The sequence below is a fragment of the Lysinibacillus sp. Y5S-8 genome (assembly GCF_036894365.1).
GTDB classification, from domain to species: Bacteria; Bacillota; Bacilli; order Bacillales_A; family Planococcaceae; genus Lysinibacillus; species Lysinibacillus fusiformis_D.
Genome location: NZ_CP145889.1, coordinates 1,100,413 through 1,158,083, shown reverse-complemented (window position 1 = coordinate 1,158,083; position 57,671 = coordinate 1,100,413). Strand labels below are relative to the sequence as shown.

Here is a 57,671-nt window from a genome sequence, read left to right as displayed (position 1 = left end):
CTCTGTGTAAAATAAACTAAGTACAAGCTGTTCTTTTTCATTGAGCTTTTGAATATTCTCAGCCAAGTCACCTAATAACTCGGATTTAATAACAGTTTGCTCAGGTGTTTTTGTCGTATCATCTCGGATGACAAATGACTTACCGTCCGCTTCCTCTTGATCCTGTTGCTCATTAATGGAAAGAACATTTGAAAAAAAATGCTCTTGCACTGTCTGATACACATCTTCAACAGATACTTCCATATGCTCCGCAAGTTCCTCAGGTGTTACATGACGCATATATTTTTGCTCTAATTGTTCAATTTGAGCATCTAATTTTTTGGCTTTTTCACGCGCTGAACGCGGTAACCAGTCTTCCTTACGTAAACCATCAATGATAGCGCCTCTTACTCTAAACGAAGCATATGTATCGAATTTTAAATCTCTGTTAATATCAAATTTATTTAATGCATCAAAAAGCCCTACCATGCCTAAACTCGTTAAATCGTCTCGTGATACGCTCTTTGGCAAACCCGCACCAATACGTTGGACATGGTAAGATACTAAAGAAATATATTTTTTTATAAGTAAATCACCAGCATCTGGATCACGCTCATGAATCCAGCGATTCCATAGTTTTTGCTCATCGTTCAGAATTGGTTGTGTCATGAAATCCACCTCTCTAAAAACGCTTTACGCGCCCGTTTGCCACTGACTATTTGCGCTCATAAAATTAATCATTCAACAGGATTTCTCGGTTAATTTTTGTAAAAAATCCACATTAAAGCTAATCTAGACGTGAGCCTCGAATAGTTAAAAACTCGATAAGCAGTTGCCATCTTTCCTATATTATAACAAGAATCGACTATAATTTCATTTGTTTCTCTTACTCTCTAATATATTCCTTAATTTTTTAATCTCATAGAAAAACTGTACCCTTGTTATGATGAACAGTTGGATACAGTTCTAAAATTTGTCTACAGAATTAAACTTATAATTTAGGACGCTATTTAATTCGATGCTAAGGTGCATCATAACTATGACATTGAACAAAAAGGCTATAATACCTACATTGACAGCCTTCATCCACAATGCACAAATCGTCGTTTCAAAAACGTGCTATAGGGCTAGAAATAATTTTCCCACTGAATATTGAGATCTACGAGCGATTGCTTCAGCCCATCACTAATACCATGTTCGCCCTCTCCCTCCTTTTGGCCATTCTTGCTTATCTGCTTCATTAAGCGGTGGTTTTCCTCCTGTAATAAAGTGCGCTAATAAGCTAGCCTGAACTTTTGAGTTTCTCGTATAATAAAGCCTTCAAATGCCCAATAAAAAAAGAGCCGCTATTCGCGACTCATTTTTACGCATTCACTTGTTGCTCTTCTTCTCGATTCATCATCGTTCGTACTACTTGAGCAATTTCCTCGGAATTTTCATCTTGAAATTCAACCGTTGAATTAACTGCTGGAGCCTCTTGCTTTGCGCCATCAGTAGCATCAAGTTCATCATCTGTTAGATCATCTTCATCCACTTCTTCATTAGCCTCTGGCGTAAACATGATGTAAGCAATTAAAAAACGTACTATATACATAGCGATAAAGACGATAATTGCTACAACAAAAGAGCTGATGATGATGCGAAGGGGGGTAGATGGTTTTTGAAATGTACTGAAAAAATAAATTGAAAAAGCAATTAATGCTCCCCATAGATTGTAAAAAATAGAACCAAACATTAGATTTCGCTCACTCCTTGGTTAACTGTTCGAATATGTAATATCGACGTTGCAGGATTAAATTCAATCGTTCTACCACTATTTCCACCAGTATCCTCGGCCACTAAAGGTACTCCATGTCTCTTTAACTCATGTTTAACTGCTTCTACATTGCGGGGACCGATACGCATCGTATCTTTGTCAGATGTAAATTGGAACATCTGCGCCCCCCCTGCAATTTTTGCCTTTAGTTTAAATTTTTGAACGCCTTCTAATTTTAATAAATCTATCATTGCTGCAATACCTGAATCTGCAAATTTTGCCACATTGATTGACTCAGCTCTACCTAAGCTTGAATCTGGTAACATCACATGGATTAAACCAGCAATTTTTTTTGACTCATCATATAAAATAACGCCCACACAAGAACCAAGACCAGAAGTTCGAATGGTGTTAGGTAACTTTACTACATCCATTTGTGCAATTCCCACTTTAATTACTTGTCCACTACTGCTGCTTAACATCATCATGAAACTCCTAATGCTTTAAAAATTGCATCGAATGAGTCGGGATCGGGAAGCAGGAAGAAATGACCTCTCACCGTTTCGTGGTCTTCTACACCTTCTTCAAAAATGGATGTATTTATCACAATAACATTATCACTTACATGTGATAATTCGATTAAACCAATACTGATAATAGCGCCAAACATATCTACACTTAGACCAGGTACTGTTGGGTAAATTTTCAAATTGGTAAAGTCCGATAAGGCAGATAAATAGGAGCCCGATAAAATATTGCCCATTTCTTGCATAGCTGATAAGCCTAGCTCTGAAACTGGTTGCTTTTTAAAGTCAAATGTATCATCAAAAATAAGACGACGGATAAAGCGATTTGCTTGCTCGATAGGTAAAATAAAGAACATACTTCCTTCAGCATCTCCTTCAATACGAAGGTAAATACCAACTACAACGTTTTCAGATCCGCCAGCCAATTCCATCATTTCGTTAAAGGACACCATTTCTACCTTTGGAACGCGCATATCAATTTTTTTCCCAAGTAAATTGGAAAGTGCTGTCGCGGCATGCGCAGCACCAATATTTCCAATTTCCTTTAATACATCTAAATGTAGCGATGTAATCTTTTGATTAAATGTCATTATCGATCCCTACTTTAGTGGATTTAATACTTTTTCTAAATGTAACAAGATTAATAATCGTTTCTCTACTTTGGCAACACCTGAAATAAATTCTTCTTCAAGTGAGCCAACGACCTCTGGTTGCGGTTCAATTGCACTTGCTGGAATATCAATAACATCGTTCGCTGAATCTACAACAAAACCTACTTCCATATCTTCTAATGAAATAATGATAATACGTGTTGTTTCTTCATGTTCAGAAACAGGTAGTTCAAAGCGTTCACGTAAATCTACTATTGGTGTAACAACACCTCGTAGATTGATTACACCTTTCACATATTTCACGGTTTTCGGTACACGCGTAATATGCATTAATTTTTCAATTCCTTGTACATGGGACACGGGAATTGCATATTCTTTATCTGCTAGCTGAAAAACAATTACTTTAATACTTTCTTGTTCCACTGCGTTTGTCATACTTTACACCTCTCTTATTCATTCACCTTATTTAATTAGTGCGTTGCAATCTACAATTAAGGCTACTTTACCATTACCTAAAATCGTTGCACCTGAAATGGCAAAGATATTTGTTAAGTAATTTCCTAATGACTTTAAGACAATCTCTTGTTGTCCAATGAAAGAATCCACTACTAGACCAGCAAGTTTTTCACCTTTGCGAACAATTACGACTGAATGGAATTCTTCATCTTGTGACTCTTTACGAGGAACCTCAAAGATTTCCTCTAAGAATACCAATGGAACAACCTTGCCACGGAAGTCGATTACTTTTTGATTATGCGCATTCATAATCTCTGATGAACGGATAATAGATGTTTCAATAATAGAAGATAGTGGAATTGCATAAATTTCTTTTTCAATCTCCACCAGCATGACTGAAATAATCGATAATGTCAGTGGTAATTGAATCGAGAAGATAGATCCAACATCCTGTGTAGATTCAATTGAAATATTGCCACCAAGTGATTCAATCGTTGTTTTCACAACATCTAAACCTACCCCACGACCAGAGACATCAGAAATGACATCGGCAGTTGAGAAGCCTGAAGCTAAAATAAGCTCATTAATCTGTTTATCAGACATTGAATATGATTGTTCTTGTGTCACAATGCCTTTTGAAATAGCTTTCGCTAGTACTTTTTCACGATTAATGCCCGCGCCGTCATCTTCAATTTCAATAAAGACATAGTTTCCACTATGATACGCACGTAGGACAACTGTTCCTTCTTCTGGCTTACCTTTTGCACGACGAGCCGTCGGATTCTCAATCCCATGATCCACAGAATTACGGATTAAGTGAACTAGTGGGTCCCCAATTTCATCTATAACCGTACGATCTAACTCGGTTTCTGCACCGATGATTTCTAGGTTGATCTTTTTATTTAAGTCACGCGATAGCTGACGAATCATTTTTGGGAATCGGTTGAATACTGTTTCCACTGGTACCATACGCATCGTTAAAATAATTGTTTGTAGATCACCCATTACACGACTCATGCGCTCTACTGTTTCATTTAACTCACCATGATTCACTTCTGTAGCAATCGATTGTAGTCGACCACGATCAATGACAAGCTCTTCAAACAAGTTCATTAAAATATCAAGACGTTCAATATTTACACGAATCGTTTTATTCCCTACAGGTGCATGAGCTTTATCAGCTTTAGCTGGTGCTGCTGCTTTGGCTGGTGCCGCAACAGGTTCAGCTTTCGCAGGCGTAGCTGCTGGTGTTGGTTCTACTTCTACCACTGCTGTTGCTGCTACTTCCTGATGGGCTTCATATTGTTTTTCACTAAATTTCCTCAGGTCAATTGTTGTCACAACGACTTCATCAACCTCTGAAACCTTCATTATTTTTTTCTGCATATCTTCGGCTGTTTCTTTTGTCACAAAAGCAACATAGAATTGTTGATCAAACTGTTCATCTTCAAGCTTTTCAACAGATGGACTGGACTTAATGACATCTCCATCTTTTTCTAAAATTTCAAACACCATAAATACACGTGCAGCCTTTAATAGGCAATCCTCACGTAATGTAACTGCAATTTCAAATGCATTGAAGCCTTGTTCAGATGATTGTGTAATAACTGTTTGTTCAAAGCTATCATATTCTAAAACACTTGCAACGACTGTTGGTGCCACTGTTGCTACCACTTCTGGTACTGCTTCCTCACCTAATTCAATGCGCTTCAGCTGTGCAACAGTTGATGAAACATCACGTTTACCATCTCCACCGTTCGCAATATCCATCACCATTTCTTCTAGATGATCAACAGATTCAAAGACAACATCTAGTATTTCAGGTGTGACATGGATTTTCTCATTACGAATAGCATCTAAAACATTCTCCATTTTATGTGTCAAATCCGCTAAATCTTCAAAGCCCATTGTGGCAGACATACCTTTTAACGTGTGGGCAGAGCGGAATATTTCCCCAACAATGGCCAAATCATCTGGATTCTTCTCTAATTCTAATAAATGTTCACTACATGCTTGTAAATGCTCTTTACTTTCTTCGATAAACATCTCTAAATATTGATTGACTTCCATAAGAGGACACCCCTTTTAAGGCAAATATTTCATTATTGTTTGTGCAATATCATCTACATCTGCAACTTCATCAACAAGTTGCGTTTCTACTGCTGCTTTTGGCATACCATATACAATGCAAGTTTCGGCTGATTCTGCAATAGCTATGACATTACCACTTTTTTTCAATGCTTTCAGTCCATTAGAACCATCATGGCCCATACCAGTCATAATGACTGCCACTTTATCAAAATCCTTATATTGACTAACATCTTCAAACATTACATCTACAGAAGGGCGATGGCCTGATCTCGGTGCTTCCTGATTATCAAGAACAATGCCAAAAGTCGTTCCTACTTTTCTCAGCTTTAAATGATAACCACCCGGTGCAATATAAGCTACTCCATTTTGCAATATATCGCCCTGTTCCGCTTCTTTTACAGCAATTTCACTTAGCTGATCCAGACGAGTAGCAAGTGATTTAGTAAATCCAGCTGGCATATGCTGAACAATTAATATAGGTGCTTGTATGGACTTAGGAATTTTAGTAATGACCTCCTGAAGTGCACGAGGTCCTCCGGTTGATGTACCAATTAACACCATTTTCTTTCCAACTTTACTCCATTCTACCAGTGGCTTTGATGTAGCTACATTGCTAGCAGCAACATTCATAAGAGTTGGTGTTCGTCCATGCTGTTGTGGCTCCTTTACTACGGTACTCGCTCTTGTCACTGGTTCTTGTTGTTTTTTACTACCAGAAGGTTTTTTCAATTTGGAAATCGGCACCATTGCCGCTTGCTCTACTTTGTGAACAAGCTCATTTTGGATTTTATGTAAATCAAGAGAAATGGTTCCGCTTGGCTTTGCGACAAAATCTACTGCACCACTCTCAATTGCTGCTATTGCATTTTCTGTCCCACGTTGAGTGGTACTCGAGAGCATTATTACAGGAACTGGACATTGAATCATAATTTCTTTTAAAGCATCGAGCCCATTCATTTCAGGCATCTCAATATCCATTGTCACAACTGTTGGCTTCAACGACTGTATTTTTTTGATCGCATCTTTTCCATTTCGTGCCGTTCCAACTACTTCCACCTTCGAGTTGCCAACAAAAAAGTCACTAATTAGCTTTCTCATAAAAGCAGAATCATCCACAACTAATAGCTTGCTTTTATGTAAAAAGTCCAATTAATCACGCCCTTTCGAGAAAATACTTCTGAGTTTCGATAAAAATTTTTTAGCTGTTTGTTCATGTGCGTGTATTTCCTCTGCACGATGTTCCATAAAACGAACGACTATGAGTTGTAATGTCTTTGATATTAGTGCGTCTGGATAAGCAAGCGAGAATGGTACTTGCTCACGCACAGCCTTACGCACAACTGGATCTTCAGGTAATGAACCTAGAATGGTTATTTCTTTGTCTAAAAAACGTTTCATCGTTATTTTTAAACGTTCATTCGTTTCAATTCCTTCTTCTTTGCTAAAAGCACGGTTACAAAGAATATAAAACTCCTTCTCTGGATCACGTACATGAATATATTTCATCATGGAGTACGCATCTGTTATAGAAGTAGGCTCCGCGGTTGAAATGACAATAATTTCATCAATGGATGTCAGTAAGTCTAATGACCAATTTGTCGCACCAGCCCCCATATCAAATAAAATATAATCATAGTTTTTTTGAAGCTGTTCAAAGGCATGAATCAATCGCTCAAACATACTTTGTGACCAATCTAGAACGCTCGTCATACCAGACCCACCTGAAATATACTTTAGATCATAAGGTCCTTCAAATATTACCTCATCTAGTAATTTATTTCCTTCTAAGTAGTCTTTCAAACTATAAGAAGTATTTTTCCCAATTAAAATATGAATATTCCCCATCCCAATATCCATATCTACAATGGCAACTCTTTTTCCCTTTTGGGCCAAGGTTATAGCAAAATTCATGGTGAAGTTACTTTTACCTACTCCACCTTTGCCACTGACAACTGCAATGGCTCTACCTAGTTCGCCCTGCTGCCTCATCATTTTCAAGCGTAATGTTTCAGCTTGGTCTCTCATTTTTCTTCACCTTGAAAAAACAAATTAAGTACTGCTTCTAAATCAGCTTCCTCAATATCTTCTGGTACTTCTTGACCATTCGTATAGTAAGCAAGTCCTTTATTATATTTAATCATTAAATTGATCATTGTGCCAATAGAATTTGTTTCATCAATTTTTGTGAAAATGAATTTTTCAATTGGTAATTGCTTAAATTGGTCTACAATGTTCTCCATATCCTTTTCTTTCGTTGTCATAGCAAGGACTAAGTAAGACTCTGCTTGATCATCGAACTTAATGAGACGTTGGAGATCATCCACATATTTGACCTCTTTATAATTGCGACCTGCTGTATCAATAAACACCAAATCTAAATGGGATAAACTTTGGATTGCTTGCTCGAAATCGGTCGCATTATAAGCAATTTCAACTGGAGCCTGTAAAAGACCTGCATATGTTTTTAGCTGTTCTATGGCAGCAATTCGATACGTATCGGTCGTAATAAAGCCGACTTTTTTCTTTTTTTCTAACACAGCTCGCGCTGCCATTTTAGCAATCGTTGTAGTCTTTCCAACTCCTGTTGGGCCTAAAACATTTATATACTTTCTTTCATAGGACAATCCTCCAACAGGAAGGGCCTCTAGCTGCTTACGTAGTAAATTTTTCGTTATTAATTTACATTGTGAAAAATTTATTTCTGACGCTTCTTTGAAATGCATAAAAAGCTCATCACCTATCGTTGTGATGAGCTCTTCACTTAGCTCTTGCTGTCTTAAGTATTCAATGAAGGGGAAGAGTTCATCGGGATATTGAGCTTGGGTGGTCTTTTTATGCATCGATTGCATTAAAGATTTTAAATCTGCAATTTCCTTCCTCAATTCTTCAGAGATGCTAGTATCCTCATGCACTGCTGCAACATGTGATGTTGGCTCTTGATGGACTTTTGCTTGAATAGCATTTGTAATCTCTTGTAACCTTGCATTTTCTTTTGTTTCTACAGGTAGTACAGCTGGTGCTGGAGCCACATAACTTGGCTCCATAACATCAACTCCCGCGACCACTTCAAAACTTTTCTTTTTAATCATACCGAAAAATTTCTTTGTGATGACTACTTTTGAATTTAAAATGACTGCGTCCTCACCTAATTCTGCCCGCACTTGCTTCATCGCTTCTGGTATGGATGATGCATAATATTTTTTCATTTTCATTGAACATTCACCACCCCAACACTTTGAATTTCAACTGAAGCATCCAGCTCATTATAAGAGAGAACTGGAATTTGAGGGAAATAACGCTCCGTCAATTGTCGTAAATACATACGAACTGCTGGAGAGCATAAAATGATAGCAGATTGCTCCATAAAGGAAACACGCTCTACTTCTGCTGCAATAGTCTCTAAAACAGTTTGAGAATCTTGAGGGTCCATTGCTAAATAATTTCCGTGATCCGTTTGTTGAATACTATCAGCAATCATTTTTTCTACTTTACCTGACACCGTAATCACCTTTAATGCTGAACTATCTCCAACATATTGTGCAGTAATTTGACGTGCTAATGCTTGACGGACATACTCCGTTAAAATATCTGTATCACTCGTTAATTTTGCATAGTCTGCTAATGTCTCAAAAATGATTGGTAAGTTACGTACAGACACATTTTCTCGAAGAAGCTTGCCAAGTACCTTTTGGATTTCTCCAGTAGACAAAGGCGTCGGTGTTAATTCTTCGACTAAAATAGGATGTGTTTCGCGTAAGTGATCGATTAACTGCTTCGTCTCTTGGCGTCCTAGTAACTCATGTGCATTTGCTCGAATGATTTCTGTTAAGTGTGTTGACACCACACTTGGTGGATCAACAACTGTGTAACCATACATTTCGGCATCTTCTTTCACTTGCTCCGTAATCCATTTCGCTGGTAGTCCAAATGATGGCTCCACAGTATCAATTCCTTCAATAGAGTCATCATCACCAGGGCTCATCGCTAAATAATGATCTAATAAGAGCTCGCCTCGTGCCATTTCATTCCCTTTTATTTTAATTCGATATTCATTTGGTTGCAGCTGAATATTATCTCGAATACGAACAACTGGGATGACGATACCTAATTCTAGTGCTAGCTGTCGTCGAATCATAATAACACGATCTAATAAATCCCCACCTTGTGTAGCATCTACTAAAGGTATTAATCCATAACCAAATTCAAATTCGATCGGGTCCACATTTAATAAATTCACAACATTTTCAGGGCTCTTCATGCCATCTGTTGCCACTTCTTCCTCAATTTCAAGTAATTCCTCTTCATCCTCTGGCTTCTTACGCCCCATCATATATGCTCCTGTAATGAGTGACGCACCAATTGGAATCGTTATCCAATCTGGAATTGGTGTAAATAATCCAAGTAAGATAATCGTTCCACCAGCTACATAAAGAAGCTTTGCCTGAGCGAATAATTGTCCTGTTATATCCTGACCAAGACTCCCTTTTGAAGAGGCACGGGTTACAACAATCCCTGTAGCTGTTGAAATAAGTAAAGCCGGGATTTGGGATACAATACCATCTCCAACTGTTAGTTTAGAAAAATGAGTTGCTGCTTCTGCAAATGGAAGACCCATTTGCACTACCCCGATAATGATCCCAAATAATAGGTTGATAATAACCATTACCATTGAGGCAATGGCATCCCCTTTTACGAATTTTGTGGCACCATCCATCGCTCCATAGAAGTCTGCTTCTCCCGATACCTTTTCACGTCGTTCACGTGCTTCTTTTTCGGAAATGACCCCTGCATTTAAGTCAGCATCAATACTCATTTGTTTACCAGGCATTGCATCGAGTGTGAAACGTGCTGCTACTTCAGCTACACGCTCCGCGCCCTTTGTAATTACAATAAACTGAATTAACACTAGAATTAAGAAGACAACTAAACCAACAAGAACATTCCCGCCAACTACGAAATCACCAAAGGTTTCAACGACTGACCCTGCATCGCCATTTGCTAAAATAGCACGGGTTGTGGAAACACTTAATCCTAATCGGAACAAGGTTAACAGTAAAATGACCGATGGGAAGATAGAAAAGTCCAATGCTTCCTTCATACTCATTGCTGTTAGCAGTACAATTAATCCTAATGTAATATTAATGACAATTAAGAAACTTAACATCCACGGAGGAAGAGGGATGATGAGCATCGCAACGATTAAAATAACCGCACCTAAAACCCCAATATCGCGAACTTTCATTTGTGTCCCTCCTACTTAAAAGCTTTAAATTTTTCGCTTAATACGGTAAACATAAGCGAGTATTTCTGCTACTGCCTTAAAAAATTCCTCTGGTACTTGATCACCAATCTCTACCTGATCATACATCGCACGTGCTAAAGGTCTATTTTCAACCATTATGACATCATGCTCTTTGGCGATCAGCTTAATTTTTTGGGCGACAAAGTCTGTCCCCTTCGCAACGATACGTGGGGCATCCATATTGTCCTCATCGTATTTGAGGGCAATCGCATAGTGAGTAGGGTTGGTGATAACAACATCTGCATTCGGCACCTCTGACATCATACGACGCATCGCCATTTCGCGTTGACGTTGTTTGATTTTCGATTTAATCAGCGGGTCACCCTCACTATTTTTATATTCATCTTTAATATCTTGCTTAGACATTTTAAGATTTTTTTCATACTCATGTTTTTGATACATCCAGTCCAGAACGGATACACAAAGTAAAACTAAAGATGCGGCTATACCCATTATGCCGACAAGCTTCCCTACTGTAATAAGCGTCATCCATGGACTTTTAAAAGATAAAGCCAAAACTTCTGGTAGGTTTGTCCAAATAATGATTGTTGTGACACTTCCTATAAAGCCAATCTTTAAGACTGACTTCAGCAGTTCAACAATGGCCTTAACAGAAAATATTTTTTTTAACCCTTTAATAGGATCCATCTTTTTTAAATCAAATTTCATTGGTTCTAATGTAAATAAAAAGCCAAACTGCAGGAAATTACCCGCAAGAGCTCCAACAAAAGCAATCGCCATGATGGGCACAATAATAAAAGCCATCTGTATCAATGTTTCTGTAAATAAGCGCATCACACTATCAATCGTTAATTTTTCGATGCGTATGTTATGAATAAATGTTTGTCTAAAAAAAGCTAATAATTCATCACGCAAGGAGCCAGCAAAGAAAAATAAAAAGATAAATACCATAAGCATGACAATGGCACTAGAAATATCTTGACTCTTTACAACTTGCCCCTTTTTTCGAGCATCCTGACGTTTTTTAGGGGTTGCCTTTTCTGTTTTTTCACCTGCAAAAAACTGAATATCTAAACTTAGTAGTAGCTTCATATCATCCACCACCTAAAATGGCCATTAAATCCCGTATACCGTAGATCATAATCGTAATGAGCTTTTGAATAACTTGAATCATCACAGCCATCATTGTAAACATTACTAAAAAACTAACTCCGATTTTAATCGGAAAACCGACCACAAAAATATTTAATTGCGGTACTGTTTTTGCTGTTATTCCTAAAGCTAAATCGACTAAAAATAAGGTCGCCACAACAGGAGCAGCCATCTGAAATGCTATCGCGAAAACGGCTGTGAAAGTCGTCATAATAAATTTCGGTAAGCTTTCACTAGCAAAGCTTGGAAATTGATCCATCGGTAAAAATTGATAGCTATAGTAAATTCCATTCAGAATCATATGATGGCCATCAATCGCTAATAAAAAAAGAAGTGCTAGCATATTAAAAAACTGACCAATTAATGGGCTTTGCGCACCTGTTTGTGGATCAATGATATTGGCAATGGCAAATCCCATTTGAAAATCAATAAAGCTTCCTGCAATTTGTATTGCAGACATGATGATGTAGCCCATAAGACCAAGCAATAGTCCAACAAGTGCTTCTTTCATCACTAATAATATGTATTCATCATTGAAGACCAATGGCTCAACATCAATTGTATAGTACATTATCCAAGCTAATACCAGTGCGAGAGTAATTTTGACTTGTGGCGGAATGGTCCTATATGAAAAAAAAGGGACCGTAACAAAAAATGCTGAAACACGCACAAGTACTAATAAGAAAACCGTTAAATGTGGAATTAATTCATTCATGGACTCACCCTATATAACGTGTTAAATTCTCGAATATGTCTCTCGCATAGCTAGTAACTTGAGATAACATCCATGGGCCAAAGAATACGATGGCCACTAGGACAGCGACAATTTTGGGTACAAATGCTAATGTTTGCTCTTGTATCGAAGTTGTTGCTTGAAAGATACTTACCGCTAAACCAGTGATTAAAGCAACTAATAATAGCGGACCGCTTGTTAGAAGGATAATCATAATGGCACGTTCTGCTATGGAAATAACCAATTCACCTGTCATACTGTATCATCCCCTAAAAACTTTGTAGTAACGATTTCATGACTAGATACCAGCCATCGACCAGAACAAATAATAAGATTTTAAATGGCAAGGAAATCATTACTGGTGGTAACATCATCATCCCCATCGACATTAAAGTACTCGCAACAATCATATCGATGACAAGGAATGGTATAAAAATCATAAAACCAATTTGAAATGCTGTTTTTATTTCACTTAAAGCAAATGCTGGGACGAGCATTGTTAGTGGGATTTCCTCCACTGATGCTGGTTTTTCTGCTTGATTATAAGATAAAAATAATTCAAGGTCTTTTTGTCTTGTATGCTTACTCATAAACTCTTTAAATGGTGCACTAGCACGATCATATGCTTCTTCTAAACCAATTTCCTCAGCAAATAACGGCTGTAATGCCTCTTTATTCACCTCTTGAAAAGTTGGTGCCATAATAAAGAACGTTAAAAATAGTGCTAGACCAACAATCACTTGATTTGGTGGCATTTGCTGTGTCGCTAATGCCGTCCGCACAAAGGATAAGACAATGACAATTCTAGCGAAAGATGTCATTAATATTAAGATACTCGGTGCAAGAGATAAAACCGTTAGTAACAGTAGGAGCTTAACAGATGTAGAGACGTTGGTTGGATCGCTATTGGAAAAAACATTGATTAAATCATTCATTTATCATCCTTCTCCTTTTGCTTCCATCTCTCTATCTCATCACTACGCTCCTGTTTGATTTCAGATATCTTTTTTTCAAATAGTTTGCCAAATGAATCTTGCTTTTGTTCATTGTGCATACTCACTTGCTCTTTTTTCTTAAACTTAGAAAGTACTTCTGCAATATACGGTGATGTTGTTGCAAGTTCTTGCCTTTCGTTATAGAGTGCTAGCAATGCTTCAACTTCTTCAGGATCAGTAATTTCACGTAACAGTTGAACATCTTCTCCAACCCCTACTAAATACAATGATTTACCTACTTGTAAAAGCTGAACTGACTTTTGAGCACCTAACGATAAACCGCCTAAATTTTGTACCATTTGATTACGTTGGAAGTTTAAATTTCGTTTATTTAAAAACTTCATCAATCCATAAAATAAAGCTACAACAAAAATAAGCGCCAAAACCATTTTTATGTATTCCCATGCAGATATATCTCCAGCTGCTGATACATTTAATTCTTGTTTAGCAGCTGGATCGGTAGTATCTCCATTACAAGCTTCTGGGTTTTCAATGCAATCAGTGACACTATTCGTATCAGCATCTGCATAAACAGAAGTTGGTGTCGGGTACAAAAACAGGAAGGATACAAGAAATGCGAAAATCATCGTGAAACGAAATGATTTTAACATTCTCATACAATCATCCCAGTGCTTTTTGAATCGCTTCAATTACACGATCTGCTTGGAAAGGCTTCACGATAAAGTCTTTCGCGCCAGCTTGAATTGCATCGATTACCATTGCTTGTTGTCCCATGGCTGAACACATAATTACAGTTGCACTTGGATCTGTTCCCTTAATCGCTTTAAGAGCCGCAATACCGTCCATCTCTGGCATTGTGATATCCATTGTTACTAAATCGGGTTTTAATTCATTGTACTTTTCAACAGCCTGTAAGCCATCTGCTGCCTCTCCAACAACTTCAAATCCATTTTTTGATAAAATATCCTTGATCATCATGCGCATAAATGCAGCGTCGTCTACAATTAAAATTCTTTTAGACATGGTTAACTCCTCCAATTGAAACTATCTTAAATTATTTAAACGCTCTGCTTGACTTAAAACATCTGTAATACGGACACCAAAGTTTTCATCAATAACAACGACTTCACCTTTAGCGATTAAACGACTATTGACTAAAATATCAACAGGCTCCCCCGCTAATTTGTCTAGCTCAATAATTGAACCACTCGATAGTTCTAAAATCTCTTTAACAGAACGTTTCGTACGTCCTAACTCTACAGTAACTTGCAATGGAATATCAAGTAGCATATTTAAATTTCTAGCTTCAGATTGAGAGATTACATTTGGATCAAAGCTAGCAAACTGTGCTTGTTGCACATTCACAGGTTGTGCAGGTCTTGCTGGTTGCGTAAACTGTGGTTGCTCTTGATAAATAGGTTGCTGCGTTGGTGCTGTCTGCTGTTGATATACTGGTTGTGCAGGTGGTGGTGTTACAGGTGCTTGTTGTTGAACTGGTGGCGCTGCAATTGATGGTGCCTCAGGGGCAATCGTTGCAGCTACTGGTTCTTCAATTGACTCTGTTTCACCTAAAAGAGATTTTACAATGTTTTGACTAAATTTAAGCGGTAATAATTGCATTAAATTTGAATCAATTAAATTACCAATGCGTAGTCTAAAGGATACTTTAACTAATAAATCGTCTTCTGGAATATTGTCACGGCCTTCATCTTGTGAAATATTCATTAAATCAATAGTCGGTGGAGAAATATCCACTTTTTTATTAAATACAGTCGACATCGATGTTGCCGCTGAACCCATCATTTGGTTCATAGCCTCTTGAACAGCACTTAGTTGAATTTCACCTAAGTCTGGCTTCGGATTTAAACCATCGCCACCTAACATTAAATCAGCAATAATGGCTGCATCCGATTGTTTAATAACAAGTAAATTCATACCTGTTAAACCAATCGTATATTCCACCTGTACAGCCACATAAGGATGAGGAAACTCCTCTTCTAATTTATTACGGTTTATCATGGAAATACTTGGAGTAGTAATATCTACTTTTTGACCTAATAACGCAGAAAGTGCTGTAGCAGAACTTCCGAAAGAAATGTTACCTACCTCACCTAATGCATCTTGTGCAAACGAATCAAGGTAATCCTCAACTCTTAAATCATTAGTTTCATCATTTGAAGAAGCTGCAGTGTCGCTGTTTTTATCTTCCAACGTCTCGCCCCTTAATAACGCTTCAATTTCTTCTTGGGAGAGCATTTCATCACTCATCTTCGTCTCCTCCTTTCAAAGGGTCGATAATCTGGATTGCTAATTTTTTGCCTTGCTTACCTGGTTGAACCGTGAATTTTGGCAATGTTCCAACTTTCAGTATTAATGGATCTTCGATTTTTTGATCTAATTGTATAACATCACCAATTTGCATTGTAAGGAAATCCTCAATGGTAATGTCCGACAGACCCAGTTCAACTGAAAGTGGTAATTGTGCTTGTTTCACACGTGTTTCCAGCATTTTTGTTTGCTCTGGAGACATCTCTTTTGTATTTGTCTGCATCCAGTAGCGAACAGATAGATTTGGAACAATTGGCTCCAACACAACATGTGGGATACAGATGTTAATCATACCGCTTGTCTCACCAATAATCGTATTTAACGAAATTACAACCACTGTTTCATTTGGTGAAATCATTTGTAAAAATTGTGGATTTACTTCAAGCTCCACTAATATTGGATCAATTTCTGCAACATTTTCCCATGCCTCACGTAAATTGTCGAATGAGCGTTCAAAAAGGTTTGTCATAATCTTTGTTTCAATTTCTGTTAAGTTATCTACATTACTATGACTTGCCCCACTACCGCCCATTAAACGATCTAACATGGAATAGGCAATGTTCGGATTTATTTCCATCAATATATTACCATCTAATGGTGGCACTTCAAACACATTAATGAGTGTCATATTCGGAATCGAACGAACAAACTCTTCAAATGGTATTTGGTCTACCGATGCAACCGTAATCTGTACATAGCTTCTAAGCTGTGCAGAAAAGAAGGTTGTCAATAGTCGTGCAAAGTTTTCGTGTATTCGGGTCAAACTTCGGATTTGATCTTTTGAGAATCGAAGTGCTCGTTTAAAGTCATATACTTTAACCTTGCGTCCCTCGTCCTCCTTTTTTATATCGTCAGCTGACATTTCCCCAGTTGATATAGCGGAAAGCAGCGCATCTATCTCGGATTGAGATAACACATCTCCTGCCATTTACCCACCTCCATTTCAAGCAGTTTCTGTTTTATTGAGTGATGAAGGAGGTAAAATATACTTCCTGAACTTCTCCCTCTTGCATCAATTCATTTAACCTTGTTTTTAATGATTTTTGGAAAATTTGTTTCCCTTGCTTACCCTCTAAATCCTTTTGCTCCATTTCAGAAAGCTCTTGAATGGCAATATTTTGCACTTGGAAAACACGCTTTGTTAATTCTGTAGCAGCATCTTTACTTGTCGTTTGAATTTTTAATGACAAGCGTACAACTCTGTTATCTGCAAGATTTGTCGTGATTTCAGGAACCTCCACAGAGGATTCTACAATCTCATCAATGGTTGGCTCAACAGCTCCTGTTGGCTTATTAAATTGTGTAAGCAATACAAACAAAATAACGCCAATCAGTATGACTGCTACTAGCAAAATAATAATCATTGTTAACATTTTATTATTCTTCATCTTTTTCACCTCGTAGATGCGGGTTGGATAAAATTTGTATATTATTATAAAAGGCAGTTACCTTTTGTCGCACCTCATCTTCACTCTCTAAAACAATTACTTTTGTTCCAGTTGTTAAAGTAATAGTCGTATCTGGAAACGATTCGACTGTTTCTATGTATAAAGCATTTAATGTAAATGCTTTGCCATTAAGACGTGTTAGTTCGATCATTGAAATAGGGCCGGGTCTAGCGTGAGAGCCGGCCCGACCCTCCCTCATATGAAAATATGTTTTATCAAACACCTGTTATGAATTAAAGAACTATATAATCATTATCGTTTTAAGTTTACTAGCTCTTGTAACACTTCATCTGATGTTGTAATAATACGAGTATTCGCTTGGAAACCTCGTTGAGCCACAATCATCTCTGTAAATTCTTCCGATAAGTCTACGTTGGACATTTCTACTGTGCCAGGTACTACTTTACCCATCCCTGCAACAGTGGCTACTTGTGCATAGGCAGCACCAGAGTTTGCTGTTTGTTGGTAATAGTTTCCTCCAACCTTAGAAAGACCACCCGCATTCGGGAATTTAGCCATAATTAGCTGTCCTGCCCATTTGCGATCACCGTTTAGGTCCACATATTCAATCGTACCATTAGCTCCGATGCTAATTTCTTTAGCAGTCGTAGGGATACGGATTGGTCCTACCTCACCATCGTCTGGGTCTAGTACGCCATCATCATCAAATAAGTTGGCACCTTCATCTCCAGAAGCAACTGGTGCATCATCTGGATTGATACCATCATCATCAGCTTCCATTACAATTTCATCTCCAGCAGATACACCTACTAGATATTTACCATCAGCATTTACTATATAGCCATTGCTATCCATATAGAAAACACCATTACGAGTAAATAGGGTATTATTGAAACCTTCTTCGCCAATAAAACCACTATCTGGGTCTGGAGCTCCATTTGCGTCAGCTACCATGAAGAAGCCATCTCCTTCAATCCCTAAGTCAAGTCCACGCCCAGTACCTTGTAATGAGCCGCCACCATGTATTGTATCAATAGCAGCTAATTGAGAACCCAAACCAACTTGTTGTGGGTTAACACCACCTCGTGTAGCTGTTGCTGCGGATGCACCAGCTTGTGTTTGAGACATTAAATCTTTAAAAAGAACACGCCCCTTTTTAAAGCCAACAGTATTAACATTTGCGATGTTATTACCAATAACATCTAGCTTCGTTTGGAAGTTTTTAAGACCTGAAATACCTGAATACATAGAACGTAACATAAGTTTTCGTTCTCCCTTCGTTTTTTATAGGTGTGCCTCTATCAATCAGCATCACCAAGGCTTCCTTACATAAGAAGGTCCAGCCTTTAAAGCACGATCGTGCCATCAATATTTGTAAATAACTGTTGCTTTGCCTCCGTGCGATCCATTGCTGTAATGACAGTAGCATTTTTAGCACTGACAATTAAAGCTGCTTGATCCATCAAGACTAATGGTTGTTTGACACCTTTTGAGTGTGCTTCAAATACCTTATCCGATACTACCTGCCATTCTTGTTCAGAGATGTCAATTTTACGTTCAATGATCCGCTCATGCGCATGTTTGCTCACCTTTAGTTCTTGCTTTGCAGCCTCCTGTAAATGGGCTTTAAAGGATTGCTGCGATTGAATTGGCTTAGGTTGTATTGTGCGAATAGATGGATGCAAGGGTACACGATGAATTGAAAATTTATCCATCATTCTTCTCCACCTTTATTCGCTAATTACTGTAAAATCTTTATCTGTTAGTTTTTTATCATTATCTAATACGTAATAGATAACGCCATCTTTATTTGAAACAGAAACAATTCGACCTTGTAATTCTTGGTCGCCATCTTTATACGTAACATTTTTACCAATCAGTTTACTTGCCTGTACAAGCGGAGATTCTGGTACAGTATTACCGCCATCTGTATTTGTTCCAGAGCCAGCTAGTATTCCTGAAATATTACCAGGCGTTATTTCTTTCCCATCTGCTAATTTGAATACAACACTACCATCTACAAATTTCAAGGATTCAATTACACCTGTTCCTTCATTTACAACAGGATCCCCTTTTTCATCTATTTTATCTGTAATTTCATGCCATTTCACTTCTTTACCAACAAAGGATGCATAATTCATCATCTGTGTTTGTTGCTGTGATGCCAATAATGACTCCATTGTCTTTGTCATGTTTTGCATTTGTTCTAAAGAAGAAAACTGTGCCATTTGAGAAATAAATTCTCGGTCATCCATAGGATTTGTAGGGTCCTGATGCTGTAATTGTGTAATTAAAAGTTGGAGAAAGGCGTCTTTGCCAAGCTCACTATTGCCTGTTTGTTTCGTTGGTTTTTTATAATTCGAGTAATACAAATCATCCGTTATGGATGTATTGTTTACACTTTTTGTTGCATCTGCCATTATCACACCTCCTCATTGCTTAAATAGTCATCAAAGGATAGTCCTTCATCTTCATCATCATTTTTATGTTCTTGCTCTTCATCCTGTTGCTGCTTAAAGAAATTATTGAAGAAGCTTTGATCTCGTTGCTGGCGATCTGCATCTTGTAGTGATTGTGCTATATCAAGACGATCTACTTGAATGTTTTGTTGAACAAAAGCCTGTTTTAGCTGATGTGCTTGACTATCAAGTAATTCACGTCCATGAGCTGTAGAAGCTAGTAAACGAGCTGTCAGTACGCCATCATTTTGTACAAGTTCAATACGAACTGTCCCAAGATTTTCTGGGTACAATTTAATCGTTAAGCGTGTGATCCCCTGTGCATTTGAAATTTGTGCTCTATTCATAATAGCCTGCATTTCTTTTAACAAAGCCTCTGACTGAGCAGGTTTGGCAGTTGGTAATGTGACATGGAATGTATCCGGTTTTGTTTGGACTGTTTGCGGTGTAACCATGTCATTTGTGCTTGTCTCACTCTGCTTCGTCACTTGTACTTGCTGAACTACTTGCTGAAAGCCTTGTAATGGCAATGCTCCAGTTGTTTTGGTTGTTGTTAGTTGTGTAGTTTCTACTTGCGTTTGTAATGATGTTAATAGACTCTTAACCGTTGTTAATAAGTTTTCTTGTGAAGTTGTTAAGTCCGTTTTCTGTCCGACTAATTGTGCTAGCTTCAATACTTGAAGCAGTTGTGTAGCGTCTTTTGGTGTTACTTGTCCTTCACCTTGTAAAGCAGCTCCTATTTGCGCCTGCAGTATCGGCGCTTGGGCATCTACTAGTGATAGTAGCTCCCAAACATCACTAGCTTCCTTCTCTTCTCCTAGCAGCTGTTGGACTATTTTTTGAAGTTGCTCTTCATCAATACTTAATGCATTTAGTATATTTTCTAAATGAAGCATTTCATCCATTGCCACTGCTTTATTGTCTTCGCCAAGCTGAAGCATTAATAACCCATCATCATGAGGGATTCCTAGTAAATCTAGTAATTCCTCCATTGAATCAGCATTTAAAACCGCTTGTAAATCGGCTAGCTCCTTTGTTGCAGTTGGCTGCGAAGATTGGTTTGTTTGCGTTGAAGACGACATCATTTTACTAAAAACAGACCCGAAATTCGATACATTTTCTTTATTCGGAGTTCCATTGACCTTACCTTCAGGACTATTAACGGTTGAAGATTTTGCTGCCTTATTAGGTACAGACTTAGTGATCATTTGCATCATTGCTACATCCATTGTTCTTTCACCTCCTTTCATTTATCTTATTGTTTAGCCATTAACTCCGTATATTTTGCTGCATCTTTGGCATCCATTTTCTCTAATATGGCTGCTAACTTATCAGGCTTTAAATTTGTTAAAATTCGTAGCGCCTCCGCATCACTCATATTGATTAATACTGGTGCTGCAGCTTTCGGAGACATCTTATCGAACGTTGATAAAATATCATTAAAGTCACGCTTTACATCATCTTGTTGTCGATTCAATTTTTCAATTTCAAATTGCAACTGTTCTTTTTCTATCAATAACTTCTCTTTTTCAGTTGTTGTTGTATCAAGCTTTTTTTGTAGCTGTGTAATTTCAGCTTCTTTTTCTTGTATCTCTGCCTGTAAATTGACTAATTTAGAGTCGTTATTAATGGCAGCATCTTTAGCTTGTTGCTCTTCTGATGGGACAAAGGGTAAGCTTCCTATTGCCTTTTTCCCTAAATCAAAGACATTCGTATTCATTAACGTTGCCACAACAAGTAAAACCGCTACTACAAACATAATCGGTAGTACAATCCAAGTAAAAAACTTTAGAAAGCCCCCTGTTTTTTTCTTTGACCGCTCTTCTACTAACTCCGCTGTCAATCTATTGTCTTTTTTTGCCATGAAATCACCTGATTTCTCTCTTGTTATACGTTTGTAATGAAATTTCATCTAGAAAAAGGCTTTCTATACGATCTTGCTCTTGCTGGAATAGCTTCAAATCTTTTTCTCTCATTTTTTCAAATTTACGTACTTCCAAGTTTTTTTCTAATAATTTTTCCTCGTGCCAATTCATCTTCGCACGAGCTTGTATCACTTTCTGTTGTACATCTGCAATTGTTTTCTCAAGACTATCTATAAAACGACTATAATGATGAATTTCGTCAATAGATGAGCCAATCGTTAAACGCTCCTGCTGAAATGTGATTAAGTCTTCTTTCTTTTTAAGTAATTCATATAATCTTGTTGCTATTTCTTCAAAAGAACGGACAGATTCTTTATAAGCCATTTCGGTTTCGTTTTTTTCTTGCTCACGAATTGTTAACACTTTTTCAAAACGATACACATAACTGACCATCTATTTCGCACCACCGTTCGATAATGTTATTAACTCATTGACACTTTCTTCTAATGTTACTTTGTCTAAATAGCCTTGTTTAAGAAAATGCGTAATGAGCGGTTCATAATGAATGGCCTCATCAATCTCTTTAGAAGTTCCTCTTTTGTAAGCTCCAATATTGATCAAATCCTCAGATTTGTCATATGTATAGTAGAGTTCCCTTAATCGTTCAGCAGCTTTTTTATGCGCTGGCTCTGCAACATGATTCATCAAACGGCTTACGCTTTTTAAAACATTGATGGCTGGATATTGACCTTTATTGGCAAGATTTCGATCCAATACAATATGGCCATCTAATATCCCTCGCACAGTATCAGCTATTGGTTCATTCATATCATCACCATCAACTAATACGGTATAGAATGCTGTGATTGAGCCCTTTTCATTAGTACCAGTACGTTCTAATAATTTAGGCAATATCGCAAATACAGAAGGCGTATATCCTTTTTGTGCTGGTGGTTCTCCCGTAGCAAGTCCAATTTCACGTTGTGCCATGGCTACACGTGTAACGGAGTCCATCATCAGCATGACATTTAAGCCTCGATTTCTAAAATATTCAGCAATCGCTGTCGCTGTAAAAGCTCCTTTAATCCGCATTAATGCTGGTTGATCTGACGTGGCTGCAACAACAATGGAGCGACTTAAACCTTCCGCGCCTAAATCACGTTCGATAAATTCACGAACCTCACGACCACGTTCTCCTATGAGCGCAATGACATTTAAATCTGCTTGCGTGTTTCTAGCAATCATACCTAGTAACGTACTTTTTCCGACCCCAGAACCAGCGAAAATACCAACACGTTGACCATTACCAACTGTTAGCATGCCATCAATCGCCTTCACCCCTACTTCGAGTCTTTCGTCAATCGGTGGACGAGTCAGTGGGTTCGGTGGATCTTGCTCAGTAGGGACGGTCATTAACCCTTTCGGTAATAAGGTGCCATCGATCGGATTCCCCATAGAATCCAATACTTTTCCTATTAACTCAGGGCCCACTTTTACTTCTAGAGGGGCACCAGTCCCTTCAACAAGACAGCCAATAGATATCTCACGTAAAGAGGTGAATGGCATTAAGACAACAATCTCATCTTTAAAACCAACAACCTCTGCTAAAATGATTTGGTGACCATTGTTTACAGTTTCCACATGAATTTTACAGACATCGCCTATGGAACTATCTGGACCTTGCGACTCAATCATCAAGCCGACAACTCTAGTTACTCTACCAAACTTTTTAAAAGTAGGTATATGAGGAATATGTTCGATTAATTGAGCCGTTTTCATCAAGATCATTCCTTACTCTCTAATATTTCATGTAGCTTTAATCTAAGCTCATTCAATTGCTCATCAATACTAACCATAATGCGACCATGATTTGTTTCAATATAGCAATCTGTTTCATTGTCTAAATCTTCATTCACAAAAATCATAAATGGTACATCCATCGGGAACATTTCTGCTAATTCATCTCGATTAGTGGTAATTAAAGCGTAGTATGTTGGGGAAACATAAATTTTAATTTCTTTCATTTCCCTTGCTTCTTTCAACCCTCGACGCACAATTGACACAAACAGTTCGTTATCTTGCTCTAATGAGGTGCCAATAATTCGTTCTGCTGCAGTTAAGCCTAACTCTAAAATGACCGCTTCTTGATCTTCAATATATTTTTGTGCATTTTGTTTCGCTTGAATCATAACTTCATTCGCAGTTTGAAGTGAATGGGCCATTGCTTCAGAGGCTTTGTTCATACCATCTTCATAGCCTTGCCCAAACCCCTCATCATACGCCTCTTGCACTCGATTCGGTCTCTCTTCTTCCCAGCTTAACTTTAAGTGTTCAATTTCTTGGAAGTGTAATTGCTTTTCTTGTTCAAACATCTCACGTTCTGCTTGCAAAGTAGCTCTAGCTTCTGCAAGTAAACGATCTCGCTCTGCCATTATTTCATCCAATGTTAATTGATGCTGAGATGAGACTTCATGTTGGTCTGCTTCAATCGGTTCAAACATATCTCGGATTTGGATTTCTTTAATACTGTCACTATCAGACTGGGTGTAAATAGAACGGATGATTCTAGACAATGACGTCATCTCCTCCACCACGAGCAATAATAATCTCTCCAGCATCCTCTAGACGACGAATAACAGCAACAATTCGAGATTGCGCCTCCTCTACGTCACGTAATCGTACAGGTCCCATAATTTCCATTTCTTCTTTAAATGTATCAGCCATACGCTGTGACATATTGCGGAAAATAATATCTTTTACTTCTTCACTTGATACCTTCATTGAAAGCAGTAAGTCTTCGTTTTCACAGTCACGAATAACACGTTGAATGGAACGATTGTCGAGTGTAACGATATCTTCGAACACAAACATACGTTTCTTGATTTCCTCTGCAAGTTCTGGATCCTGTATTTCAAGTGCATCGAGAATTGTTTTTTCTGTTTGTCGATCTACGCCATTTAATACTTCTACGACAGCATCAATACCACCTGTTTCAGTGTAATCCTGTGTAACTGTTGACGATAATTTACGCTCTAATACAGATTCAATTTCACTAATTACTTCTGGAGAAGTCGATTCCATTACTGCTATACGTTTAGCAATATCCGCCTGTACTTCCTGTGGTAGTGAAGATAAAATAACACCCGCTTGCCCCGCCTCTAAATAAGAGAGAATCAGGGCAATTGTTTGTGGATGTTCATTTTGAATAAAGTTAAAAATTTGTGCTGGATCAGCTCTTCTAGCAAAATCAAACGGACGCACTTGTAGAGAAGATGTTAGACGATTAATAATCGTTTGCGCTTGTTCAACACCAAGCGCTTTTTCTAATACTGTTTTCGCGTAGCCAATACCACCTTGTGTGATATAGTCTTGCGCTAGTGCGATATTGTGAAATTCTTCAATAATCTCTTCTTTGACATTTGATTCTACTTTTTTGACACTTGAAATTTCTAATGTTAAACGTTCAATTTCTTCCTCTGTTAAGTGTTTATAGACAGAAGCTGAAACCTCAGGCCCTAATGAAATTAACAAGAGTGCGGCCTTTTGTTTTCCGGTTAATTCCTTATCTTTCTTGGACACAGCCGAACCTCCTAGTTAGTCTTCCGCAATCCAACTACGCAGTAACTTTGCAAAATCGTCTGGCTTTTCTTTAGCCATTTTTTCAAGCTGCTTACGACGCATTGTAGCTTCCGTTTCAATTTCTTCATTAATATCATCAATCATTAATTCTTCTTGTTCTTCTAGGATACTTAGCTCTTCTTCTTCCTGCGCACGCTTACGAGAACGGATAATAAAGAATGCTAGTAATAAAATAACAGCTAATAAGATACCGCCAATGACCCAAACCCACCATGGGATAACTGGTTTTTCATCAGCGACCTCTGTCGCTTTACCATATAAAGGTTGTACTGAAACAGCTACTTTCTCGTCAATTTGCTCTTGTGTAAGTTCTGCTGCCACATCTTTGGAAATTGTTGTACGAACTATTGTACTTAAAATTTTCTCGATATCTTCCCGAACACCATCTGGTAATGACGCTGCATCTGTCGCTGTTGGTGGTTCAACAATGACTTGAATTCCAATATCTTGAACTTTATAAGGAGCTTCTTGGATATCTTTACGTATACGATTCACGTCATTATTGATCGTTTCCTCTGTACGTTCATAATCACCATTTCCTGTTACACCTTCGTTATACGTTGTGAAGTTATCTGTAGTTGTTTCAGCTTCAGGTGTTCCTGCAGCTGCTGCGCCTGTACCAGAATACTGCTCTGTAATTCGTTGAGCACTAATTGCGATACCTTCCATATTTTCTTCATCAACAGGTGTCACAAGGTTTTCTTCACGATTTTCTTTCTTGAAGTCAATATCCGTCGTGACAGAAACCATCACTTTATCTTGTCCCATCAACGTTCCTAGCATATTTTGCACTTGACGCTGTAGATCACGTTCTACTAATTTCTTCATTTGTAATTGACCTTCGGCTGTCGCTGTGGAAGTACCATCAGTAGTAGCAGCATTCAAATCAAAGTACTCTGAGAATTGATTAGAGATTACGATGTTTTCAGTTTTTAAATTGGGAATACTTTTTGACACCAAATTGTACATAGTAGTAATTTGCTGTTCTGTAAATTTATAGCCAGGGTCTGTATTTAAAACAATAGATGCCGTTGCCTCGCCTTGCACATCCGTTACGAATACCCCTTCTTCAGGAACTGTAATCATTACTTTGGCATCTTTTACACCCTCTAAATTTTTAAAAAGCTTAGCAATTTCAGTTTCAGTTGCTGCTTTTTTTAAGAGGTTAAATTCATTATCTGTCATACCAAATCCTGAACTATTAGCAAATGAGTAATCAATTGTACCTGTTTGCGGATAGCCCTCTGAAGCTAATTGTACTAACAAGGAGTCAACTTGCTCTTCTGGCACTAAAATAGATGTTCCACCTGGAGCAATTTCATAGTTCACACCTTGGGAATCTAGTGCTTCCTTTACTTGTCCAATTTCTCTTGTTGATAAATCTTTATAAAGTGGAACATATGTAGTTTTCGAAGCAAAAAACGTCACGATGGCTGCAAGTGCGATGACGCCTACCACGGAGCCAATCATAACTATTTTTTGCTTTTTACTTCGACTTGTCCAAAATTGACTGGTGTCGTTTTTTATTTTCGTCAATCGTTCATTCATTATGAATCCTCCGGTTATAGTGAATAACCTAGCCATCAATAATTTGCGAACATAATGAGTCCACTATAGTAGTGGTTATTAATCTAGTTTGAAAAGAGTTTCCTTATCTAGACAATAAAATTAAACACTCATTCGCATTATTTCTTGGTAAGCTTCAATCACCTTATTGCGAACTTCAATTGTTGCGTTTAATGTAATGCTCGCCTTTTGTGAAGCAATCATCACTTCATGCAACTCCACATCTTCACCTTTAATTAGCTTTTGAGTAAACTTATCAGAAGTTATTTGCTGATCATTTACTTTGGCTATTGCTTCTTTTAACGAGTTCGCGAAGCTTTGTTGCGCTTCATAAGGTGTTGTATTGAGTTTATTTGTTTCATTTACAACCTGAGTAGGTGTCATTAGCGAAACGGACGAAATAGTCATTATGTATCTTCCTTTCTACTTATTTATTTACCAATCTCTAAAGCCTTTGTTAGCATGGATTTATTTGCGTTAAATACAGTTATATTCGCCTCATAGGAACGTGTAGCTGACATTAAATCTACCATCTCTTTCAATGGATCAACATTTGGCATATTCACATAACCATCTGCATTTGCATCTGGATGAGTTGGGTCATAAACAAGTTTGAAAGGTGTTTCTTGATCTTCTGAAATTCGAGAAACTTTCACACCATTGCCAACACCACTTTTCGCATTTTTACCAAGGGCTACATTCAGAAATTTCGAGAATTGTCCTTCTTGTGCTGCGAACGTCACAGACTTACGTCGATACGGTTCCCATTCCCCATTCACTTGACGAGCACGAGTCGTATCCACGTTTGCCATATTGGAAGAAATAACATCCATTCGTAATCGTTGCGCTGTTAAAGCAGAGGCAGTGGTATTCATCCCATGAAATATAGACATCTATTACTTACCTCCCTTTATAACGGTATTCAATGTGTTTAATTTTCCATTAACACGGTCAATTAAAGCATTGTAATAAATTTGATTCTCTGCTAATTTTGCCTGCTCAGCATCCATATCTACAGCATTGCCATTATTTCTATATCGCAAGTTCTCGACATTATTAACGCCAGGCGTAGATTGTCGAATTGTGAAATCATAATGTCTGCTGTCAGTACGATATGCGGAAATAGACATACTTTGCTGTTCTACCAACATATCCTTAAAACTAACATTTTTCGCCTTATAATTAGGCGTATCGACATTCGCAATATTGTTTGCGATTGTTTTATGATTCAAAGTTGCATAGGAAAGTCCGTTTTCCAGGCTACTAATAGTTCCACCAAATAAATTCAAAACTGTTCACCTCATTTTATTTCAATTTATGTACTTGTTAATTTATCCAATAATACAATTGTAATTAAGATGATACCTAGTGTCTATTGTCTTTTGTCACTTTTTAATAGTCTATCCGCCCTATTTTTTCTAATGTATAACCATGACAAAACTTCTGCATCCCTTATGTCTCTAAGGTTTATCAAAGGTTATTAGACATCTAGTTATTTTACACCATTTCGACAGTGTTTACGGTTTTTGTATTAAATATGCCTTTTTCTGAGCTTTATCGCCTTATAAATATTGACTAAATAAAGGTCCCATTTTACTAGTTCAATCAACACAAGCATATTTTGCCTATAAATGTGACACATATTTGAACAAGTTTTTCACCATTCTTCTAAAGTAACACACATTACATTTTTATATGCTAAAGGTAGTGACGATTTTTTGAACAGCATTAGGAAGAAAGAAATAAGAACCTACAATAATCAGCATTTTTGTACTTATGGCAAAAAAATAAGCACAAAAATCCCCTCCCTCACGGGCTAATACACACAAAAAAGCGCCTAGTTTTACCCTAGACGCTTTCAGAATCTTCTTAAAGAAGTATTTATTTCATTTTAATTTCTGCTAAAGCATTTAAGAATTTATCGTTTAGCACTTTAATATAAGTACCTTTCATACCTAAAGAGCGAGACTCAATGACACCAGCAGATTCAAGTTTACGTAATGCGTTGACAATCACTGAACGCGTAATACCCACACGGTCAGCAATCTTAGAAGCAACTAGTAAGCCTTCATTGCCATCAAGTTCTTCGAAGATATGCTCAATTGCTTCTAACTCACTGTATGAAAGTGAATTAATAGCCATTTGTACGACAGCTTTGCTACGAGCTTCTTCTTCAATTTCTTCTGATTTTTCACGTAAAATTTCCATACCAACTACTGTCGCACCATACTCTGCTAAAATTAGATCATCATCTTCAAATTGTGAAGATAAACGAGCAAGGATTAATGTACCTAAACGTTCACCACCACCAACAATCGGTACAATTGTTGTTAAAGCGTTTTGGAATAAATCTTTGTTTTCAACTGGGAAAGCAGTATGTTCGTTGTTAATATCTAAATTTGATGATGTTTCAGAGATCGTAAACAAGCTATGTGTGTATTCTTCTGGGAACTGTCTCTCTTCGAACATTTTTTTCATACGCTCATTTTCAATTTGTTGGTGAATTGAAATACCTAATAATTTTCCTTTGCGACTTAAAATATAGACATTACTATCAATAATATCGCCTAATGTATCGGCCATTTCCTTAAAGTTTACTGGTTTACCAGCAGATGCTTGAAGCATCGAGTTAATTTTACGTGTTTTTTCTAATAAATTCATTATATGTTCCTCCTATAAATAATCCGAAGAGTATTTATTAAATATTCTAAAGGTTTTTATTATTGAATGATACTAATTAGCTTTTTCTTACAATATAAACCGTGACAAATCTTTGTTTTTTACTATACCCGCAAGTTTTTGATCTACATACGCAGCATTGATCGGGATACTTGCTGGTGCTATTTCAGAAGCTTCAAACGATAGTTCTTCAAGTAAACGTTCTAATATCGTGTGTAATCGACGGGCTCCGATATTGTCAGTTTCCTGATTAACCTCAGTAGCAATTTCAGCAATTCGTTCAATAGCATCAGTTGTGAAATGAATTTCCACGCCTTCCGTTTCTAACAATGCCTTATATTGCAAAATAAGTGATTGGTCTGGTTCTTGTAAAATACGTACAAAATCCTGTTTTGTTAATTTTTCAAGCTCTACACGAATTGGAAAGCGTCCTTGCAATTCGGGAATCAAATCTGATGGCTTCGACATATGGAATGCACCAGCAGCCACAAACAGCATATAATCTGTTTTCACCGCACCGTATTTCGTTGTAACAGTTGAACCTTCAACGATTGGTAAAATATCTCGTTGGACACCTTCACGTGAGACATTTGCTGAAGAATTACCTTCTTTACTAGCAATTTTATCGATTTCATCAATAAAAATGATACCTGTTTGCTCAGCTCTAGTAATAGCTTCTTGTGCCACTTCATCTGCATCTATCAGCTTATTCGCTTCTTCAACTGTTAAAATACGACGTGCGTCCTTCACTTGTACACGACGTTTTTTCTGTTTCTTCGGCATCAAACTGGATAACATATCCTGCATGCCACTATTCGCAGACATATCCATTCCCGTTCCTTGTAACGCATCAAAAATAGATGGATTTTGTTCTGTTACCTCTACAGTAACCCACTCATTTTCTAATTTACCGTTGCGTAAATCAATCGCAATTTGTGCACGCTTAGAGCGTACTTCAACCTCATCTGTTGAAGAATCATCAGTCGTTGGTTGCTCTTTACCACCAAATAGCATTTCAAACGGATTTTGCATCGCCTGTTTCTTACGTAAAGAAGGCACCAAAAGTTTCACAATCGCTTCATTTGCTAATTCTTCTGCTTGTTCCTTAACAGACTCCATCATTTCTTCCTTTACTAGACGATGTGAGGCTTCTACTAAGTCACGTACCATTGACTCAACATCACGTCCTACATAACCTACCTCAGTAAACTTTGTCGCTTCAACTTTCACAAAAGGAGCATTTGTAAGCTTAGCAATTCTTCTGGCAATTTCCGTTTTTCCGACACCTGTTGGTCCAATCATTAATATATTTTTAGGAATAACTTCATCCTTCATATCCTCATGTAACAACGAACGACGATAGCGATTACGTAACGCAATGGCTACAGCGCGCTTAGCTTCATTCTGCCCAACAATATAACGATCTAAATGCTCAGTAATTTGTCTTGGCGTTAAATTTTTTTGCGTCATTAGTTCAGCGCCTCCACGATAATATTATGATTCGTAAATACACAGATTTCAGCAGCTGTTTCTAATGCCGCCTCAGCAATTTCACGAGCAGTCATTGTTTCACCTGCATATTTTTTCAATGCTCTACCTGCGGATAATGCATAATTTCCACCAGAACCAATAGCCAAAATGCCATCATCCGGTTCAATGACTTCCCCTGTACCTGAAACGAGTAGCAATGTCGTTTTATCCATTACTAATAACATCGCTTCTAACTGGCGAAGCATTTTATCACCGCGCCACTGCTTTGCTACTTCCACTGCTGCACGCTGTAAATTACCATTATACTCATTTAGTTTGCCTTCAAACATCTCAAAAAGTGTAAATGCATCAGCGACGGAACCTGCAAAACCTGCAAGGACCTGCCCATTAAACAGACGTCTGACCTTTTTTGCTGTTCCCTTCATCACAACTGCATTTCCCAATGTTACTTGACCATCACCAGCCATGGCACAGCCTCCGTTATGATGAACTGCAAATATCGTTGTCGCATGAATTTGTCCCATCTGCCTTCCTCCTTAGCTCTATTATGCCCTTGGATGGGCATTCATATATGTTTGACGAAGATGCTCTTTTGTTACATGTGTGTAAACTTGTGTAGAAGATAAATGTGAGTGACCTAATAACTCCTGCACTGTCCGCAAATCTGCGCCATTATTCAATAAATGTGTGGCAAAAGTATGGCGAAGCATGTGTGGGTAAATTTTCGTATGGAGTGAGGCCTTGTCAATCATTTCGTTTAAAATATGACGTACCCCTCGAGGAGTAAGTTCCCCACCACGCATATTGACAAACAACTGCTGGTGACTAGTTTTTTTCATCAATCGTGGACGAGCTTGCTCTATGTAGTCCTGCATTGCTAAACTCGCAAATTGACCAAATGGAATAATTCGTTCTTTTCGACCTTTTCCCATTACCCGTATAATCGAATAATGAAAATCTACATCCTCTACTTGGATTGAAGTCAGTTCACTTACACGAATACCTGTCGCATACAACAGCTCTAATATAGCTATATTTCTCAATGATTTCAAATCATCACCAGTATTCGCATCAAATAGCTGCTTCAATTCTTCTTCGTAGAAAAAATTGGGTAAACGTGATTCTTTTTTTGGATGATAAAGAGAACGAAATGCTCCGTCATCTAATCCGTACTGTCTATTTAGAAAGCGAAAAAAGGAGCGTATCGAGGAAATTTTCCTAGAAATAGAGGCCCTTGCCCTTTTCTCATCGTACAACTTTGTTACATAAAGACGTGCATGTATATATTCAACACTCGCTAAATCATCGATGCCCTCTCTTTGTAAAAAGGTTAAAAAATCTAGCAGGTCTGATTCATATTCTCGCACTGTATGAACAGAGAAGTTCTTTTCAACTTGGATGTAAAGCATGAACTGTTCGAGTGCATCTTGGGACGAAACTAACATGGAAAGATTCACCACCAATGATTTATTAATAATTTTCTCAAATGACTGACACTTGTAATATAACGGATAAATATTTCTTTGTCATCTCTTACAAGTTTGTATCGTTTTTCATTTCATTAATAAACATACATACTGACACTAAACCTATCTTCAGAATATAGCAAGTGTAATTAGTTATAAATTGAGAAAATCTTCATACAAAATAATAAAATACGTCTAATTAAGCATTTTGTCTACAAAAAGAAAAAGCCTCTAAGAGTATATCAACTTTTAGAGGCTTTTTGCAATTAAATTGTTTGTGAATTCACAAAATTGTGAATTGAGCTTATTGCGCGTGTTGCATGCATTTCCGCACGCTCTGGTTTTGAACGACGACCAGGTGGTAATTCAGGGAATATACCGAAGTTAACGTTCATCGGCTGGAAGTTTTTTGACTGTGCTTCTGTTATATAACGCGCCATACTTCCTAATGCCGTTTCGAATGGGAAAATAATAGGCTCTTGTCCAAGTGCTAAACGAGCTGCATTAATTCCTGCAATTAATCCACTTCCTGCTGATTCAACATATCCTTCTACACCCGTCATCTGACCTGCAAAGAAAATATTCTTATGCTCACGAAGCTGATACGTTTTTTCTAAAACTTTTGGTGAATTAATGAATGTATTTCGGTGCATGACGCCATAACGTACAATTTCTACATTCTCTAACCCTGGAATTAGCTGTAGCACTTCCTTTTGTGGACCCCATTTTAAATGAGTTTGGAAGCCTACAATGTTGTAAAGGGTACCAGCAGCATCATCTTGACGAAGTTGCACAACCGCATACGGACGTTTTCCTGTTTTTGGATCTTCAAGACCAACTGGTTTCATCGGTCCAAATAACATGGTTTTCTCTCCGCGAGCTGCCATAACTTCAATCGGCATACAACCCTCAAAGTAAATTTCTCTTTCAAATTCCTTCAATGGCACAACTTCTGCTTCGATCAAGGCTTGACGGAAACGATCAAATTCTTCCTTTGTCATAGGACAGTTTAAATAAGCCGCTTCTCCTTTATCGTAACGAGATTTCAAATAAACTTTATCCATATCTATGCTATCTTTTTCGATAATAGGTGCTGCTGCATCGTAGAAGTATAAGTAATCCAAGCCTGTTAAACCTTGAATTTTTTCAGCTAAAGCTTTTGATGTTAGTGGACCTGTAGCAATAACTGTTATACCTTCAGGAATTTCTGTGACTTCTTCATGAATGACCTCCACAAGTGGATGGTTTTTCACAGTCTCTGTCACATAGCCCGCAAATTCATGACGGTCTACCGCCAATGCACCTCCAGCTGGTACTGAACACTGATCTGCTGCCTTTAAGATAACTGAATCTAACGTACGCATCTCTTCTTTAATAACGCCTACAGCATTTGTTAAACCATTTGCACGCAATGAGTTAGAACAAACAAGCTCTGCAAATTTATCAGTATGATGTGCCGGAGTTTGCTTTACTGGACGCATTTCATAAAGTCTTACTTTTACCCCACGCTTTGCAATTTGCCATGCAGCTTCACTACCAGCAAGACCTGCTCCTATTACATTTACTACTTGTTCAGTCATGTTTCTTACCATCTTCCTATCATTGAGTTGGTGCTTCTTCATAGTCACATTTCGTACATTGAATTTGCACACCTTTTTTTATCTTTTTCTCTACTAATAATGCATTACATTTTGGACATGGTCTACTAATTGGCTTGTCCCATGATACAAATTCACATTCTGGATACTGATTGCAACCATAGAATAGACGTTTTGTTTTACTTTTTCGCTCCACAATTTCGCCTGTTTCACAGGAAGGACATTTTACACCAATTGGTTTCATAATAGCTTTTGTATTTCTACAATCTGGGAAGTTTGAGCAAGCCATAAATTTACCATAGCGACCCAGTTTAAAGACCATAGGAGATCCACAAAGTTCGCAATCCTCTCCAGCAGGCTCATCTTTAATCACAACTTTTTCCATAGCTTCATCCGCATGTTTTACATGCACTTCAAAATCTGTATAAAACTCTTCCACAACACTTTTCCATTGACGGTTGCCTTCTTCAATATCATCTAAATCTTGTTCCATTTGTGCTGTAAATTCGATGTTTATGATATCTGGGAAAAATTCTAGTACGAGTTGATGTACAATTTCACCTAGCTCTGTTGGCATAAAGCGTTTAGCATCTAATACAACATAGCCACGGCGCTGAATTGTATCGAGGGTCGGTGCGTATGTGGATGGGCGCCCAATGCCTAGTTCTTCCATAGTTTTAACAAGCCGCGCCTCTGAATAACGTGGTGGTGGCTGTGTAAAATGTTGTTTAGGCTCAATTTCGAGCGATTTTACTTGATCACCAATTGCCATCTCAGGTAAAAGCTTTGTCGTCTCCTCTGTTTGATCGTCAGTACCTTCGATATATAGTTTCATAAAGCCTGCGAATTTAACTTGTGAGCCGTTTGCACGAAATAGTACATCACCATTTTGAATATCTACAGCTACTGTATCAAGAACTGCTGGTGCCATTTGGCTCGCGATAAAGCGCTCCCAAATTAAACGATATAAACGTAACTGATCACGACTAAGAACTGCTTTTAATTCTTCTGGTGTTCTCATTGTACTCGTTGGACGGATCGCCTCATGAGCATCCTGTGCATTCGAAGCCTTCTTCGTTTGTTTTATATCTGTTGCAATAAATTCTTTGCCATATTTTCCTTCAATATAAGTAACCGCTTCTGCTTTTGCCGTATCTGAAATACGTGTGGAATCGGTACGCATATAGGTGATTAACCCGACTGTTCCCTCTTTTTTCCCAATATCAATACCTTCATATAATTGCTGAGCTAGCATCATCGTTTTCTTAGCTCGGAAATTTAATTTTCTTGCTGCCTCCTGCTGTAAGGAAGATGTTGTAAAGGCTGGTGCAGCATTACGTTTGCGTTCTTTTTTCGTAACATTGACAACATCAAAGTTTGTTCCTTTTACATCTTTTAATATTGCCTTTACTTGTGCCTCATTTGTTAATTTAATTTTTTCTTTACCATTTCCATAGTAAAGCGCATCAAATGTTTTTTTACCTTTTTCAAACGTTCCTTCAATTGTCCAATACTCTTCTGGTTTAAAGTTCTTAATTTCATTTTCACGATCAATGATCATACGTAGCGCTACAGATTGTACACGCCCTGCAGATAAACCTTTTTTCACTTTTTTCCACAGTATCGGACTAATGTTATAGCCAACAAGTCGATCCAGAATACGTCTTGTTTGTTGTGCATCTACTAAATCCATATTGATTGGACGTGGGTTTTTAAAGGAATCTATTATCGCATCTTTGGTAATTTCGTTAAATACCACACGACAATCCGAGTGAATATCAATATTTAGCGCAGTCGCAAGGTGCCAAGCAATCGCTTCTCCCTCGCGGTCTGGATCGGCCGCTAGATATACTTTCTTCACTTTTTTAGCCGCAGATTTTAATTCCTGTAAAACAGGTCCTTTACCGCGTATCGTAATATACTTAGGCTCAAAGTTATTTTCAGCACTAACACCCATTTGGCTACGTGGAAGATCTCGTACGTGTCCAACCGACGCTTTTACTTTATATTTCTTTCCTAAATATCGTTCAATCGTTTTTGCTTTTGCTGGTGATTCTACAATCACTAAATAATCCGCCATCTATGTCTCCCCCTTAGCGAGGTCTATTACTAATTTTTTTAAGTTACCTGTTGCAAAATGTATAACAGATTTTAAGATAATGCAACTTTTTTTCAATTTTTGTTAGAAAAGAGATCCAGTGTTTCAACGATTTGATGACCATTCATGACTGGAATTGCACCTTCTAAAAGTAATTGATTGGTCCCCTTAGATTGTGTCGCATCAATAGGTCCAGGCACCACAAATACATCTTTCCCCTGCTCTAATGCGAGCTCTGTCGTAATAAGCGTACCACTTTTTAGGGCAGCCTCTGTCACAACTAAAGCTTGGGATAAACCACTAATGATTCGGTTACGCATCGGGAAATGCCATTTTTCAGGCTTCATATGAGGGGGATATTCCGTTATTAATAGCTGGTGCTCTGCCATTTGTTTAGCAAGAATCTGATTTTCTGCTGGATAGAGATAATTAAAACCATGTCCAAGTACAGCAATTGTGTGACCACCCATATCAATTGTTGCCCTATGTGCCATTGTATCAGCACCTCTAGCAAGCCCACTAACGACCGTATAACCACTTTGAACAAGAGGCGGTACTATGAGGTCCATCGCCCTCTTAGAATACGCTGTAGCCTTCCTAGAGCCTATAATAGCTATCTGTTTGTTATTTGTTAACAGAGAATACTGACCTTTCACATACAATACAGTAGGTGGATTGGATATTTCAAATAATTGCGCCGGGAAATATGGATGATAAAACGGTATGGGGAAAATATTGGCTTGTGCATACGCAGCATCAAAAGGTTTTATCATAATTTGTCGAAAACTTTGAGAGAGCTGATATGCTTTTTGTGCCGATATTTGTAGAATTTTCGCTATCTCATCATGATGAATGTCTTCAAAAGAGCTTAACATATTTACCGGGGACAATAATTGTTGAAGTTTCTGAAGAGGTAACGGGTATATATAATGCAAAGCTAGTAATCTCTGTGTATCTACTGCAAGGATCATTCAATAAACCTCCTTTATAATAGAAGAAATTAAATGACCGCATGATAATGCAACACAACTTTTCATCATTATTTATACATCTGCCATAAAATTGTCGTTTTTTTCATAAGTAAGTAGGAATTTGTTTCATGAAGTATGATAGCAGTGTATAAATAATGAAAAAGATGTAGCCGCAATAGCTACATCTTCCATTTTAATGGGTTTTACACTTTTCGTATAGCCCTTTTTCTTTAATTACTTTAATCAATGTTTCACCAATGACAGAAGGTGTTTCTGCAACTTCGATACCAGCAGCGTTCATTGCTTTAATTTTCTCAGCTGCTGTTCCTTTACCACCAGAAATGATCGCACCAGCGTGACCCATACGTTTTCCTGGAGGGGCAGTTTGTCCACCAATAAAGCCTACAACAGGTTTCGTCATATTTGCTTTAATCCATTCAGCTGCTTCTTCTTCAGCCGTACCGCCGATTTCACCAATCATAACTACTGCATAAGTTTCTGGATCATTATTAAACGCTTCAAGAACATCAATGAAGTTTGTACCGTTGACAGGGTCTCCACCGATACCTACAGCTGTTGTTTGACCAATACCAGCTTGCGTTAATTGGTGTACTGCTTCATATGTTAATGTACCAGAACGAGAAACTACTCCTACATGGCCTTTTGTATGAATGTAACCTGGCATGATACCAATTTTACATTCATCAGCTGTAATAACACCTGGACAGTTTGGACCTACTAGGCGAGTCTTTTTACCTTCCATATAACGTTTAACTTTTACCATATCAAGGACAGGAATGTGCTCTGTGATACAGATCGTTAATTCTAATTCAGCATCAACAGCTTCTAAAATTGCATCTGCCGCAAATGGTGCAGGTACATAGATAACTGAAGTTGTAGCACCTGTTGCAGCTACAGCTTCTGCTACTGTATTGAAAACAGGAACTCCCTCGATTTCAAGTCCACCTTTACCTGGTGTTACACCTGCTACGATTTTTGTACCATACTCAAGCATTTGCTTCGTATGGAAAAGAGCTGTTTCGCCCGTGATCCCTTGTACAATTACCTTCGTATCTTTGTTAATAAATACAGCCATTGTTCTCTCCCTGCCTTCCTTAGCCTACTAGTCCCACAATTTTTTGTGCACCGTCAGCCATTGAATCCGCTGCAACGATGTTTAAACCAGACGCATTTAAAATTTCTTTTCCAAGTTCTACATTTGTACCTTCTAAACGTACAACTAATGGCACAGCTAAACCGATTTCTTTAGCAGCCGTTACAACACCCTCAGCGATAATGTTACACTTCATAATTCCGCCAAAAATGTTTACGAAAATGCCTTTTACGTTTGAATCAGAAAGGATAATTTTGAAAGCCTCTGTTACTTTTTCAGCTGTTGCACCGCCCCCTACATCTAGGAAGTTAGCAGGGCTGCCGCCATAATAACTAATTGTATCCATAGTTGCCATAGCAAGACCAGCACCATTAACCATACAGCCAATGTTACCCTCTAATGAAATATAGCTTAAATCATATTTGGATGCTTCGATTTCTTTTGGATCTTCCTCGTCGAAATCGCGTAATTCGACAATATCCTTATGTCTATATAATGCATTGGCATCAAAATTGAATTTAGCATCTAGTGCCACTACATCACCTTGTCCAGTTACTACAAGTGGATTAATTTCTACAATCGATGCATCTTTGTCGATAAATGCTTGATATAAGCCTAACATTAATTTAACAGCTTTCCCCACAAGGTTTGCTGGAATATTCATATTAAACGCCATACGACGTGCTTGGAAGCTTGTTAATCCAACTACAGGATCTACTACTTCTTTGAAGATTTTTTCCGGATTTGTTTCCGCAACTTCTTCAATATCCATACCGCCTTCTTCAGATCCCATCATCGTAACACGAGATGTGGCACGGTCTAATACTAGACTTAAATAGTATTCTTTTTGGATATCAGAACCCTCTTCAATATACAAACGTTTTACTTCTTTTCCTTCTGGACCTGTTTGATGAGTCACTAAAATTTTCCCTAATAACTCTTTTGCGTATGTGCGCACCTCGTCAAGATTTTTAGCGATTTTTACACCGCCTGCTTTACCGCGCCCACCTGCATGAATTTGCGCCTTGACAACTGTTACGTTTGAGCCAAGTTCTTTCGCTACTTTTACTGCTTCATCAGGGGAAAAAGCAACTTTTCCGTTTGGTACTGCTACACCATATTTTCTCAGAATCTCTTTCCCTTGATATTCATGGATATTCATAATACATCCTCCCATCAAACATTTGCATAGAATTGTTTTACTAACATAGACTATTCTAACGAAACATTCTGATAAAGTCTACACTTTGTCTTTAGTTCGAATTTTCTCTCTTATTATGACGCTTTTTTCTATTTTGTGTACTAAAACAGCTTGCGAAACAGTCAGAATACTTCATTTTTTCTGTATTTTTGCGCATGTTGTTGATCTAAACGATAAATAAAAGCAAAAACCTCCGAAACCGCCTGATATAATTCTTCTGGAATAGACTCGTTTAAATCTAATTGACCAAGCAACTGCACAAGGTTAGGATCCTCATAAATCGGCACATTATGCTCATTTGCACGTGCCAAAATATTCTCGGCAATTTTCCCTTTTCCCTTTGCTACAACAGTCGGACTATCCATTTGTCCAAGTTTATAGGTAAGTGCAATTGCTTCTTTTCGAGTAAATTTTTCTTCGCTCATACGCGGATATCCACCCCACTCTGCTCCTCTCGCTGTTCTACTACAGGACTTACTTTTTCCGTTTGCCCCTTGTCAAATTGTTTAATAAAAACACCTGATAGTTGATAATCTTTTTCTGCCAATCCCATTTTCAAGGCAGCCTTTAATGGCTCCGCAAGTGGCTGAATATCCGAATTTTCATTAAATATCGTTACTGTAACTACTCTATTTTGAACCTGCATATCAATTACCGTTTCTTGCATAGATGCCATCTGTAAATAAAATAATACGCGTGCATAATTGGCATCAATTTTGCCATCGTCCTTCATGCGACCATTCCACTGTAATGTTGCATCCATCTTTTTGCCGAAAAATTCAAGCGGGACTTGCATAATGAGCTGATGTTGATGGCCATTTTCTCCTGAAGATAGCTGCATACCATTCATACGCGTCATCAACATTTCTGCCGCTTCTCTCAATTGTGGTGTAATATTATTTTCCTGCAATAATGTGTGGAGCTGTGGCTTTAATTGATGAGTAATCATTTGTATATCCGCTGATTTGTTCCCCAATGTCGCCTCATAGCTAATCCCTAAATTTTTTAACACCGTTTTAAGGGCATGCTGCATCGCCTTACTATCCACCGAATTTTGTACAAGTGCATCAGCTTGTGTCACTATTTGTTGAATCATCGGTTGCTGTGATTCAACACTAGTTTTAACAAGGTTACGCATTAGTGCTTCATTTTGTAATGGAGTCGTCACCTCTTGCCTTATAAGAGATAGCAAATGTTCCTTGCTGGACAATGCATTAGCATCCTGTGTAAATAAACGATCAGCAGTATTTTGAGCAAACGCTTTTATTAACTGCTCCTGCATTTGTTTAGCAAAAATTTCTAATGTTTGCTTCGATACTGGTAATTGATTAAAACGATCCATTAACTGATTGAGCTGTAGTTTTTGTTCATTTGTTAAGAAATTTTGGTTGGCTGTCCATGATTTCAACTGTTCAATTAGCTGACTTACATTTTCAGGCTTTGATGCAAGGATCGTTTGTACAACTTGGCCAGCCTGCTGCATTGGTTGTGCCGCTTTGGGGTCATTGATATTCGTCCAGTTTTGCCATGTTGCTTGTTGTGGCAGTATGCCTGCTTCCTTTAAAACTGTTAAGGCTTGCATTTTTTCACTCATCGCAGCAGCATCATTTGTTAAGCTCTGTATCGCTCTAGCTAAAATCAGACTGCCTGTTTCTATTTCAAAAGGTTTAGCAATCGCTTGTACCTGCTGCATCAAATTTTGCTTAAGCACTTCAGATAAAGTAGTATCCCTTGCTAAAAGCTGTGCAAAATTATCCATAGTCATCGCCATACCAGATGTTTTTTGTCCACTTAGTAAGGCTTGAAAAACATCATTCGTCATTGGCATTTTAAGCTCTATCATTTTTTGAATGACCTGTAGTGCATCCGCTTTCGAAATGCCCTCTGGTAATGCCCTCAGCCATATTTCTGCTTGCATTAACTGCTCTTTTGAAATAGGTAACTGTTCCTTCATAAAATGTCCTAGCAATTGCTGCATCTCTGCTGTTTTAGGCAAATTCATGGATTCTAGTAGCTGATTGATTTGTTGATTTGGAGAAGATGTTTGTGCCATTGGTCCTGTAACCACTTTTAATTCCGCTTGTGGATTTGTTCCTGTTACCTGAAAGAAATGGGCATCACCCGTCTTTAACGGTACTTCAAGTTTCGCTATAAATTTTTGATTACCTACTTGTATTTCCGCCATTTGATCTGGATATAATTGCTTAATGGTACCGTGAAATACTTGTCCTTGCTTTAAAGCAAGTGGCTGATTTGTTGAAGTCATGGCATTTTGTTGCAGTTGAATCGGATTAAATGATGTAGCTGACATATACATACTCCTTTCATCAATTACTCCCTCGTGTCATTGTCCCATTCTGTAGCTTTATTGAATCATTGATTTTATTGGTTCAAATGATTTACGATGGTGAATTGTTGGTCCATATTCTTCCAATGCATTTAAATGCTGCTTTGTCCCATAGCCTGCATGTTGCCCAAAGCCATACATAGGAAATTCTTTGTCTAGTTGCTCCATATAATCGTCTCGAGCTGTTTTAGCTAGAATGGAGGCAGCTGCGATTGCTAAGCTCTTGGCATCTCCTTTGATAATTGAATCCTGAGAAATCGAAATGGGTAATGTCATGGCATCTACTAAAACTACATCAGGCTTTGTCGCCAATGATTCTACACTTGCTTTCATAGATTGTTTGGTTGCCTCGTATATATTCAGTGCATCGATTTGCTGAGCGGATTGGAAATGAACAAAATAACTAATGGCATGCTCTTTAATTAACGTTGCAAAGGCGTTTCGTTTCTCCTTTGATAATTGCTTTGAATCATTCAGACCAACAAGGGCCTCACAATTTGTAGGTAAAATAACAGCTGCTGTCACAACAGGTCCCGCTAATGGTCCCCAGCTTATTTCACTTTTTATACTCATACATATATCGTTTGAGTTACCCGAAAGATTTGATACCTTAGGATTTCCACCTAATCTATCTACTAATTTTTGTCTGAATACGTTATTTCAAACTTGTCTAAGTATAACTACTTGAACTCAGGTAATATTGAACTGTTCGTCATACTAATATGTATGTCTTTGCTTAAAGTATCGAAGATAAACGTCTATTCTAGAATATGATTTAGTTCTTAGATTTTCCAACATAGTTCCTTTTAAAACTTTTTTAAAATACTCCATATTATTGTTTTTGATATTTCAATAACTTCATTTTACTTCTGGTCCATCAAGAGAGCAGTCACCCCAAAATTACTTCCTATATAATATAGTAGTCTCTAAAATGCAAATTCTCAACATAATTTAATTCTCCTTTAAAAGGGCAGTTCAAGAAAATGAGTATATCTCAGTGAAAAGTCTTCATAATTAAAATGCCTAATTACTCAATATTGAAATTCTGTTATTCAATCATATCACTCGATTTATTGTTCACTAATAAATCCTGTTACATATTGTTATCTAGTATATCGGAAGAATTCTTGAATATGTAATGACAGTAAAAAATACACGCTATCTCTACAAAATTAAATAGCGTGCACTCTAATTATATATTTTAATTAATTTTGATCTAAATAACTCATTATTAAGTATGTCTTTTTTAATAACCCGACCTGTCCTTAAAATGGATTTACAGCTTTAAGGCTTTACAAAATAAATGCTATTTTTTTATGCAATTCAAGATATCACTAGCTAAAATCTTAGATCCAGCAGCACCTTTTAAATATTTTAAATCACCATTGGAAAACCAATCAATCTCTTTTAAATTCATTAGTATCTGAGCTATTTTTACTGAATCGGGCTGTTGAGATTTGACTAAGTAATTGTCATTTATAATCTGATTACCTACTATGGCAAGTGCATTTAAACATGTGACATGGGTCATACGATAAAGTGAATTGTCTTCCCATTCATCAGGAAATAATTCTTTAATTGTATTGAAATAAAATAGACATAAATTAAGCTTTTTCTCTTTTGAAAGTTTTTCAAGTAGCGATTTTTTTGTTAATAGTTTGACCATGCTATACAAATTTTGCAAGGTAATATTCTTTTCTTTACTTCGTTTCCCAGTGAGTGTACCTTTACTAAAAAATGGGCTTTCAGGTCTTAAAATCAAATTAGTTGCAACCCAACTAACATCATCATTATCACGATTTAAATAACGGCTTAATGACGTCCCGATTCCCTTAGCTTTTGTATTAATGACATCAAATAATTTTATTTCCTCATCGTCATCTAAATAATGGAATGCAAGAAAAGGCACGTTTAACATACTGTCGGTCTCACTAATATAATCTTTTATACCACCAAGACGATGTTGACCATCCATTAAGGTAGCCTTCTTCTTGCAAATTAGTCTTCCGAGATTTGGGCGATGTTTATCATAAGCATGAAATTCCCAATTACCCGCTGCATTTAATAAGATCGGTGTATATAGTGAATCTTCACCTTTAGATAAGTAATCTGCAAAATCTGAACAACGCTTTTTATTAATTGGTCGCTGATACCCCTTTCCAGAAGGATCATTATATAACTTAGAATATGAAAAAGTAACTGCTACCTGTGAAGATACAAATCCCTGATAGGCTACTCTACCACGCATTTTAGATTGGATTACATTTTCAATCGCAATATTAGATGGTAAATTATTACTCATTTTTTCACTCCTTTTATTAAAAGTAACATCATTTTAATACTAAAAGATGATATAAATCAATTAAAATTAACTTAAAAGTTATATTTTTTATATTTCATTGGTATGTGATGTTTATTTAACCTCACCTAGTCTAAAAGTGAGGTGATTAAATATGGATTTAACAAAAAGAGTGGGAATGAATATACGTACAATAAGAAAATCTCAAAATATGACGATTGATGCATTGGCCGAGAAATGTGATTTTCAATCCCCATATTTATCAGATGTTGAGCGTGGAGAAAGAAATATTACTTTGCAAACTTTAAATAGAATTTTAGATGCTCTACAAGTAGAACCAGGTAGTGTCCTTATTCCTGATAGTAGTAAGACAACTGAAGAACGAGAAAATATAAAAGAAGAACTTTTAAAAATTTTATTTAATACACTAGAAGATAAAGATGAAGGTGATATACGAATGTTATTAAATATTTCGAATGAGATATTTGGGCGATTTAATAAAAACTAAAAAGCAGCTTGTGAATTTAAATCACAAGCTGCTTTAAATGTATATATAAAATACAATGCACAAGCCATACTAAAATTCTCGATAAAATATCTGTTTGCTTTATTGCAAGAATATGGCCTGATTGTTGAACATAAGTTCGATAACACTATTCAATTAAACTGTACCTATACCTTACTTTGGGACAAGGTAGGAAGAAAAACTGTATAAGTCACTGATCATCGCCTTTCGACACCAAATTGAACTTCCTGTGCTGTGTTCAAACTTACCATAAAAGTTGAACTTGGTTTTTATTTTTAATATTAATTAATACAAAAAACTGGATTAACTAAAGATTCAGTCCACCCAGTTTTTTTGTACATATTATTTATTACTAATCTTTTATATAAGGATTTTCATAAATGTCATCATTTACTCTGTCACAGTCGTCACACCTCCAACCTTCTACATAAGCAAAGTGATCTGTTACCTCGTCACATAATGGGCAATATGCCTCTACATTATTTGCCATTTCCTTACCCCCTATTTTTCAAATTTAATCGTAATGTTCTTGGTAACACTATCAATTTTTTCACCAATAGCCTTACCTTTGTCGCCAAATATACTACTAACCTTTGTCGCAAAGTTATTAACTTTTAAGTTTTTGTACTCAACATTTAAGTTGTGTTTGCTAAACATTTCGTACTCACCTCTTTTTAGTTTTCTTAGCAACATATTAGCTTGTTTTTTATCAAAGAAAAATGGGTATGTCACCAAGTAATTTTTAGTGACATACCCTTGGTTTATTTATGATCCATAGCATTTCCAATAATTGAGGAATATATTTTTTCGATAATTTTTTTGTATTTAGTTGGTGTATTAGTTTCTAACTCAATTAGATATTTAGTTAGTGAATTGATTTCATCTTCGTTAAGAATACTATTGTTGAATTCTGGGGATTCCATAAAATTTTTGATAAATGTAGAGGGCTTTATGAGCTTATTTTTATGACGTTCTATTTCTTTCTGATTTAGATTTGTAATATAGTGTTTAAAGTTTTGCTGATACATGTTTTCTATTTCGTTAGTCCACAAGGAGTCAATCCATATTTTCTCGTCTTCAGAAATGAAATCTGCTTCAAGCTCTGCCATATGATTTTGCATTGATGTATAAAATATTGATTTTTCTTTTTGAAATTCGGGTGTAGATTTATGTCTTATATAATGTGCGATAATAAAATCTAAGCTAGTATGCTGATTTTCTGAAAAAACAAAAGCCTCAAAACCGATCATATCACTTTGTATTCTTTTGTTAGTGTACTTATCCATTTCATATATCCATAGAATTAGTTCATTTATAATGTTAGAATAGAATCCCCAAAAAGAGGCGCGAGTTTCGATGGATTTATTCATTAAAATTTGCATTAAAATAGTTTGTTTAGAAATAACGTCTTCTAAAGCGTTTAATTCAATTTCAGTAGCTAGAACTGCTGGATGCGAAATTAATTCTTGATGTTCTGTATTGAATAACTGTTTTATTTCTAATAATGAATCACTTTGAAAGTGAAATAAATCTTCTAAAGTTAGTTTTAATGGATCTTTCCCTTTTCCCCTAAAAGGATTAATATCATAGAGTCTTAGTAAAATCCCAAATAAATCTTTAATTTCTAAAGGAAATGCATAATGATCATCATCACTAACTTTTTCTAACTTATTAGGAGCTTTTTTGAAAGATTCTAAGTCTAATTTGTAACGTTCCTCAATAGCTTGTTTGTGTCGATAGAACTTTCTATTATTCCAATGAACCTCATTTAATAAATCTTTTAAAGATACTTCAATTTGCTGAGTCAGATCAAAACACGCCTCTCTATATAAAGTAGGGTTAACGTACATTTATTATCTCTATTGCTGCTTAATACATGTGCCGAACGCTCTTCCATTCCTTAAATATTGTTGGATTACTTTTTTTGAACAAACATAAGCTCCTGAATTAACTATTTGAACGTCTAGGTAAAATTAACTTAGACCAAATAACTCAGAAACATCTATCTTTATTAAGTCTTTTATAATAGCAGAACGTCCAGCATGACGTGGATCTCCATGCTCAGTAAAAGTGCTAATCGCATTCTTAATATCAAAAACATACAAGTCATCTTTGTGTAATATTGAAAGTAAATCAATAATACGTAGAACTTCTTTGTAATAAAGCAGGTTGGGAATGGTTTTAACTTCTGGTTTCCCCCAACCTAATACTATAAGCCTCTTATCCTTCATGGCTATTGCCAGCTTAGCTTCATTTAACTTTTGAACTCTATCTATGACATTCGCTTCCTTTAACGATCTAATTTTCGTTAATGCCGTGGGGGTATTGCTGGCATAGACCGGTAAGACATTACAAATGCTAATATCTTTAATTTGATGTCCATCTATTTGATAGTTATAGAAAAAATCAATTAGCTTATTAACGGTACCATCTGATTTATCTTTGTTGGCTCCAGAAGGGTTCATTAATATAACCCCTACTGACAAGCCCTCTCTTCGGTTTAAAAATGGAATTGTTAAAGAATATCTGACATCTACATTTCCTATAAAAGATTCCTTATCAATATCAATTTCAAGTTGATTAACTTTAGTTAAGTCGTACATTATTTCCACTTTTCTCACTCCTGCTTCGTTTAAATGATTATCATCATAATCGCACCAATCTTTATACATAAATCATATCAGAAAAAATATTTATTTTTCTTATTTCCCATAAACCCCTGGGGGAATTTCCTAAAAAAAGCAGAATATATTGTATTGAAGTGATCAAGCTGTGCAACTAACCAAAGCATGGCAAGCATATAAAGTTGAGAAATAATTTTAAGAATTTACTCTCAAAATTTCATTGTTGCGTAGTATAAGTCTACTACCTAATACATGGGTTACTCCACATTCTGACCCTATTGCTGAAAAAGGCACAATTCTACTCAAGAATTGAGCCCGATTGTTGAAAATTATTGCTTAATCTTATTCAATATAAATAAATATTTCTATTAAATTATAGACATATCGTATTCATCAACAAATTCGTGTCAATTTGAAGTGAATATCTTATTGTTCTTTTTATCAAATCCTGTTTTATGTATAACTTTAATCCGCATTATAAATTGACTAAAGATAAAGAAACAACTATTCATTAAGAAAAAAGAATAATTAACAAGTAACTAGGCAACCTAATTATTAGACTAAATCAAAGGAGATGAATGCTTGTGGGAGCTAAGTTAACTAATTCAATAATCATTGCCGACGTACAAGTACACCCAGACCATGAAGATCCAACGCAATTTCATTATTACCCCCTAAATGTACCTTGCAAATTAGGAGAGTCCCTTAGTGAATTTAAAGTAACCTATTGGGGAATAGGTCCAGAATATATTGTTAAAATCGGAGATCAGTTCTATGATGCTTTTGGTGCGATCTTAGCTGGTAAAGGTAGTATAGATATTACTGAAGAACAAAGAACTGAAGTAAATCAAAAGATTCGAGAAATATATGGGGTTGAACCGAAACTTTCTGCAATAACATTAACTGACGTAATTGTAAAACCTGTATTTGCAGGAATTACTCTAGGAATTAATAAAGGAGATATAATCTTCCCTGAACAGTTCCGTTTTGGTAGTTCTTTTAATTTTTTAGTTGGTAGTCCACAAAATCAAGTTTTCGCTCATCTAGCAGCAAGTAAATCTGGCAGTGGAGATTCAGTGGATCCTTCTTTTGGTATAAACATCGAAGCAAAAGGTGAATTTGTTGGGGAACCTTGGAAGGTTACGGCTTCTGCAGATTTAAAGCAGGTTTGGAGTTATGTAAGGAAACGCTTCGGTGGCGGCGGTATAAAGATAGGCTGGATTAGAATAAAAAAAGCAGAGTATGAAAGAGTTATGGTAGATATGAATAGAGAACAAGTTATCAATTTAAATTTTGATGAAGGTTCTTTAGATGTTGAAAAGCACGGGAGAGAAATATTTGAAATGGGAAAAGATTTATTGTCTTCATTAAATACAGAAAGCGAGTTTTTTAAATTTGAACCCCATCCAAATCCATCTGATCCTGAAGAGAGTGTATATGGATGGGGTGTTAGCCTAAATGCTGGGTATGTGGATATAGACATTGACCAGTCGATTAGTTGGAAAAAGAGTATAGAGTATACTGGTCGCGTAAAAATACCGATTCCTAGCTCATTATCGTTAGCTGTCGATTGTAATGATCAAACAAAACAGCACTTTGAAGATCTCGTAAACATGGAAGAACCATGTATAACGCAAGCGAAAGTGGATGAGTTACTAAAACGACGTTCAAAAGCGAATGAGAAAATTGAAAAGCAGAGAGATAAATTAATGGACCGACTTATTTCGGGAGATATTGATCCTGTTAGGTACAGGCAAATATATGCAATTATATCAGGTGAAATAAATAATCCCACCCACGAACCGACTCCGGAAATAGCAGTCGATTCAATAGTACCAATAGAAAATAGTGAGTCAATAGTAACATATGAAGACAACGGTGGACAGCTAAATTTAGTACCTATCGATCCTTTAAGTAACTGAAATAAAGAGGATGGGACTAATTAGCTTCAATTAGTGAGAAAAAAACTAATTGATTCATGTTATAATCTTTATTAGGATTCTTCTTTCTGTATAATTTTGTTGTGGTGACCTAATTTTGGTTTATGAAAAAATTTTAAAGAGGCTGGGACAAAAAAGAAAAAATGTTAGACCGATTGTATTGGTCTAACATTTTTTTGATTTAGGAAGGAATACTCTACTCATCGAAGCGAAAAAGTTATAATCTATTTTCGCTATTTTTCAAAATAATCGAGTTCTGTCCCAGCCTCTTTTTAGTTTAGAGATGGGTTTTGTCCCAGCCTCTTATTTATATATTTTTCCAAGGTCCACAATTAGCATCTAAAGTTGTATTTGTTGTTACATCAGTGAATTGTTTTTTTATATCTTCTCCTTGTTTGTTTACGTAATCAGTAAATCCCTGAGTAAATGCATTAATAGCAATCTCTGCTGTTGGTTCAAGTGCGGTTATAACGGACATTGCTGCAATTTTTGCACCTTGAGCAATAGCTTTCCCTAAAACCTTATTGGCCACTTCTGGTAAATTAGGATAACATAATTCCACATTAATCTTAAATTCACAAATTCTGGTTTTTATACATGGAACATCATAACTAATTTTTTGTTCATTCCCACCAATATTTATGGTTTTCTCTATCCTGCAAATATCTAATTTTGTTTGAGGCACTGGAACAGGAAGTTCTATTCTACGTGTAATACATGACATAAAAAATCCCTCTTTTTGATATCTTTATTTTTTTTATTTTGCCTTATTAAATTGTATTTTATACATTAGGAAACCCCGTAATTAATTTAGAACTATGTATTATAGGGGGAAATTCCCATTCTATATTAATGGAATACGATGAGTTATTGAGTTACTTGTATTTCAACTTTACTATAAGAGGGGAAAGCTTAAAAATAAGTTTTCCTCTCTATTGAAGAATTCAAATGCTTCTTTATGATAAAATGGCAAATCTTTTGATTTAGTATCAAGTTTACATCCAAATAACAAAAGAAAGTCGTTTTCTCCTTGGATTTCTATTACTTTTTTACACATTTCCTTGCTCTAACTACTTCGTTACTTTAAGTACATAATTTCACAACCTACTTTAATAAATTATCTTAGATATCTAATTTTTCTTTAAAGGTGTTGTTCAACAATCTGGCCCGTTTGTTGAATAAACAACTTTGTTATTTTAAAAAGACATTATTTTAAATTAAACAATTTATTGATACTTAACAGCTATCGTTTTATTTTTCAATCACAATATTATAGACACTAAAAACCCCCCTCAGTAATCAGAGGGAGTTAAATTTATTGTTGTTATAGTGAGTAGTATGAAAAAAGAATGGATTCTTTTATTTATAAATCCTTAATAATGTCTTTACACTCATAGTAATATGGAATAATAGATGGGCCGCAGCTAGGATCATGTTTATCCATTTGTTCCTTATGAATAATTTGTTTCCCTTGCCACGTAATGCGTACAATATTAAAATTCTCTTGCTCATATCGGCTCCATACATTCCTTGTTTTTTTAAAGGAAGGTGGCATATCGTTTTTATGAAGCAAGTTTTTATGTTCTTCGCTAAGCAAATGAACACCCACATTGTAGTTGACAAAAAAATCCCAAAGTTTTTCTTCAGTAAGATTCTCTTTTGAAAAGCTTAGCAATTCACTTATCAATATATTTCGTGGGACTGCATGATCTTCATTATATATATTATTTGTATTTCCCCCCCCTTCGATTCTTTTTTCATAATCTGCTAACGCATTATCTGACCAATATTCAATCCCTTTTTTCTGTCGTTTCCCGTAGATTTGTGTCCATCGCCAAATTTGTCCACTTATGCCCTCTTTTAACCAAGAATCCGGATACATAATTCCTCTTTGTTGAAAAATTAGCCTTTCCTCTTCTTCTAAACTTAAACAATTAAGTGATGTTAGGACATTTATTATGCGGTTTTTTAAATTTGTATAATTTTTTACTGATAAAGGGAATGTTTCTATAGGATATTTTCTCTTATTCATCTCTATCAAACCTTTTTATACTTAAAATATTTCTTTTATCTAAATATAGCAAGAAATTTTTCTTTTTTTAATTCTTCTTTAAATAGTTTTGACTTTAAAGATATTAAAGCTTTGGAGTGTAAAGTTCCTACATTAAAAACAGTGATAACCTTTGGCTCCCCTGTTTTTTTCTATTAGATTAAGTCCTATGCTTGTTCAAATGCACTGTCAAAACAACGGAGTTTATCAGATACAGCATATGCGATTTTCCCTGCAGGCATTGTACCAATAATAACTTCGACAACCTTGTTATTAATTACTTTACCTATCGCCGGTGCTGCATATAATCAGATACTCGATAATAAAGCTTTTGTGAATTATTCTTATATTTGTCAATATGGGATATTGTGGTTCTTTTGAAAAGGTGTTTATTAACACACTAAGCATGTTTAAAGTAATCCTCACAAACATCACAGAAATGGACTTCATAGTCACCGTTTTCACTATATCTACTATAGATAAGTTTTTCATTGCATCTTGGACCAGAACATGTTGTTAGATCATCTTGAGTTGGTTTAGCACCGCAGGTCAAACAAACAAATTGGTATCCATCCAGGCATAAGAAAGTTTCAAATTCACATTCAGGACATTCATATAGAGGGGATTCCCCACCATCCATTACATGACTGTATGTATCAACAAAACTGTCTATATATTTTTCTGCAAAATTCTTAATGTTTTTATCACAGAAATAGCAGTAAGCATCGGTCTCATCTTTAAATTCAACAGTTTCTTGGTTACATACTGGACATTGTAAGATTACCTCTACTTCATTTAATGATTCCTGAAGTAACGCAAGCCTACCATTTACATATTCATCAAATTCATTTAAATACTCCTGTATTTCTAAGAAATTTTCATCTTCAGAACTTATGTAACCTGGTTCAATTAGCTCCGACTTGATAAAGGGGATAAGGTATGTGAAAAGTTCTACAATATTGGATTTAAGCACATCTGCAGATACCACAAAATGATAGTGTTCAGCTTTGTTCCTTTCTTTTCTCAACCATTCTATCTTATTAATTAAGTCTTTATCAAATTCAATACCACTAATTTTTTGTAACCTCTTAATTAAAGTGTCATGATTAACACTTACAAAATCTCCGGATTTTAATTTATCTTTATCGGAATTATCTACAACTTGGAAAATTAACGACTAATGCTCCTGGTATAGTAACTCTTTTAATAATAGCTGGATTCCCGCGTGTAAATTGATTAATGAATATTTCAAATCTTCATCAGGCTTATCTACTGTTTCAATGGACTTTGAAATAAAATTCAACCCATTTTCAACCATATTTAAATTAATATTATTGTCCATAGCTTCCCCCTGCTTATAAATACTCTTTGTACGTTTACAAACAAATGAATTAGTATTGCTCTAAAATCTAATGTTAGATTTATTTGTGATTACCTTTACAATGTTTACAAGTGAAATCACTGCTATTACACATATTGATGCTTCATGAATACTAGCACTTCTCCTATGTGTAAGGTCATTTGCAAGATCAAGGGCCGATTTCGCATATCTTCTATAAGCTACATTAGAAGGACCCACAAGTTCATAACTAAGAAAGGCATCTAGCATTCTCTTAGCATCCGTTTTACTCGCATTTACTCCATCTGTTGAAATATGAATCTCCGAATCATATACCTCCTGAGCTAAAGAAATAAAGACTTCTCTTGATAACAAACCAACTGCTTGAAACTGTTCTTCTGTTTGTGCCTCACTCATTCGTTTCCTGATTTCTGATACCCCTCGATCAACTCTTTCCCAACCAGTTATTTCAAATGGTTGATCGATAGGAACTGTATCACTCGATTTTTCTATTTGGTCGATAACATCAATATACAAGTCCGAGATATACTTTCTTCTAGATTGATAACTAGGAAGATCGCCAGAACTCCAATATCCATACCACTCCCATAAATCTTTATATCTATTAGGATTATTTAATTGTAAGGTCTCAAAAATACTATAAAGTTCCTTATAAAGATTTTTATATTCTTCATTTACAGTTTGAATTTTCGGGCCTCCTGTTGCAACTGAAATTAAAATAGATTTAATTCTATTTAATTTTTCTAGGAAATCAACTTTAGCGGTTCTATCACTAACGGAAGTCCAATCAATGTATTGCTTAACAACCGGTCTAATAATTATAGCTCCTATTTTTTCACTTTCTACTCCACGCAAAAGGATTTCTAACTTTTCCTTGATTTTCTCTTCAATAATACTTAGTTGATCTTCATAAAAAGAAAATAGGGTTGCATCCACATCGATATAGATTGAATAATATTCTGTTCCACCGTTCCAATTATCATAATGCCCCACCTCACTAGAGATTACAGCTGCTTTTAAGACCTTAGAAATATCATTAGCACCTTGTTCTTGAAATAACTTAATTACCGTTGAAAAAAGCTTATTTAGTTCATATTGACTCTCAAGCATAAATCAGACTCCTTATGTTTTCAGTAATTTCACATAATATATATTTTACTATACATTTGGGTTCTTATGGAAAATCCCAAAGCTTCAAAGAAAAAGCACCTATTTCTCTAAGTTGACGATAAATAATCATCATTAAAAAAGTAGGTGCTTAGTTGATTATTTATCTAAGTTTCCGCACTTAATTATCATTTTTAAAAATAAGAACTCCATAATACCTCTTCATTTTCTTCAACAATATGGCCGATTGTTGAAGAATGAAAATGCACTCAAAGCGATGTTTAAGGAACTTTACCTTGTAAATCCACATTTTTATGATTAAGAAATCTAGTTAACAGTATTTTCAATCACAAACACCTATCAGTCATAACTTCAACTTTCTCTGCAATATAAAGGTTTAAATTTAAATTCACCAATAATTGATCTATTATACTTTTTTTGCACAGCCATCTTCCCATTACTGGCTGTCTATAATAATATTCCCTATTATTTTCTCTAGTTGGATAAGTATAATATTCAAAATACATTACTTCTATACCTTCTGCATTTTCCCATCTTAAAGAGTTTCCATTTACCGGTTTCAAATCTAACATTTCAATTAAGAATATTGATGGATATAACATCGTACTACCATATACAAATATACTCGTCCCTATTATTTCATTTACTAAAGATACACCAGTACTATCTAAATATTCATCTTCTATTTCAAACATTTCTACTCCTGAATTAAAGCTACCTGTAATAAATGTTCTAGAATTAATAGACTTCTTTATTTCATATCCCTTTATTAATGTATCTTTAGATATTACTTTATTAGATTCCAAATAGACGATACCTTCTTTTGTTTTCGTAGGAAACCAGATTGCCCCCCCGATTAAAGTCATCTCATCATGAATATCTTTATATAGAAGCTTCTTTAAAAAGGGTTTACATTTTAATAGTTGTCCTTCTTCAATATTCATGCTAAGTTGTTCTTCTATTTCCCATTCTGAATCATAACTTACTGTAGGAACCCCACTAATCACCCAAGGATCATCCATATTTAACAATGTTTGTGCCTTATATCCAACTGGAATAAAAGACCACCTTTTTTTCATCTCTTCACCATATAAAATTTTCATATCAAGTTCTGAATAGCTAGATGGATAAAGTAAAGAATCTCCATCTCGAACATGACTTCCCCTTGTTTTTTGGCGAACTATCTCTTTATCTTTATTTTTATTTATAAAGTATCTAATATCATCATTATCAATTCCATTTAGCATCTCCATCACACTTAAAAACCTTAATGCATGTGTACTTATTCTACTTTTATCAAATATCCTTGGTATATTTTTATTCAATTGATATTCAATAGGTACTGCATGTTCTTTTATTTTAAAATATTCTAATTCTGAACCGCTGTACCTTTTCGAAAGAATTAAATATAAATGAATTTTTTTATCTAATTCATTAGTACTTAAAAACTCCGCATAAAGGTGTGGATATAACAACTCTAATCCCTGAAGATTTTCTTCGCCCCACTTTTCCATCATCAATATTACAAACTGTTTTTGTTCTTCATTTAAAACATCCCATAATTCAGATATGTAATTAAAAGTATTAGAAAAATATTTCCCTAACATATCTAACCCTAATAAGGCTATTTCAATCCTATGAATGTTTCGTGAAGTAATTTGCTCTAGTAAAATATTTATAGTGTATTCGATAAAATTCTTTGGATTAATAAGGTAACATTCTTGAGTTGAAAGCTCATATTCAAAATTTATATGATTACATCCTGTCATCCATTTTTTATGACATTTCAATTCTTCATCAAATATATTAATTAAATGCTCATTTGATACCTTTTCTATCAAAAGTAACGTTATAAAATGCATATTTGATTTAAATGTATGATAACTATCTCCTATATTAAAATTGTTTAAATTATAGTTAGCTAGTTCCCATAACAATTCCTCTTTTAAAATTGGTAGAAGGCTTTTTATAATCTTTTCATTACCGGAGTTTTCCCAAGAATATGTCTCCAATTTAGAAAAAATAATAGTTTTAAATTGATATACTACTCTATCATCAATTTCATTTCTGCTTTCAATTATGTCCCATGCTATCTCTAATGGCTTCCATCTATACATTAAATTTCTTTCAGTTTTTAAGAATTCAATAATTTCATCTGTTGTTAAAGTGGTTAAAATATCTTGTATCTCTTTTTTTTCACTTTCTAATTTAATATTATATTCTGATTCACTTGGGCTTATATATGATTTACTTTCTGATTTTAATGCTATTTTTACATGTTCCGAGGATATTTCATAAATTATATCTTCAATAGTTTCAAATCCAAGTTCCTTACCTTTTGAAATCAATTTAATATAAACTGATCCTAGCTTAATCCTATCCTCATAATTATACCAAGATAGTATTCCGCAACTGAATATCCAAGCTACTTTTAACTCTTCTATATCATTAATGTTTTCTATTAAAATTAATAACTCTGTATAAATTAATTCTAAAGAAAAACGATAGTCTTCATCTACATTTCTTAATTTCCAAACATCTTGTATGCCACTTTTAGCAGCAGCTTTACTAATTTGGCTTTGAATTTCAGAGAAAGCCCTATTATTCCCTTTACTTTCAGCAATACTCGAAACCTTGTAAAGTTCAATTCCTCTAGTTTTCCATTCACTACTATTTATATCCACTATTTTTTCGAAATACTGTAATAATGGCCAGAGGGCGTATTCTTTATGATCTGAATAACCTACGACATCCCATTTCAACTTATTACTAATTTCTAAATAAAGAGATGAATTAATAGTTTTCAAATACGTTCCAAAGTTTTTATGTGTTTCTTCAAAATTTCCTTCTTTAAAAAGATTATGCCCGTCTTCTCCATATAACTGTATTAAATAGTTCTTTACTATTGCTATATTATTATTCTCAACTAGATAATCTAAAATTATTGATTTATAAAACATTCCTAGTTGTTTTACTTCAAATAAATGATGTTCTAAAATTGAGCTTAATGTTTGATTATCTAAATAATTTAATAACCTTTCTTGATTAAGGGAAACGAACAATAATATTTTAAAACTGTCTCTAGAATCAAAAGAATTATGTTGTTTATTATATTCTAAAAAATCTTCATAACTTTTAATTATCGTACTTTGCTGTACTGTTCCAGATAGCCCCAATCTATCTTCATTTATTATTCTCCCTAATAAAAATGCATGTCTAATCAATATCTTCAAATAATCATATTCGTGATCTTTTCTTTCAATATCTTCTATAAGTTCATTTACCTTACTTAACTCTATCAGCATCTCTTTATTAATGGATTGATAACCAGCGATTATAGATAGAATGACCATTTTTAAATTCGTATCGTTTATTATATAATTTATTTTTTCAAATGAAGATATATCGACAAAAGGAATTTCTCTTTCATTAAAAATCAAACATACATATTCTAATAAATTTTCTTTTGATTGCTTACTATGTTTTACTAGTCCTTCTATCATTTCAATATATTCATTACTTTTTTTATTTAAAAGTAAATGCAACAGATTCTCTTTAATAGTGGTTAATGTAACTCCACCTTCGTTTACTACCTCTAAAGCTCTCATTGATTCCGAATGTTCAATGCAATATTTGAAATAACTATCGTTAAAAGTCACTATCAAATTCAATTGTTGATTAGTAATTTTTTCGAGGCCTATATTTCCTCTTAATTTTAGATAGCCTTTATGTAATTTTGCAGCCAATATACCCCAAAGTTCTAGAGTATGCTCTAATACATATCTATCACCAAAATTATCATCTTCTTCTACTAAAATTACAAAATCAATAGGTGTAAACTCTTTAGTCCACAAATTATAAGTTGATTGCGCTCTTGCATTAGAAATAGGCTCTTCTAACTCTAATAAATCTAAACAAAATCCAAACATATCTCTATATACTTCAATGTTTTGCATATTTAAATTTGCAGGTCTCAACTCAAAAGGACT

The 57,671-nt window shown here is 35.8% G+C and carries 57 protein-coding genes and 1 pseudogene (2 of these 58 only partly in view); 2 read left to right on the top strand and 56 right to left on the bottom strand.

Going from position 1 to position 57,671, the window contains the following annotated elements:
• From V6670_RS05395 to V6670_RS05170, 46 genes and pseudogenes are all read right to left on the bottom strand, one after another.
• On the bottom strand, positions 1-648 hold the 5' portion of the coding sequence (locus tag V6670_RS05395) for a FliA/WhiG family RNA polymerase sigma factor (RefSeq protein WP_036124200.1). It extends 123 nt beyond the left edge of the window; 648 of the gene's 771 nt are visible here — the first part of the coding sequence; the start codon lies at positions 646-648; its stop codon lies beyond the left edge, outside the window.
• A 694-nt stretch (positions 649-1,342) separates the two neighbouring features.
• Positions 1,343-1,714: a hypothetical protein gene (locus V6670_RS05390; RefSeq protein WP_141903472.1), complete on the bottom strand. Its 372-nt coding sequence runs from the start codon at positions 1,712-1,714 to the stop codon at positions 1,343-1,345.
• Complete coding sequence (locus V6670_RS05385; protein WP_036124234.1) at positions 1,714-2,217, bottom strand: chemotaxis protein CheD; 504 nt, start codon at positions 2,215-2,217, stop codon at positions 1,714-1,716. Before V6670_RS05385 ends, V6670_RS05390 begins: the two co-directional genes overlap by 1 nt.
• Positions 2,218-2,219: 2 nt before the next feature.
• Complete coding sequence (locus V6670_RS05380; protein WP_036124206.1) at positions 2,220-2,852, bottom strand: chemotaxis protein CheC; 633 nt, start codon at positions 2,850-2,852, stop codon at positions 2,220-2,222.
• A 9-nt stretch (positions 2,853-2,861) separates the two neighbouring features.
• Entirely contained in the window at positions 2,862-3,308 is a 447-nt protein-coding gene (locus tag V6670_RS05375; RefSeq protein WP_036124209.1) for a chemotaxis protein CheW, read from the bottom strand.
• A gap of 27 nt (positions 3,309-3,335) precedes the next feature.
• Positions 3,336-5,399, bottom strand: a complete 2,064-nt coding sequence (locus V6670_RS05370; protein WP_338652997.1) for a chemotaxis protein CheA — start codon at positions 5,397-5,399, stop codon at positions 3,336-3,338.
• Positions 5,400-5,414: 15 nt separating this feature from the next.
• Complete coding sequence (locus V6670_RS05365) at positions 5,415-6,569, bottom strand: chemotaxis response regulator protein-glutamate methylesterase (protein WP_082673691.1); 1,155 nt, start codon at positions 6,567-6,569, stop codon at positions 5,415-5,417.
• Positions 6,570-7,445: a MinD/ParA family protein gene (locus tag V6670_RS05360; protein ID WP_141903469.1), complete on the bottom strand. Its 876-nt coding sequence runs from the start codon at positions 7,443-7,445 to the stop codon at positions 6,570-6,572.
• The gene (gene flhF, locus V6670_RS05355) at positions 7,442-8,632 is read right to left on the bottom strand and encodes a flagellar biosynthesis protein FlhF (protein WP_141903468.1); all 1,191 of its coding nucleotides are present in this window, start codon (positions 8,630-8,632) and stop codon (positions 7,442-7,444) included. The genes V6670_RS05360 and flhF overlap by 4 nt, the downstream gene beginning before the upstream one ends.
• A complete protein-coding gene (gene flhA / locus V6670_RS05350) occupies positions 8,629-10,662 on the bottom strand; it encodes a flagellar biosynthesis protein FlhA (RefSeq protein ID WP_036124222.1) in 2,034 nt (677 codons plus the stop codon). The genes flhF and flhA overlap by 4 nt, the downstream gene beginning before the upstream one ends.
• 24 nt (positions 10,663-10,686) lie before the next feature.
• Positions 10,687-11,775, bottom strand: coding sequence for a flagellar biosynthesis protein FlhB (gene flhB / locus V6670_RS05345; RefSeq protein ID WP_036124225.1), 1,089 nt, complete (start codon positions 11,773-11,775; stop codon positions 10,687-10,689).
• A 1-nt stretch (position 11,776) separates the two neighbouring features.
• Positions 11,777-12,550, bottom strand: coding sequence for a flagellar biosynthetic protein FliR (fliR, locus tag V6670_RS05340; protein WP_338652994.1), 774 nt, complete (start codon positions 12,548-12,550; stop codon positions 11,777-11,779).
• Positions 12,551-12,554: 4 nt separating this feature from the next.
• Entirely contained in the window at positions 12,555-12,824 is a 270-nt protein-coding gene (fliQ, locus tag V6670_RS05335) for a flagellar biosynthesis protein FliQ (protein ID WP_036124229.1), read from the bottom strand.
• 13 nt (positions 12,825-12,837) lie between these two features.
• On the bottom strand, positions 12,838-13,503 hold the full coding sequence (gene fliP, locus V6670_RS05330; RefSeq protein ID WP_036124231.1) for a flagellar type III secretion system pore protein FliP: 666 nt from the start codon (positions 13,501-13,503) through the stop codon (positions 12,838-12,840).
• Positions 13,500-14,174 carry a flagellar biosynthetic protein FliO gene (locus V6670_RS05325; protein ID WP_338652992.1) on the bottom strand — a complete coding sequence of 225 codons (675 nt, stop codon included), beginning with the start codon at positions 14,172-14,174 and terminating at the stop codon, positions 13,500-13,502. Before V6670_RS05325 ends, fliP begins: the two co-directional genes overlap by 4 nt.
• Before the next feature lie 10 nt (positions 14,175-14,184).
• Complete coding sequence (locus V6670_RS05320; RefSeq protein ID WP_004269288.1) at positions 14,185-14,547, bottom strand: response regulator; 363 nt, start codon at positions 14,545-14,547, stop codon at positions 14,185-14,187.
• A gap of 21 nt (positions 14,548-14,568) precedes the next feature.
• A complete protein-coding gene (gene fliY, locus V6670_RS05315; protein ID WP_058843505.1) occupies positions 14,569-15,792 on the bottom strand; it encodes a flagellar motor switch phosphatase FliY in 1,224 nt (407 codons plus the stop codon).
• A complete protein-coding gene (fliM, locus tag V6670_RS05310) occupies positions 15,785-16,780 on the bottom strand; it encodes a flagellar motor switch protein FliM (RefSeq protein WP_036124724.1) in 996 nt (331 codons plus the stop codon). The genes fliY and fliM overlap by 8 nt, the downstream gene beginning before the upstream one ends.
• A 31-nt stretch (positions 16,781-16,811) precedes the next feature.
• On the bottom strand, positions 16,812-17,240 hold the full coding sequence (gene fliL / locus V6670_RS05305) for a flagellar basal body-associated protein FliL (RefSeq protein WP_141903465.1): 429 nt from the start codon (positions 17,238-17,240) through the stop codon (positions 16,812-16,814).
• Positions 17,230-17,451 (bottom strand): flagellar FlbD family protein, encoded by a 222-nt coding sequence (locus V6670_RS05300; protein ID WP_036124831.1) that lies wholly within the window; start codon positions 17,449-17,451, stop codon positions 17,230-17,232. Before V6670_RS05300 ends, fliL begins: the two co-directional genes overlap by 11 nt.
• Positions 17,452-17,552: 101 nt before the next feature.
• A complete protein-coding gene (gene flgG, locus V6670_RS05295) occupies positions 17,553-18,521 on the bottom strand; it encodes a flagellar basal body rod protein FlgG (protein ID WP_141903464.1) in 969 nt (322 codons plus the stop codon).
• 86 nt (positions 18,522-18,607) lie between these two features.
• Positions 18,608-18,976 carry a TIGR02530 family flagellar biosynthesis protein gene (locus V6670_RS05290; RefSeq protein ID WP_058843517.1) on the bottom strand — a complete coding sequence of 123 codons (369 nt, stop codon included), beginning with the start codon at positions 18,974-18,976 and terminating at the stop codon, positions 18,608-18,610.
• Positions 18,977-18,991: 15 nt separating this feature from the next.
• Complete coding sequence (gene flgD / locus V6670_RS05285; protein ID WP_141903463.1) at positions 18,992-19,681, bottom strand: flagellar hook assembly protein FlgD; 690 nt, start codon at positions 19,679-19,681, stop codon at positions 18,992-18,994.
• A gap of 2 nt (positions 19,682-19,683) precedes the next feature.
• Positions 19,684-20,949: a flagellar hook-length control protein FliK gene (locus V6670_RS05280; protein ID WP_338652987.1), complete on the bottom strand. Its 1,266-nt coding sequence runs from the start codon at positions 20,947-20,949 to the stop codon at positions 19,684-19,686.
• A gap of 26 nt (positions 20,950-20,975) precedes the next feature.
• Positions 20,976-21,584: a hypothetical protein gene (locus tag V6670_RS05275; protein WP_141903461.1), complete on the bottom strand. Its 609-nt coding sequence runs from the start codon at positions 21,582-21,584 to the stop codon at positions 20,976-20,978.
• Positions 21,585-21,588: 4 nt separating this feature from the next.
• Positions 21,589-22,038: a flagellar export protein FliJ gene (gene fliJ, locus V6670_RS05270; protein ID WP_141903460.1), complete on the bottom strand. Its 450-nt coding sequence runs from the start codon at positions 22,036-22,038 to the stop codon at positions 21,589-21,591.
• Positions 22,039-23,364 carry a flagellar protein export ATPase FliI gene (fliI, locus tag V6670_RS05265; RefSeq protein WP_338654497.1) on the bottom strand — a complete coding sequence of 442 codons (1,326 nt, stop codon included), beginning with the start codon at positions 23,362-23,364 and terminating at the stop codon, positions 22,039-22,041.
• 5 nt (positions 23,365-23,369) lie between these two features.
• Entirely contained in the window at positions 23,370-24,158 is a 789-nt protein-coding gene (gene fliH, locus V6670_RS05260) for a flagellar assembly protein FliH (protein WP_338652986.1), read from the bottom strand.
• Positions 24,151-25,164 (bottom strand): flagellar motor switch protein FliG, encoded by a 1,014-nt coding sequence (gene fliG / locus V6670_RS05255; protein WP_036124740.1) that lies wholly within the window; start codon positions 25,162-25,164, stop codon positions 24,151-24,153. The genes fliH and fliG overlap by 8 nt, the downstream gene beginning before the upstream one ends.
• A gap of 15 nt (positions 25,165-25,179) precedes the next feature.
• Complete coding sequence (gene fliF / locus V6670_RS05250) at positions 25,180-26,772, bottom strand: flagellar basal-body MS-ring/collar protein FliF (protein WP_141903458.1); 1,593 nt, start codon at positions 26,770-26,772, stop codon at positions 25,180-25,182.
• 120 nt (positions 26,773-26,892) lie between these two features.
• Positions 26,893-27,198, bottom strand: coding sequence for a flagellar hook-basal body complex protein FliE (gene fliE, locus V6670_RS05245; RefSeq protein ID WP_036124744.1), 306 nt, complete (start codon positions 27,196-27,198; stop codon positions 26,893-26,895).
• Between the two features lie 23 nt (positions 27,199-27,221).
• Positions 27,222-27,683 (bottom strand): flagellar basal body rod protein FlgC, encoded by a 462-nt coding sequence (gene flgC / locus V6670_RS05240; protein ID WP_036124747.1) that lies wholly within the window; start codon positions 27,681-27,683, stop codon positions 27,222-27,224.
• Between the two features lie 3 nt (positions 27,684-27,686).
• On the bottom strand, positions 27,687-28,079 hold the full coding sequence (gene flgB / locus V6670_RS05235; protein WP_036124750.1) for a flagellar basal body rod protein FlgB: 393 nt from the start codon (positions 28,077-28,079) through the stop codon (positions 27,687-27,689).
• A 592-nt stretch (positions 28,080-28,671) separates the two neighbouring features.
• Entirely contained in the window at positions 28,672-29,451 is a 780-nt protein-coding gene (gene codY / locus V6670_RS05230) for a GTP-sensing pleiotropic transcriptional regulator CodY (RefSeq protein WP_004229266.1), read from the bottom strand.
• Between the two features lie 87 nt (positions 29,452-29,538).
• A complete protein-coding gene (gene hslU / locus V6670_RS05225) occupies positions 29,539-30,939 on the bottom strand; it encodes an ATP-dependent protease ATPase subunit HslU (RefSeq protein ID WP_338652985.1) in 1,401 nt (466 codons plus the stop codon).
• Complete coding sequence (hslV, locus tag V6670_RS05220; RefSeq protein WP_036124754.1) at positions 30,939-31,484, bottom strand: ATP-dependent protease subunit HslV; 546 nt, start codon at positions 31,482-31,484, stop codon at positions 30,939-30,941. Before hslV ends, hslU begins: the two co-directional genes overlap by 1 nt.
• Before the next feature lie 21 nt (positions 31,485-31,505).
• On the bottom strand, positions 31,506-32,405 hold the full coding sequence (gene xerC, locus V6670_RS05215; protein ID WP_141903457.1) for a tyrosine recombinase XerC: 900 nt from the start codon (positions 32,403-32,405) through the stop codon (positions 31,506-31,508).
• Between the two features lie 287 nt (positions 32,406-32,692).
• Positions 32,693-34,006 (bottom strand): FADH(2)-oxidizing methylenetetrahydrofolate--tRNA-(uracil(54)-C(5))-methyltransferase TrmFO, encoded by a 1,314-nt coding sequence (gene trmFO, locus V6670_RS05210; RefSeq protein WP_338652984.1) that lies wholly within the window; start codon positions 34,004-34,006, stop codon positions 32,693-32,695.
• A gap of 19 nt (positions 34,007-34,025) precedes the next feature.
• The gene (topA, locus tag V6670_RS05205; protein WP_338652983.1) at positions 34,026-36,104 is read right to left on the bottom strand and encodes a type I DNA topoisomerase; all 2,079 of its coding nucleotides are present in this window, start codon (positions 36,102-36,104) and stop codon (positions 34,026-34,028) included.
• Between the two features lie 92 nt (positions 36,105-36,196).
• Positions 36,197-37,093 carry a DNA-processing protein DprA gene (gene dprA, locus V6670_RS05200; RefSeq protein ID WP_338652982.1) on the bottom strand — a complete coding sequence of 299 codons (897 nt, stop codon included), beginning with the start codon at positions 37,091-37,093 and terminating at the stop codon, positions 36,197-36,199.
• A gap of 193 nt (positions 37,094-37,286) precedes the next feature.
• Complete coding sequence (gene sucD / locus V6670_RS05195) at positions 37,287-38,189, bottom strand: succinate--CoA ligase subunit alpha (RefSeq protein WP_054610302.1); 903 nt, start codon at positions 38,187-38,189, stop codon at positions 37,287-37,289.
• A gap of 19 nt (positions 38,190-38,208) precedes the next feature.
• Positions 38,209-39,369: an ADP-forming succinate--CoA ligase subunit beta gene (gene sucC / locus V6670_RS05190; RefSeq protein WP_036124767.1), complete on the bottom strand. Its 1,161-nt coding sequence runs from the start codon at positions 39,367-39,369 to the stop codon at positions 38,209-38,211.
• Positions 39,370-39,530: 161 nt separating this feature from the next.
• The gene (locus V6670_RS05185; RefSeq protein WP_036124770.1) at positions 39,531-39,833 is read right to left on the bottom strand and encodes an EscU/YscU/HrcU family type III secretion system export apparatus switch protein; all 303 of its coding nucleotides are present in this window, start codon (positions 39,831-39,833) and stop codon (positions 39,531-39,533) included.
• On the bottom strand, positions 39,830-41,719 hold the full coding sequence (locus V6670_RS05180; protein ID WP_338652980.1) for a hypothetical protein: 1,890 nt from the start codon (positions 41,717-41,719) through the stop codon (positions 39,830-39,832). The genes V6670_RS05185 and V6670_RS05180 overlap by 4 nt, the downstream gene beginning before the upstream one ends.
• A gap of 54 nt (positions 41,720-41,773) precedes the next feature.
• Positions 41,774-42,301: pseudogene (locus V6670_RS05175) on the bottom strand (ribonuclease HII); the annotation flags it as partial.
• Positions 42,302-43,061: 760 nt separating this feature from the next.
• Positions 43,062-44,057 carry a DGQHR domain-containing protein gene (locus V6670_RS05170; protein WP_338652979.1) on the bottom strand — a complete coding sequence of 332 codons (996 nt, stop codon included), beginning with the start codon at positions 44,055-44,057 and terminating at the stop codon, positions 43,062-43,064.
• A 151-nt stretch (positions 44,058-44,208) separates the two neighbouring features.
• Between V6670_RS05170 and V6670_RS05165 the strand changes: the two genes are divergently transcribed.
• On the top strand, positions 44,209-44,562 hold the full coding sequence (locus V6670_RS05165) for a helix-turn-helix transcriptional regulator (protein ID WP_338652978.1): 354 nt from the start codon (positions 44,209-44,211) through the stop codon (positions 44,560-44,562).
• Positions 44,563-44,932: 370 nt separating this feature from the next.
• On the opposite strand, the gene V6670_RS05160 is transcribed toward V6670_RS05165, so the two are convergent.
• From V6670_RS05160 to V6670_RS05145, 4 genes are all read right to left on the bottom strand, one after another.
• Entirely contained in the window at positions 44,933-45,070 is a 138-nt protein-coding gene (locus tag V6670_RS05160) for a hypothetical protein (protein ID WP_338652977.1), read from the bottom strand.
• Positions 45,071-45,081: 11 nt separating this feature from the next.
• The gene (locus tag V6670_RS05155; protein WP_338652975.1) at positions 45,082-45,312 is read right to left on the bottom strand and encodes a hypothetical protein; all 231 of its coding nucleotides are present in this window, start codon (positions 45,310-45,312) and stop codon (positions 45,082-45,084) included.
• 29 nt (positions 45,313-45,341) lie between these two features.
• Positions 45,342-46,430, bottom strand: a complete 1,089-nt coding sequence (locus V6670_RS05150) for a hypothetical protein (protein ID WP_338652974.1) — start codon at positions 46,428-46,430, stop codon at positions 45,342-45,344.
• Positions 46,431-46,553: 123 nt separating this feature from the next.
• Positions 46,554-47,252 carry a DUF1643 domain-containing protein gene (locus V6670_RS05145; protein ID WP_338652973.1) on the bottom strand — a complete coding sequence of 233 codons (699 nt, stop codon included), beginning with the start codon at positions 47,250-47,252 and terminating at the stop codon, positions 46,554-46,556.
• A gap of 536 nt (positions 47,253-47,788) precedes the next feature.
• Between V6670_RS05145 and V6670_RS05140 the strand changes: the two genes are divergently transcribed.
• On the top strand, positions 47,789-49,126 hold the full coding sequence (locus V6670_RS05140; protein WP_338652971.1) for a hypothetical protein: 1,338 nt from the start codon (positions 47,789-47,791) through the stop codon (positions 49,124-49,126).
• A gap of 325 nt (positions 49,127-49,451) precedes the next feature.
• On the opposite strand, the gene V6670_RS05135 is transcribed toward V6670_RS05140, so the two are convergent.
• The 6 genes from V6670_RS05135 to V6670_RS05110 form a co-directional block, all read right to left on the bottom strand.
• Complete coding sequence (locus V6670_RS05135) at positions 49,452-49,868, bottom strand: hypothetical protein (RefSeq protein WP_338652969.1); 417 nt, start codon at positions 49,866-49,868, stop codon at positions 49,452-49,454.
• Between the two features lie 639 nt (positions 49,869-50,507).
• Positions 50,508-51,176, bottom strand: coding sequence for a hypothetical protein (locus tag V6670_RS05130; protein ID WP_338652967.1), 669 nt, complete (start codon positions 51,174-51,176; stop codon positions 50,508-50,510).
• A gap of 418 nt (positions 51,177-51,594) precedes the next feature.
• Positions 51,595-52,182: a hypothetical protein gene (locus V6670_RS05125; RefSeq protein ID WP_338652965.1), complete on the bottom strand. Its 588-nt coding sequence runs from the start codon at positions 52,180-52,182 to the stop codon at positions 51,595-51,597.
• A gap of 189 nt (positions 52,183-52,371) precedes the next feature.
• Entirely contained in the window at positions 52,372-52,536 is a 165-nt protein-coding gene (locus V6670_RS05120; RefSeq protein ID WP_338652963.1) for a hypothetical protein, read from the bottom strand.
• A 60-nt stretch (positions 52,537-52,596) separates the two neighbouring features.
• Positions 52,597-53,664, bottom strand: a complete 1,068-nt coding sequence (locus V6670_RS05115; protein ID WP_338652962.1) for a hypothetical protein — start codon at positions 53,662-53,664, stop codon at positions 52,597-52,599.
• 344 nt (positions 53,665-54,008) lie between these two features.
• Positions 54,009-57,671 carry the 3' portion of an AAA family ATPase gene (locus tag V6670_RS05110; RefSeq protein WP_338652961.1) on the bottom strand. The gene runs 2,253 nt beyond the window's last position, so 3,663 of the gene's 5,916 nt are visible here — the last part of the coding sequence; the start codon falls outside the window, past its right edge — the gene reads right to left on this strand; it ends in the stop codon at positions 54,009-54,011.

What these genes read in the sequence shown, in the direction of transcription:
- V6670_RS05390 (WP_141903472.1), bottom strand. Translation starts at nt 1,714, where the DNA reads ATGTTTGGTTCTATTTTTTACAATCTATGGGGAGCATTAATTGCTTTT.
- V6670_RS05385 (WP_036124234.1), bottom strand. Translation starts at nt 2,217, where the DNA reads ATGTTAAGCAGCAGTAGTGGACAAGTAATTAAAGTGGGAATTGCACAA.
- V6670_RS05380 (WP_036124206.1), bottom strand. Translation starts at nt 2,852, where the DNA reads ATGACATTTAATCAAAAGATTACATCGCTACATTTAGATGTATTAAAG.
- V6670_RS05375 (WP_036124209.1), bottom strand. Translation starts at nt 3,308, where the DNA reads ATGACAAACGCAGTGGAACAAGAAAGTATTAAAGTAATTGTTTTTCAG.
- V6670_RS05370 (WP_338652997.1), bottom strand. Translation starts at nt 5,399, where the DNA reads ATGGAAGTCAATCAATATTTAGAGATGTTTATCGAAGAAAGTAAAGAG.
- V6670_RS05360 (WP_141903469.1), bottom strand. Translation starts at nt 7,445, where the DNA reads ATGAGAGACCAAGCTGAAACATTACGCTTGAAAATGATGAGGCAGCAG.
- flhF (WP_141903468.1), bottom strand. Translation starts at nt 8,632, where the DNA reads ATGAAAATGAAAAAATATTATGCATCATCCATACCAGAAGCGATGAAG.
- flhA (WP_036124222.1), bottom strand. Translation starts at nt 10,662, where the DNA reads ATGAAAGTTCGCGATATTGGGGTTTTAGGTGCGGTTATTTTAATCGTT.
- flhB (WP_036124225.1), bottom strand. Translation starts at nt 11,775, where the DNA reads ATGAAGCTACTACTAAGTTTAGATATTCAGTTTTTTGCAGGTGAAAAA.
- fliR (WP_338652994.1), bottom strand. Translation starts at nt 12,550, where the DNA reads ATGAATGAATTAATTCCACATTTAACGGTTTTCTTATTAGTACTTGTG.
- fliQ (WP_036124229.1), bottom strand. Translation starts at nt 12,824, where the DNA reads ATGACAGGTGAATTGGTTATTTCCATAGCAGAACGTGCCATTATGATT.
- fliP (WP_036124231.1), bottom strand. Translation starts at nt 13,503, where the DNA reads ATGAATGATTTAATCAATGTTTTTTCCAATAGCGATCCAACCAACGTC.
- V6670_RS05325 (WP_338652992.1), bottom strand. Translation starts at nt 14,174, where the DNA reads ATGTTAAAATCATTTCGTTTCACGATGATTTTCGCATTTCTTGTATCC.
- V6670_RS05320 (WP_004269288.1), bottom strand. Translation starts at nt 14,547, where the DNA reads ATGTCTAAAAGAATTTTAATTGTAGACGACGCTGCATTTATGCGCATG.
- fliY (WP_058843505.1), bottom strand. Translation starts at nt 15,792, where the DNA reads ATGAGTGATGAAATGCTCTCCCAAGAAGAAATTGAAGCGTTATTAAGG.
- fliM (WP_036124724.1), bottom strand. Translation starts at nt 16,780, where the DNA reads ATGGCAGGAGATGTGTTATCTCAATCCGAGATAGATGCGCTGCTTTCC.
- fliL (WP_141903465.1), bottom strand. Translation starts at nt 17,240, where the DNA reads ATGAAGAATAATAAAATGTTAACAATGATTATTATTTTGCTAGTAGCA.
- V6670_RS05300 (WP_036124831.1), bottom strand. Translation starts at nt 17,451, where the DNA reads ATGATCGAACTAACACGTCTTAATGGCAAAGCATTTACATTAAATGCT.
- flgG (WP_141903464.1), bottom strand. Translation starts at nt 18,521, where the DNA reads ATGTTACGTTCTATGTATTCAGGTATTTCAGGTCTTAAAAACTTCCAA.
- V6670_RS05290 (WP_058843517.1), bottom strand. Translation starts at nt 18,976, where the DNA reads ATGGATAAATTTTCAATTCATCGTGTACCCTTGCATCCATCTATTCGC.
- flgD (WP_141903463.1), bottom strand. Translation starts at nt 19,681, where the DNA reads ATGGCAGATGCAACAAAAAGTGTAAACAATACATCCATAACGGATGAT.
- V6670_RS05280 (WP_338652987.1), bottom strand. Translation starts at nt 20,949, where the DNA reads ATGGATGTAGCAATGATGCAAATGATCACTAAGTCTGTACCTAATAAG.
- V6670_RS05275 (WP_141903461.1), bottom strand. Translation starts at nt 21,584, where the DNA reads ATGGCAAAAAAAGACAATAGATTGACAGCGGAGTTAGTAGAAGAGCGG.
- fliJ (WP_141903460.1), bottom strand. Translation starts at nt 22,038, where the DNA reads ATGGTCAGTTATGTGTATCGTTTTGAAAAAGTGTTAACAATTCGTGAG.
- fliI (WP_338654497.1), bottom strand. Translation starts at nt 23,364, where the DNA reads ATGAAAACGGCTCAATTAATCGAACATATTCCTCATATACCTACTTTT.
- fliF (WP_141903458.1), bottom strand. Translation starts at nt 26,772, where the DNA reads ATGAATGAACGATTGACGAAAATAAAAAACGACACCAGTCAATTTTGG.
- fliE (WP_036124744.1), bottom strand. Translation starts at nt 27,198, where the DNA reads ATGACTATTTCGTCCGTTTCGCTAATGACACCTACTCAGGTTGTAAAT.
- flgC (WP_036124747.1), bottom strand. Translation starts at nt 27,683, where the DNA reads ATGTCTATATTTCATGGGATGAATACCACTGCCTCTGCTTTAACAGCG.
- codY (WP_004229266.1), bottom strand. Translation starts at nt 29,451, where the DNA reads ATGAATTTATTAGAAAAAACACGTAAAATTAACTCGATGCTTCAAGCA.
- hslU (WP_338652985.1), bottom strand. Translation starts at nt 30,939, where the DNA reads ATGACGCAAAAAAATTTAACGCCAAGACAAATTACTGAGCATTTAGAT.
- hslV (WP_036124754.1), bottom strand. Translation starts at nt 31,484, where the DNA reads ATGGGACAAATTCATGCGACAACGATATTTGCAGTTCATCATAACGGA.
- xerC (WP_141903457.1), bottom strand. Translation starts at nt 32,405, where the DNA reads ATGTTAGTTTCGTCCCAAGATGCACTCGAACAGTTCATGCTTTACATC.
- trmFO (WP_338652984.1), bottom strand. Translation starts at nt 34,006, where the DNA reads ATGACTGAACAAGTAGTAAATGTAATAGGAGCAGGTCTTGCTGGTAGT.
- topA (WP_338652983.1), bottom strand. Translation starts at nt 36,104, where the DNA reads ATGGCGGATTATTTAGTGATTGTAGAATCACCAGCAAAAGCAAAAACG.
- dprA (WP_338652982.1), bottom strand. Translation starts at nt 37,093, where the DNA reads ATGATCCTTGCAGTAGATACACAGAGATTACTAGCTTTGCATTATATA.
- sucD (WP_054610302.1), bottom strand. Translation starts at nt 38,189, where the DNA reads ATGGCTGTATTTATTAACAAAGATACGAAGGTAATTGTACAAGGGATC.
- sucC (WP_036124767.1), bottom strand. Translation starts at nt 39,369, where the DNA reads ATGAATATCCATGAATATCAAGGGAAAGAGATTCTGAGAAAATATGGT.
- V6670_RS05185 (WP_036124770.1), bottom strand. Translation starts at nt 39,833, where the DNA reads ATGAGCGAAGAAAAATTTACTCGAAAAGAAGCAATTGCACTTACCTAT.
- V6670_RS05180 (WP_338652980.1), bottom strand. Translation starts at nt 41,719, where the DNA reads ATGTCAGCTACATCATTTAATCCGATTCAACTGCAACAAAATGCCATG.
- V6670_RS05170 (WP_338652979.1), bottom strand. Translation starts at nt 44,057, where the DNA reads ATGAGTAATAATTTACCATCTAATATTGCGATTGAAAATGTAATCCAA.
- V6670_RS05165 (WP_338652978.1), top strand. Translation starts at nt 44,209, where the DNA reads ATGGATTTAACAAAAAGAGTGGGAATGAATATACGTACAATAAGAAAA.
- V6670_RS05160 (WP_338652977.1), bottom strand. Translation starts at nt 45,070, where the DNA reads ATGGCAAATAATGTAGAGGCATATTGCCCATTATGTGACGAGGTAACA.
- V6670_RS05150 (WP_338652974.1), bottom strand. Translation starts at nt 46,430, where the DNA reads ATGTACGTTAACCCTACTTTATATAGAGAGGCGTGTTTTGATCTGACT.
- V6670_RS05145 (WP_338652973.1), bottom strand. Translation starts at nt 47,252, where the DNA reads ATGTATAAAGATTGGTGCGATTATGATGATAATCATTTAAACGAAGCA.
- V6670_RS05135 (WP_338652969.1), bottom strand. Translation starts at nt 49,868, where the DNA reads ATGTCATGTATTACACGTAGAATAGAACTTCCTGTTCCAGTGCCTCAA.
- V6670_RS05130 (WP_338652967.1), bottom strand. Translation starts at nt 51,176, where the DNA reads ATGAATAAGAGAAAATATCCTATAGAAACATTCCCTTTATCAGTAAAA.
- V6670_RS05120 (WP_338652963.1), bottom strand. Translation starts at nt 52,536, where the DNA reads ATGGACAATAATATTAATTTAAATATGGTTGAAAATGGGTTGAATTTT.
- V6670_RS05115 (WP_338652962.1), bottom strand. Translation starts at nt 53,664, where the DNA reads ATGCTTGAGAGTCAATATGAACTAAATAAGCTTTTTTCAACGGTAATT.